The organism is Sinosporangium siamense (assembly GCF_016863435.1).
GTDB lineage: Bacteria > Actinomycetota > Actinomycetes > Streptosporangiales > Streptosporangiaceae > Sinosporangium > Sinosporangium siamense.
Map to the genome: position 1 here is coordinate 113,432 of NZ_BOOW01000038.1, position 46,162 is coordinate 159,593.

The 46,162-nt window shown below is 66.2% G+C and carries 46 protein-coding genes and 1 tRNA gene (1 of these 47 only partly in view); 20 read left to right on the plus strand and 27 right to left on the minus strand.

Features of this window, described 5'->3' with window-relative positions:
- Together Ssi02_RS29525 and Ssi02_RS29530 are read right to left on the minus strand one after the other, a co-directional pair.
- Positions 1-433 carry the 5' portion of an ATP-binding protein gene (locus Ssi02_RS29525; RefSeq protein ID WP_204030864.1) on the minus strand. Its footprint begins 44 nt before the window's first position, so only the first 433 of its 477 coding nucleotides appear in the window; the start codon lies at positions 431-433; its stop codon lies off the left edge, out of view.
- A 143-nt stretch (positions 434-576) separates the two neighbouring features.
- A complete protein-coding gene (locus Ssi02_RS29530; RefSeq protein ID WP_204030865.1) occupies positions 577-2,460 on the minus strand; it encodes a sensor histidine kinase in 1,884 nt (627 codons plus the stop codon).
- 121 nt (positions 2,461-2,581) lie between these two features.
- Between Ssi02_RS29530 and Ssi02_RS29535 the strand changes: the two genes are divergently transcribed.
- A complete protein-coding gene (locus Ssi02_RS29535; protein WP_204030866.1) occupies positions 2,582-3,142 on the plus strand; it encodes a methylated-DNA--[protein]-cysteine S-methyltransferase in 561 nt (186 codons plus the stop codon).
- Here Ssi02_RS29535 and Ssi02_RS29540 read toward each other — a convergent pair.
- From Ssi02_RS29540 to Ssi02_RS29555, 4 genes are all read right to left on the minus strand, one after another.
- Complete coding sequence (locus Ssi02_RS29540; protein WP_204030867.1) at positions 3,139-4,488, minus strand: purine-cytosine permease family protein; 1,350 nt, start codon at positions 4,486-4,488, stop codon at positions 3,139-3,141. The genes Ssi02_RS29535 and Ssi02_RS29540 overlap by 4 nt on opposite strands.
- Before the next feature lie 285 nt (positions 4,489-4,773).
- Complete coding sequence (locus tag Ssi02_RS29545; protein WP_204030868.1) at positions 4,774-5,106, minus strand: rhodanese-like domain-containing protein; 333 nt, start codon at positions 5,104-5,106, stop codon at positions 4,774-4,776.
- A gap of 73 nt (positions 5,107-5,179) precedes the next feature.
- The gene (locus Ssi02_RS29550) at positions 5,180-6,058 is read right to left on the minus strand and encodes an Fpg/Nei family DNA glycosylase (protein ID WP_204030869.1); all 879 of its coding nucleotides are present in this window, start codon (positions 6,056-6,058) and stop codon (positions 5,180-5,182) included.
- Positions 6,059-6,110: 52 nt separating this feature from the next.
- The gene (locus tag Ssi02_RS29555; RefSeq protein ID WP_204030870.1) at positions 6,111-6,716 is read right to left on the minus strand and encodes a TenA family protein; all 606 of its coding nucleotides are present in this window, start codon (positions 6,714-6,716) and stop codon (positions 6,111-6,113) included.
- A 78-nt stretch (positions 6,717-6,794) separates the two neighbouring features.
- Here Ssi02_RS29555 and Ssi02_RS29560 point away from each other — a divergent pair, with 78 nt between their 5' ends.
- Positions 6,795-7,445, plus strand: a complete 651-nt coding sequence (locus Ssi02_RS29560) for a GOLPH3/VPS74 family protein (RefSeq protein WP_204030871.1) — start codon at positions 6,795-6,797, stop codon at positions 7,443-7,445.
- 69 nt (positions 7,446-7,514) lie between these two features.
- Here the strand turns inward: Ssi02_RS29560 and Ssi02_RS29565 are convergent, their stop codons facing one another.
- Complete coding sequence (locus Ssi02_RS29565; protein WP_239129993.1) at positions 7,515-9,164, minus strand: LCP family protein; 1,650 nt, start codon at positions 9,162-9,164, stop codon at positions 7,515-7,517.
- A 328-nt stretch (positions 9,165-9,492) separates the two neighbouring features.
- On the opposite strand from Ssi02_RS29565, the gene Ssi02_RS29570 reads away from it, so the two are divergent.
- Both Ssi02_RS29570 and Ssi02_RS29575 read left to right on the plus strand, forming a co-directional pair.
- Complete coding sequence (locus tag Ssi02_RS29570) at positions 9,493-10,848, plus strand: hemolysin family protein (protein ID WP_204030872.1); 1,356 nt, start codon at positions 9,493-9,495, stop codon at positions 10,846-10,848.
- On the plus strand, positions 10,845-11,879 hold the full coding sequence (locus Ssi02_RS29575; RefSeq protein ID WP_204030873.1) for a hemolysin family protein: 1,035 nt from the start codon (positions 10,845-10,847) through the stop codon (positions 11,877-11,879). Before Ssi02_RS29570 ends, Ssi02_RS29575 begins: the two co-directional genes overlap by 4 nt.
- Positions 11,880-13,011: 1,132 nt before the next feature.
- On the opposite strand, the gene Ssi02_RS29580 is transcribed toward Ssi02_RS29575, so the two are convergent.
- Positions 13,012-13,094: transfer RNA gene (locus Ssi02_RS29580), tRNA-Leu, on the minus strand.
- A 90-nt stretch (positions 13,095-13,184) separates the two neighbouring features.
- Between Ssi02_RS29580 and Ssi02_RS29585 the strand changes: the two genes are divergently transcribed.
- The 7 genes from Ssi02_RS29585 (at position 13,185) to pknB (ending at position 21,956) form a co-directional block, all read left to right on the plus strand.
- A complete protein-coding gene (locus Ssi02_RS29585) occupies positions 13,185-13,925 on the plus strand; it encodes an FHA domain-containing protein (RefSeq protein WP_204030874.1) in 741 nt (246 codons plus the stop codon).
- A gap of 17 nt (positions 13,926-13,942) precedes the next feature.
- Positions 13,943-14,407: an FHA domain-containing protein FhaB/FipA gene (locus Ssi02_RS29590; RefSeq protein ID WP_204030875.1), complete on the plus strand. Its 465-nt coding sequence runs from the start codon at positions 13,943-13,945 to the stop codon at positions 14,405-14,407.
- Positions 14,404-15,738: a Stp1/IreP family PP2C-type Ser/Thr phosphatase gene (locus Ssi02_RS29595; protein WP_204030876.1), complete on the plus strand. Its 1,335-nt coding sequence runs from the start codon at positions 14,404-14,406 to the stop codon at positions 15,736-15,738. Before Ssi02_RS29590 ends, Ssi02_RS29595 begins: the two co-directional genes overlap by 4 nt.
- Before the next feature lie 30 nt (positions 15,739-15,768).
- Positions 15,769-17,118, plus strand: coding sequence for an FtsW/RodA/SpoVE family cell cycle protein (locus Ssi02_RS29600; RefSeq protein WP_204030914.1), 1,350 nt, complete (start codon positions 15,769-15,771; stop codon positions 17,116-17,118).
- On the plus strand, positions 17,115-18,587 hold the full coding sequence (locus Ssi02_RS29605) for a peptidoglycan D,D-transpeptidase FtsI family protein (RefSeq protein WP_204030877.1): 1,473 nt from the start codon (positions 17,115-17,117) through the stop codon (positions 18,585-18,587). Before Ssi02_RS29600 ends, Ssi02_RS29605 begins: the two co-directional genes overlap by 4 nt.
- On the plus strand, positions 18,584-20,014 hold the full coding sequence (locus Ssi02_RS29610; RefSeq protein WP_204030878.1) for a serine/threonine-protein kinase: 1,431 nt from the start codon (positions 18,584-18,586) through the stop codon (positions 20,012-20,014). Before Ssi02_RS29605 ends, Ssi02_RS29610 begins: the two co-directional genes overlap by 4 nt.
- An 82-nt stretch (positions 20,015-20,096) precedes the next feature.
- Entirely contained in the window at positions 20,097-21,956 is a 1,860-nt protein-coding gene (gene pknB, locus Ssi02_RS29615) for a Stk1 family PASTA domain-containing Ser/Thr kinase (RefSeq protein ID WP_204030879.1), read from the plus strand.
- 216 nt (positions 21,957-22,172) lie between these two features.
- Here pknB and Ssi02_RS29620 read toward each other — a convergent pair whose 3' ends face one another.
- Genes Ssi02_RS29620 through Ssi02_RS29630 form a run of 3 tightly spaced genes read right to left on the minus strand, consistent with a single transcriptional unit; the run spans position 22,173 to position 23,532 of the window.
- On the minus strand, positions 22,173-22,745 hold the full coding sequence (locus Ssi02_RS29620; RefSeq protein ID WP_204030880.1) for an anthranilate synthase component II: 573 nt from the start codon (positions 22,743-22,745) through the stop codon (positions 22,173-22,175).
- On the minus strand, positions 22,742-22,900 hold the full coding sequence (locus tag Ssi02_RS29625) for an LPXTG cell wall anchor domain-containing protein (protein ID WP_204030881.1): 159 nt from the start codon (positions 22,898-22,900) through the stop codon (positions 22,742-22,744). The genes Ssi02_RS29620 and Ssi02_RS29625 overlap by 4 nt, the downstream gene beginning before the upstream one ends.
- 20 nt (positions 22,901-22,920) lie before the next feature.
- On the minus strand, positions 22,921-23,532 hold the full coding sequence (locus Ssi02_RS29630; RefSeq protein ID WP_204030882.1) for a class E sortase: 612 nt from the start codon (positions 23,530-23,532) through the stop codon (positions 22,921-22,923).
- A gap of 234 nt (positions 23,533-23,766) precedes the next feature.
- Between Ssi02_RS29630 and Ssi02_RS29635 the strand changes: the two genes are divergently transcribed.
- Positions 23,767-24,012 carry a cell division protein CrgA gene (locus Ssi02_RS29635; RefSeq protein ID WP_204030883.1) on the plus strand — a complete coding sequence of 82 codons (246 nt, stop codon included), beginning with the start codon at positions 23,767-23,769 and terminating at the stop codon, positions 24,010-24,012.
- Positions 24,013-24,283: 271 nt separating this feature from the next.
- Here Ssi02_RS29635 and Ssi02_RS29640 read toward each other — a convergent pair whose 3' ends face one another.
- Positions 24,284-25,021 (minus strand): rhomboid family intramembrane serine protease, encoded by a 738-nt coding sequence (locus tag Ssi02_RS29640; RefSeq protein WP_307825824.1) that lies wholly within the window; start codon positions 25,019-25,021, stop codon positions 24,284-24,286.
- Between the two features lie 238 nt (positions 25,022-25,259).
- The gene (locus tag Ssi02_RS29645) at positions 25,260-25,793 is read right to left on the minus strand and encodes a peptidylprolyl isomerase (RefSeq protein WP_275410758.1); all 534 of its coding nucleotides are present in this window, start codon (positions 25,791-25,793) and stop codon (positions 25,260-25,262) included.
- 209 nt (positions 25,794-26,002) lie between these two features.
- Between Ssi02_RS29645 and Ssi02_RS29650 the strand changes: the two genes are divergently transcribed.
- Both Ssi02_RS29650 and Ssi02_RS29655 read left to right on the plus strand, forming a co-directional pair.
- Complete coding sequence (locus Ssi02_RS29650) at positions 26,003-26,425, plus strand: hypothetical protein (RefSeq protein ID WP_204030885.1); 423 nt, start codon at positions 26,003-26,005, stop codon at positions 26,423-26,425.
- A gap of 902 nt (positions 26,426-27,327) precedes the next feature.
- Entirely contained in the window at positions 27,328-27,636 is a 309-nt protein-coding gene (locus Ssi02_RS29655; protein ID WP_204030886.1) for a hypothetical protein, read from the plus strand.
- Positions 27,637-28,204: 568 nt separating this feature from the next.
- On the opposite strand, the gene Ssi02_RS29660 is transcribed toward Ssi02_RS29655, so the two are convergent.
- The 4 genes from Ssi02_RS29660 to Ssi02_RS29675 all read right to left on the minus strand — a co-directional run bounded on the left by Ssi02_RS29660 (position 28,205) and on the right by Ssi02_RS29675 (position 29,718).
- Entirely contained in the window at positions 28,205-28,510 is a 306-nt protein-coding gene (locus tag Ssi02_RS29660; protein WP_204030887.1) for a hypothetical protein, read from the minus strand.
- 17 nt (positions 28,511-28,527) lie between these two features.
- A complete protein-coding gene (locus tag Ssi02_RS29665; RefSeq protein WP_307825825.1) occupies positions 28,528-29,169 on the minus strand; it encodes a TIGR00645 family protein in 642 nt (213 codons plus the stop codon).
- Positions 29,170-29,171: 2 nt separating this feature from the next.
- Complete coding sequence (locus Ssi02_RS29670; RefSeq protein ID WP_204030888.1) at positions 29,172-29,348, minus strand: hypothetical protein; 177 nt, start codon at positions 29,346-29,348, stop codon at positions 29,172-29,174.
- 181 nt (positions 29,349-29,529) lie between these two features.
- A complete protein-coding gene (locus tag Ssi02_RS29675; protein ID WP_204030889.1) occupies positions 29,530-29,718 on the minus strand; it encodes a hypothetical protein in 189 nt (62 codons plus the stop codon).
- A gap of 1,037 nt (positions 29,719-30,755) precedes the next feature.
- Between Ssi02_RS29675 and Ssi02_RS39445 the strand changes: the two genes are divergently transcribed.
- Positions 30,756-30,887 carry a hypothetical protein gene (locus Ssi02_RS39445; RefSeq protein WP_275410759.1) on the plus strand — a complete coding sequence of 44 codons (132 nt, stop codon included), beginning with the start codon at positions 30,756-30,758 and terminating at the stop codon, positions 30,885-30,887.
- A 630-nt stretch (positions 30,888-31,517) separates the two neighbouring features.
- A complete protein-coding gene (locus Ssi02_RS29680; protein WP_204030890.1) occupies positions 31,518-32,003 on the plus strand; it encodes a MarR family winged helix-turn-helix transcriptional regulator in 486 nt (161 codons plus the stop codon).
- Positions 32,004-32,102: 99 nt separating this feature from the next.
- Here Ssi02_RS29680 and Ssi02_RS29685 read toward each other — a convergent pair whose 3' ends face one another.
- A complete protein-coding gene (locus Ssi02_RS29685; protein ID WP_204030891.1) occupies positions 32,103-32,645 on the minus strand; it encodes an amidohydrolase family protein in 543 nt (180 codons plus the stop codon).
- Between the two features lie 1,159 nt (positions 32,646-33,804).
- On the opposite strand from Ssi02_RS29685, the gene Ssi02_RS29690 reads away from it, so the two are divergent.
- The gene (locus tag Ssi02_RS29690; protein WP_204030892.1) at positions 33,805-34,311 is read left to right on the plus strand and encodes a hypothetical protein; all 507 of its coding nucleotides are present in this window, start codon (positions 33,805-33,807) and stop codon (positions 34,309-34,311) included.
- Between the two features lie 9 nt (positions 34,312-34,320).
- Entirely contained in the window at positions 34,321-34,563 is a 243-nt protein-coding gene (locus Ssi02_RS39980) for an effector-associated constant component EACC1 (RefSeq protein WP_373870220.1), read from the plus strand.
- Between the two features lie 416 nt (positions 34,564-34,979).
- Here the strand turns inward: Ssi02_RS39980 and Ssi02_RS29695 are convergent, their stop codons facing one another.
- The 7 genes from Ssi02_RS29695 to Ssi02_RS29725 all read right to left on the minus strand — a co-directional run bounded on the left by Ssi02_RS29695 (position 34,980) and on the right by Ssi02_RS29725 (position 42,407).
- Positions 34,980-35,888: an AraC family transcriptional regulator gene (locus Ssi02_RS29695; protein ID WP_239130005.1), complete on the minus strand. Its 909-nt coding sequence runs from the start codon at positions 35,886-35,888 to the stop codon at positions 34,980-34,982.
- Positions 35,889-35,973: 85 nt separating this feature from the next.
- Positions 35,974-38,055, minus strand: a complete 2,082-nt coding sequence (locus Ssi02_RS29700; RefSeq protein WP_204030893.1) for a xanthine dehydrogenase family protein molybdopterin-binding subunit — start codon at positions 38,053-38,055, stop codon at positions 35,974-35,976.
- A 126-nt stretch (positions 38,056-38,181) separates the two neighbouring features.
- The gene (locus Ssi02_RS29705) at positions 38,182-39,063 is read right to left on the minus strand and encodes an FAD binding domain-containing protein (protein WP_307825826.1); all 882 of its coding nucleotides are present in this window, start codon (positions 39,061-39,063) and stop codon (positions 38,182-38,184) included.
- Positions 39,060-39,590, minus strand: a complete 531-nt coding sequence (locus tag Ssi02_RS29710) for a 2Fe-2S iron-sulfur cluster-binding protein (protein WP_239130006.1) — start codon at positions 39,588-39,590, stop codon at positions 39,060-39,062. The genes Ssi02_RS29705 and Ssi02_RS29710 overlap by 4 nt, the downstream gene beginning before the upstream one ends.
- Before the next feature lie 274 nt (positions 39,591-39,864).
- Positions 39,865-40,572 carry an RDD family protein gene (locus Ssi02_RS29715; RefSeq protein ID WP_204030895.1) on the minus strand — a complete coding sequence of 236 codons (708 nt, stop codon included), beginning with the start codon at positions 40,570-40,572 and terminating at the stop codon, positions 39,865-39,867.
- A gap of 29 nt (positions 40,573-40,601) precedes the next feature.
- The gene (locus tag Ssi02_RS29720; RefSeq protein WP_204030896.1) at positions 40,602-40,913 is read right to left on the minus strand and encodes a hypothetical protein; all 312 of its coding nucleotides are present in this window, start codon (positions 40,911-40,913) and stop codon (positions 40,602-40,604) included.
- 327 nt (positions 40,914-41,240) lie between these two features.
- Positions 41,241-42,407 carry an alpha/beta hydrolase gene (locus tag Ssi02_RS29725; protein WP_204030897.1) on the minus strand — a complete coding sequence of 389 codons (1,167 nt, stop codon included), beginning with the start codon at positions 42,405-42,407 and terminating at the stop codon, positions 41,241-41,243.
- A 179-nt stretch (positions 42,408-42,586) separates the two neighbouring features.
- On the opposite strand from Ssi02_RS29725, the gene Ssi02_RS29730 reads away from it, so the two are divergent.
- Entirely contained in the window at positions 42,587-43,276 is a 690-nt protein-coding gene (locus Ssi02_RS29730) for a TetR/AcrR family transcriptional regulator (RefSeq protein ID WP_204030898.1), read from the plus strand.
- 224 nt (positions 43,277-43,500) lie between these two features.
- On the opposite strand, the gene Ssi02_RS29735 is transcribed toward Ssi02_RS29730, so the two are convergent.
- Together Ssi02_RS29735 and Ssi02_RS29740 are read right to left on the minus strand one after the other, a co-directional pair.
- Positions 43,501-43,977 carry an anthrone oxygenase family protein gene (locus tag Ssi02_RS29735; RefSeq protein WP_239130007.1) on the minus strand — a complete coding sequence of 159 codons (477 nt, stop codon included), beginning with the start codon at positions 43,975-43,977 and terminating at the stop codon, positions 43,501-43,503.
- A gap of 15 nt (positions 43,978-43,992) precedes the next feature.
- Positions 43,993-44,853, minus strand: a complete 861-nt coding sequence (locus Ssi02_RS29740; protein ID WP_204030899.1) for an NmrA family NAD(P)-binding protein — start codon at positions 44,851-44,853, stop codon at positions 43,993-43,995.
- 145 nt (positions 44,854-44,998) lie between these two features.
- On the opposite strand from Ssi02_RS29740, the gene Ssi02_RS29745 reads away from it, so the two are divergent.
- Complete coding sequence (locus Ssi02_RS29745; protein WP_204030900.1) at positions 44,999-45,982, plus strand: AraC family transcriptional regulator; 984 nt, start codon at positions 44,999-45,001, stop codon at positions 45,980-45,982.
- The last annotated feature ends 180 nt before the right edge of the window (positions 45,983-46,162 follow it).

The window sequence follows — 46,162 nt, forward strand, 5'->3', positions numbered from 1 at the left end:
TATGGCCATTGTGGCCATGGTGGTGATTGTGGTCCACGGGCTGTGGTGCGGGCAAAACCGCCCACACCGTGGTCACATCACCGTCACGTCTCACCCCCCAGCGTTCGGCCAGAAACTCCACTATGCCCAGCCCGCGGCCGCCCAGTGACGACAGAGTGGGCCTCCCCGCCCTCGGCTCGGTGGCCGCTCCTCCGTCACTCACAGCGACCTCCACCTGTCCGTCGGTCCAGCGCCAAGACACCTTGATCTCACCTGATGGCAGGGGGTGCGCATGCCTCAGGGCATTGCTCAGAAGCTCGCTGACCACGAGCACCGCATCGTCTACGGCGGTCGCGAAGACTCCCCATTGTTGCAGCTCAGTGCACAGGCGTTGGCGCGCGACGGCGACGCTGGACGGCGCGTACGGAAGCAGGACGACGCTCGACGTACTCACCTCCCCGATCCCCGCGATGAACACTCCAGTACGACCGAAATGCCCCGTTCAATGGCCATGGAAACCGGGCACCAACTACAGCTTGTGCACATTGGACAATAGACGAGCCTTCTCGTGACCACTTCGTTACTCGTTCGCAGTGTCTAGTCGAGTATGGGATGTGGCCCTAGCGAGGTTGAAGGCGGGGTAGGCGCAATTGCGAGCACGAGTCGCATACGTGTGCCGCCACCGTCGCGAGGGTGGGCCGAAATCTCTCCTCCCTGGGCCCGCGCCAGGCTTCTCACGATGTAGAGCCCGAGGCCAACGCCCCCGAACCTCCTGCGGTCGCCGCTGTCGGCCTGGACAAAGCGCTCGAAGATCCGGTCATGGTCGGCGGGCGAAATCCCTACGCCCTCGTCGTCCACCACCAGCACCACGTGACGCTTCTCAGCCCACGCCTCCACCCGAATCAGGCCGCCGTCGGGGGAGTACTTAAAAGCATTTTCCAAAAGTTGGCCAAGAACGATCTCCGTAGCGACCTGGTCACCGATCACCGGAGGCAAACCCTCCGCCGGCAGCACCACCTCGACCGTGTGCCGGTCGGACAACGACGGCAACCCCAGTGTGGCCGCCTTCACCCGCGCCGCCAGATCAAAGCTCTCCATCCGGATCGGCAACTCGTCGGCCCCGGCCCGCGCCCCGAGCAGCAGGTGGTCCATCAGGTTGCCCAGCGACCCCGCCCGCTCGGCGATCGTGTGCACGGCGGCACGCCGCTCGTCGTCGCTGAGCTTGTCCCAGCGGGCATCGAGCATGCTCGCGAACCCCCGAACCACCGTGATCGGCGTGCGCAACTCGTGGCTCGTCGTGGCGAGGAACAGGTCCTTGGCCTCCTCCAGCTCCTTGGCCTGCGTCACATCGCGGAAGTCCACGACGACCTCGCCGGTCTCCTCGATCTCCGCGCTCACCACGTCGAGCCAGCGCCCGGAGACGAGCTGGAATGTCAGCTTCCGCCCCGGATCCGGTAGCTCAAACGGCGGGAACTCCCCGATCACCTTGTCGGCCGGGTAACCGGTCAACTCACCCGCCGCCGGATTCCACCGCAGCACCCGGCCCTCCTGGTCGAGTACGGCGATGCCGTCCGCGCTGGCGTCGAAGATCGCCCGCTCGTGCGCACGCTGGCGCACGGCGTCCTGGTAGGCCATGGCGTTCCCCACCGCGATGCCCGCGTGCCCGGCGAGCAGTTCGAGCACCTCCAGCTCCAGATGCCCCGCCTTGCCCTTGGCGAACAGCGCGTAGAGCGCGCCGTACGGCCTGCCGCCCACGGCGGCCAGCCCGAGGGCGATGGTGTGCAGGCCGGGGAGTTTGGACCAGACGAGGTCATCGAGGCACCGCTTCTCCCCGGTCTCCAACATCACCGTCCGGCCGGTGCGCAGCAGCCGGTCCACCAGGCTCTTGCGCAGGTCGGAGGTCGCGCCACGCAGGTCGGGCGGCAACTTGTAGCCGCTCACCAGCCGCAGCATCTCCCCCTCGATCTGGACGAACCCACCGGCGTCCGCCCCCGTCAACTCGGTCAGGCTCGCCGCGATGCGGTCAAGCACGGCGGGCAGCTCACGCTCGGCGTTGATGTCGGCGACCACGTCGGTGAGCCGGCGGACCAGGTGGGCGCGGCGCGCTTCACGCCGGTGCGCGGCCTCCTCGTCCTGGCTGAGGTGGTGGACGCTCACGAAGCCCACCACGGCTGTGCCGTACCTCAGCGCGCTGGTGTCGACGCGCACGTCGAGCAGCGTGCCGTCGCGGCGGAAACGCCTTGTGCGCAGCGAGACCTGGCCTCCTGTGCGCACGCGCTCCAGGACGGCGTTGTGCTCGGCGGTCAGCTCCTCCGGGATGATCGGCGGCCGGCGGCCGACCACCTCTCCGGCCGACCACCCGAAGAGGCGCTCGGCCGCGTCGTTCCACACGAGCACGGTCTGATCACGATCGAACGCGACGACGGCATTGGGCGAATTGGCGAGGACTGCCCCCGCGATGCCGTCGTCAATGTCGGCCATTGAGAACACCCACATACACATAGTGCCGGGTTAAGTCGCCTGATCATGGCACTTTCGTGGTGTGACGATCCGTCCGCTACGCTGCGCGGAGAACTCCGACACGGGGTGAGAGGGTGGGGGAATGTCAACCGGCGACCTCGATGCCCTGGTGCGAGTGACCGCACCCAACTACGTGGGAAAGTCCCGGCCAGAGATCGCCTTCGGCACGACCGACAGTCCGGTGGGCACGCTGGTGCTCGCCGTGACCGGGCGTGGCGTGGTCTCGTGCAGCTATGAGGACGAGCACACGGTGTTCGAGCGCATCACGCGCGGCGTCGGCACGTTCATCGGCCCCGACCCGCGCCGGCTCGACCCGGTGCGCCGCGAGCTCGACGCCTACTTCGCCGGGCGGCTGCGCACCTTCCCGAGCCCGGTCGACCTGCAGCTGGCGACGCCGTTCGCGCGCACGGTGCTGCAGATGATGACCGCCGTGCAATATGGCACGGCCACGACCTATGGCGAGATCGCCACCCGCATCGGGCGCCCGCAGGCGCTGCGCGCCGTCGGCAACGCCCTCGTGGCCAACCCGGTGTGCCTCATCGTGCCCTGCCATCGGGTCGTGGAGGGCCCTGGGGCCCTCGGCGGCTATGCGGGGGGCACCGCCGCCAAGGACCACCTGCTGCGCCTGGAAGGCGCCCTCTAGGCCTTGCGGCGGGCGAGGCGACCCACGGCCAGGGTCACCGCTGCGGAGACCGCAAAACCGCCTAGAGCGCCATTCATCCAGCTTTCTCGTGTGAAGCCAATCGCCGTGCGGACATCGGCCCACATCGCATCCCACCATGGGAGTGTCGGGGTAGAGGTGGTCAACCAGTACGCCGCGAACCCCAGCAGCCAGGGCAGCACCATCAGCCACCGCGACGGCGCGTTCTCGCCGGCGTTCCACCGCTTCGCCCCGCCGAGCACGAAGTAGTCGACCGCGAGCACCGCGAACATCGGCACGAACACCGCGCCGATCACCCCCAGGAACGCGCCGTAGGAGTTGACGTCCACCATGAGCGCCACGCCCGTGACGAGCACGCCGATGGCCACCGAGAAGATCCTTCGGTCGACCTTCGGCATGAGGTTCTGCAGCGACATGGCGGTCGAGTAGACGTTGGCGAAGGACTGGTCGGTCTCGCGCAACACCAGGATGCCGAAGAACACCGCGCCGAGCGGCGCCGCCACGAACGCCTCGGACACCCGGCCGCCGTCCATGCCGACGAGGGAGAGCGCCGCGATGCCGAGCGCCAGGCAGGCCACCTGCGCGATCGTGTAGCCCCCGACCACGCCGGCGAAGGCCGCGCCGCCCGACCGCGAGTGCCGCGCGAAGTCCGCCGCCACCGGCACCCACGAGACCGACAGCGCGATCACGTAGTCCACCGCGGGCGCGAACGCCTCCCACGACCCGCCGCCAAGCGACGGCACCTCCCGGAACAGCGCCACCGACAACCACACCATCGAGACGACGACCCCGACGGTGACGAACCTCCGCAGGATCCTGATCGACCCAAGCGGCCAGATCGTGAGCGCCACGGTGACCAGGCCCGCGAGGACCACCCAGACGGGGTACGGCACCGCCGTACCGAAGATCGCTTCGGCGCCCTTGGCGATCACCCAGAGCTCGTAGGCGCCCCAGCCGAGCATCTGGACGATGTTCAGCACGGTCGGGACGTAGGACAACTTCGCCCCGAAGAGGCCGCGCAGCAGCACCATCGCCGGCCAGCCCGTCTGCGCGCCGGGGATGGCGGCCAGGCCCACCATCGCCGTGCCGATCAGGCTGCCGACGATCGCGGCGACCACGGCGGCCGAGAAGGTGAGCGGTTTGCCCTGGAGGGGGTCGAGAAGGAACAGCGCGCCGGAGAAACCCAGCAGGCTGACGCCGAGATTGGCCCAGAACGCGCCCTGGTCGAGCACGCCGAGGGTTTTGGGAGGGGAGTCGGTGAGGGTGAGGGGGGCTTCTTTGCCTTGGGAGGCTGGGTCTTGCTGGGGGTCAATGACGGCAGACGTCATCCCACGCTCCCTACGCCGGAATTACCCGGATACAGGTTCAGCGGTCGGCAACGGATCAGTTGCCCTCTCAGCCCGGTTCTCCGAGCTCCCGCGGTTCGTGCAGTTTGCGGGCCCATCATGCACCATGGCGGGCGGCTGCTCCCAGGTCGGGGGTAAGGCGGCGGCCTCGCAGGGTCTTGCTCTCCCCACGAGGCCGCACAGCCGGAAATCGACCTCAGGCCCGACCCGCACGATTGCGTCGCCCCGGGCAGGCGCCGCCGACCGGCGGCCGACGGGGGCGCGGGCTCAGATGACCGCGGGCTGCCGCCCGGTCTCGCTCACCATCTCCAGCCCCGCCGCCGCCCACGAGTGCATGCCGCCGCCGACGTTGACGGCGTCCCACCCCACGTGGTTGAGCCAGGCGACGGCGTTGGCCGAACGCCCGCCGACCCTGCAGACCACATAGACCGTGGACTCCTTGGGCACCTCGCCGACACGGCGCTGCAACTCGCCGAGGGGGATGTGGACGGCGGACTCCACGTGCCCGGCCTGCCATTCGTCGTGCTCGCGCACATCGAGCAGATAGGCGCCGCCCGGCACGGCTCGAACGTCGACCTCTGGGACCATCATGCCGCTCATTCTTCCAGTTGAGGGTGGTGAATCATGCCTTTCCCGCTGAACGCCCCCGGCGCCCCCGCGGGTTCCCCGGCGCTCACTTCAGCAGCCGGGAGAGCCGCCGATCCGCGAGCGGCTTGCCGCCCGTCTGGCAGGTGGGGCAATACTGCAGCGACGAGTCGGCGAAGGAGACCTCCCGGATGGTGTCCCCGCAGACCGCGCACCGCTCCCCGGTGCGCCCGTGCACACGCAGCCCCGACTTCTTCTCCCCTTTGAGATCTTTGGCCGCCAGTCCCCTGGAACGTTCCACGGCATCGCGCAGCGTGGTCACGATCGCCTCGTGCAACTCGGCGATCTGCCCGTCGGTCAACGTGGATCCCATCTTGAAGGGCGACATCCTCGCCGCGTGCAGCACCTCGTCCGAGTAGGCGTTGCCGATCCCGGCCACCACGCTCTGGTCCCGCAGCAAACCCTTGATCTGGGTACGGCTGCCGCCCACGATCTCCTTGAGCAGCGCGGGCGTGAAGTCCTCGGCCAGCGGATCGGGCCCGAGCCGGGCGACACCCGGCACCGTGGCCGGATCGTCCACAACGTAGACGGCCAGGCGCTTCTGGGTGCCGGCCTCGGTCAGCTCGAAGCCCGGTTCACGCCCGTCGTCGTCGGGCGCGAGCCGTACCCTCGCCGCCATAGGCCCCTTGCCCGGACGCACCGGCTTCGCCCCCGACAGGTCCTCTCTCCAGCGGAGCCATCCCGCCCTGGCCAGGTGGATGACGACATGGATCCCGTCGACATCGATGTCGAGAAACTTGCCGTGCCGCGACACACCGGTGACGGTGAGCCCGCCGAGCGCGGTGACGGGCGGGTCGACGGTCTTGAGCGCCTGGAAGGCGACGACCTCGACCCTCGCCACGACACGACCGACCGCCTGTTCACGGAGGAACTCAACGAGCGACTCCACCTCTGGAAGTTCCGGCATGCCAACACGATATCCGCAGGTCAGCGAGCTTCCACCAGCCCTGGGGCCGGAGTCAGGGCACGTCCCAGAAGGCGAGCTCGTGCGCGACGCCCTGGACGAACAGCTCCTTGGCCCGGCCGGGGTCGGGCGCGGCCTCGTCGATCATCTGTCCGATACGGGCGGCGAGAGCGGCGAACCCGGGGTCGGCGTAGGTGTTCACCCAGGCGCGGTAACGGGGTTCAGCCGGCGGGTTCTCCGCCAGAATCTGCCCAAGCGTGGAGTAGCCCCACATGCACGGGTAAAGCGCGGCGAGTCCTTCGGCGTAGTTCTCCGCCGACTCCAGCAGGAAGCTCGTGTACGCCGCACAGGCGGGCCCCTTCTTCGCCCCCTCCAGGTCGGCGCCGAAGTCCGCCGACAGGGACCTGTGCAGATCGAGCTCCTCGTGGAAGGTCGAATGCGCGAGATCCACCAGATCGCCCAGGTGCTCGGCCGGAGCCTGCCAGGCCAGCCGGGAGAACACCCGCACATAGTCGAGCAAGAACAGATAGTCCTGCTCCAACCAGGACCGGAACACCGGCTCAGGGAGGTCCCCCTGGGCGATCCCCCGCACCGTGGGGTGCGCGAGCTGGGCGTCCAGCAGGGGACGACCGATGGCGTGGAGTTCCGCAGCGATGCTCATGAGCACAGGATTCTCCCAAAACCCCTCCCCATGGCGACATCCGGGCATGTCAATCCCCCGGTCGCCTAGGCTCGAAGGGTGAACATCACGATTGCGGAGGAAGTGCTCCTCCTCGCCTACAGCGAAGACGAGGGCAAGCTACTGATCGGCGGCACCCAGGTAGATGCAGCCCTCGGCGGGGCCATCCTTGCCGAACTCGCACTTCTCGGACGCATCGCCTTCGTCGACAAGAAGGTCGTCGTCCAGGACGCCACCCCCGTCGACGACGAGGAGCTCAACGACGCCCTGACCCGCATCGCCGAGGACAAGAAGACCCGCAAACCCGACTGGTGGGTCTACAAACTGCACTCGTGGAAGCTGCGCAAGCGCTTGCTGACCCGCCTCGCCGACCGGGGTGTGCTCGGGGAGGAACAGGTCAAGATCATGGGCCTCTTCCCCAGCACCCGCTACCCCGAGCGCAACCCCAGCGTCGAGCTGGCCGTACGCGAACGCGTGCAGAACGTGCTTTCCGGCGCGGACCCCGACGAACGCGTCGCCGTCCTCGTGGCGGTGCTCGTCGGCTGCCAGCTCGTCCGCAAGGTGTTCCCCGACGCCTCCAAGGCCCGGCTCAAGGAGATCACCGAGGGTGACTGGGCCGGTGAGGCCGTGAAGAACACCATCGCCTCCATCAACGCCGTCGTCATCACCGCCGTCACCGCGGGCGCGATCGCCGGAGCCGCGTCGGGCTAGAGAGCCCGCCGAAGGACATGCGGGCCGGTACGGCATAAGCCGCCCGGCCCTACGTCGCTTCGCAGCAGGTCACTTCTCGGTGGTGAGGGCGTCCTTGGGCACCGGCGTGCCGTTCTTCAGCGCGTTGAACAGCGAAAGCGCCTTGTCCCGCTGCCACTGGAGCACGCTCCCGACCCCCGGCACGTCCGCGGGCGTCACCGGCACGCTGGTCGTGATCGGCTTGTTCCCCATCGCGAGGCCGAGCGACAGCAGGTTGAACGCGCTCGTCGTGGGCCCCACGCTGACCGAGTCGGTCGCGCTGGTGGCCAGTGGGACCATCTTGAACGGGTTGATCAACGTGCCGGGGCTCGACGCCTTGTCGACCACCGCGGCGAAGAACTGCCGCTGCCGCTGAGCCCGGTCGAGGTCGGGCAGCCCGCCGGTGACACGTGTGCGCACGTAGCCGAGCGCGGTGCCGCCGTCCATGTCCTGGCAGCCCTTCTTGAGGTTGATGCCCGCCTTTGGGTCCTTCAGCGGCTGCTTGACGCAGATGTTCACGCCGCCCACCGCGTCGACGATGTCCACGAACCCGGCGAAGCCCACCTCCATGTAGTGGTCGAGCCGGAGCCCGGTGACCTCCTCCACGGTCCTGGCCAGCAGCGGAGCCCCGCCGAACGCGTAGGCCGCGTTGAGCTTGTTGCGCCCCTTGTTGTGGATCGGCACGTAGGAGTCGCGGGGGAGGCTGATGAGCAGCGGGCGCCCGTCGTCGGGAATGTGCAGCAGCATCATCGTGTCGGTGCGCTGCCCCACAGCCCGGCCGGTGGCGAGCCGCCGCCGGTCGGCCTTGCTCAGCCCCTTGCGGCTGTCGGAGCCGACGAGCAGCCAGTTCTGACCGGCGGAGTCCGCCGGGCGGCCCTCGTAGTCGACGAGCACCTTGTCATTTGCCGTCAGCCGCCCATTGATCCAGAAATATCCGGCGATTGAGGCGACAAGCAGAACCACGAGCAGCCCGGCCAGCACTCGGAGCACGATCCGCACTGTACGGCGAGGATCGCCCAACCCGCCCCCTTTCCCCGAACCGGTCGAGCCGCCGTTGCCGCCGCCCCCACCCCTGAACCTGTCGAACGCCGACCTCAGCGCCGAGCCGCCGTCCTCCGAGGAGGGCCGCATGGGCCGAACCGGCGTTTTGCCCGATCTTTCCTTGCCGTAAACACGGCCGGGCCGCCCCGGAGACCCGGAAGCCGACGAGGTGGACTGCACCGCCGAGCCCTTTCCTTTCGAGGCACCCGGCTTGGCCGGGGGTTCTTTGTGAGACTTCGCCTGGCCGGCCTTGTTGCTCTTCGCGGCGTCCGCCGGGCCCGCGTTGTGCGCTTTGGCGGCTCCGGCTTTGGCGGCTCCGGCTTTGGCGGCCCCGGCCTTGCCTGGCTTCGCCGTACCGGATCTGCCCGCGGGCTTGGGCGGCGCCCCCATCATGGGCTCGCCGTGCGCGGGCAGGGCCATGGTCGGATCGACCGGTGTGGCCTTCTTGGGCTTCGCCGCCCCCCTCTGCGAGGGGGCCGGCATCATGGGCTCGCCCTGCGTCGGCAGGGCCATGGTCGGGTCAGCCGCTCCCGCACCGTCTCGCCGAGTGTCCCCGCGGCCGCTACCTTGGGCCGGGTAGGCGGGCTGTCCCGCCGATTTGGCACGCTTCGGTGTGGGCTGGAGCAGCTCGCGCGTACGGTCGTCTGGCCTGTCACCCAAGTGAAACTCCGCCCAAATCCATACAAACGAACGCCAAAGCGCCCTGACACCTTCGACGCTACGCGCTGTCACGGCCGCGTGCCGTCCCTCATGCCAAGGTTTCCCAAGGAAAAGTACTCACCCGCTTGCCAAGTCGCCAACAAAACGGCTCGTTGGCCGGGTAGGGAAACAAGAAGCCCCACGTGGTTCGTTACCGTTTGAGGACGACCTCTATCGAAAGGACGATCGTGTCCACTCCGGACCCGTGGAGTACCGGCCCGTGCAGACGCACGGGTCCCCTTGACATCTTCGCGCCCAGGCAGACCGATTCCGCGGCGGAGCCGCTGAGGTGAGCCTCGCTCTTGGCCTGCTGGCCGTCTTCGCACTCACCCTCGGCACGGGATACTTCGTCGCCCAGGAATTCGCTTTCGTCGCCGCAGATCGCGGCCTGCTTCGTGAGCAGGCCGACGCAGGCGACCCCGCCGCGCAGCGTGCCCTCGCCGTCACAGGACGGCTGTCGTTCATGCTGTCCGGCGCCCAGCTCGGCATCACCGTCACGGCGCTGCTGGTCGGCTTCATCGCCGAACCCGCCATCGGCGTGGCCGTGCGACCCGGCCTCGCCAACCTCGGCATCCCCGACGCCGCCATCACCGGCGTGTCGGTGGCCATCGGCGTGATCGTCGCCACCGCCATCCAGATGATCCTCGGCGAACTGGCACCGAAGAACCTCGGCATCGCCAGGCCCGAGATCGTGGCCAAGGCCCTGTCCCGTTCCACCCTGATCTACCTCAAGGTGGCCGGCCCCATCATTCGCTTCTTCGACTCCGCCGCCACCGGCCTCCTGCGCAAGGTGGGCGTGGAACCCGTCGAGGAAGTGGAACACGGCGCCACACCTGAGGAGCTTTCCCGCATCATCGCCGAATCCACGGCGTCCGGCGAACTACCCCCCAAGCTCTCCGAGCTCCTCGACCGCGCGCTCGAATTCGGCGACCGCACCGTCGAAGAGATCATGGTGCCCCGCCCCCGCGTCGTCCACCTTCGCGCGAGCCGCCCGATCACCGACCTGATCGACGCGCTGAAGGAGGCCGGCCACTCCCGCTATCCCGTCCTCGGCTCCGACGGCGACGACGTCGTGGGCATGACCGGCGTGCGCGAACTGCTCAAACACGGCGTCAGCGACGCCCCCATCTCCACCATCACGAGGCCCGCCCTGCTCATCCCCGACTCGTTGCCACTGCCCTCCGTGCTTGAGCGCATGCGGGCGGCGGGCGACGAGATCGCCTGCGTCATCGACGAATACGGCGGCCTGGCCGGCGTCGTCACCGTCGAGGACCTCGGGGAAGAGCTGGTCGGCGAACTCATCGACGAAAACGACGCCGAACCTCTCGGCATAGTGCCCCAGGAGGAAGGCACCTGGGACATTCCCGGCACCCTCCGCCTGGACGAAGTGGAACGCGCTATCGGCATCGCCCTGCCGGAAAGCGATGACTATGACACCCTCGCCGGACTTGTCCTTGCCCACCTGGGCCGCATGGCCGAACCCGGCGACAGCATCACCGTCCCGCTCACGCAGGACACCGACCTGCTGGACGAGGAGACCACCCACAACGGGCACGAGGCCGGGCTGACCGTCCTGTCCGTCCACCGCCGCGTGCCCGAGTGGGTACGGCTGGCGCCCGCCGTGCCGTCGAGGAGCGCCACATGAGCACCACCGCCTCCCTTCTCCTCGGCGTCGTGCTGCTCATCGGCAACGCCTTCTTCGTCGCCGCGGAGTTCGCCGTCATCTCCGCCCGCAGGCACCGCTTGGAGGAGCTGGCGGGCGGCGCCTCCCGGCTCACCAAGGCCGCCGCCCGCGCCGCCGTACGCGGCGGCCGGGAGCTCTCCCTGATGCTCGCCGGCGCCCAGCTCGGCATCACCCTGTGCTCCCTCGGCCTCGGCATGGTCACAGAACCCGCCATCGAACACCTGCTGGAACCGGTTTTCGCCGCCATGGGCGCGCCGGAGACCCTCCGGGTGGCGATCTCGTTCACCATCGCCCTAGCCCTGGTCACCTTCCTGCACATGGTCATCGGCGAGATGGCCCCGAAGTCGTGGGCGCTCACCCATCCGGAACAGGCCGCGCTAGGCCTGGCTCTGCCGTTCCGCGGCTTCGTGTGGCTGGCCCGCCCGCTTCTGGCGGCGATGAACGGCTTCAGCAACCTGCTGCTGAAGCTCTTCGGCGTCAACCCGCGCGACGAACTCGCCACGACCCGCACTCCCCACCAGCTCGCCATGCTGGTGGGCGAATCCGGCCGGATGGGCCTGCTTGACCGCGCCGAGCACGACCTGCTCACCCGCGCCCTCCGCGTCCACGGCGAAGGCGTGGACCGCCTGGCCATCCCGATCGGCGAGGTGGCCGCCGTCCCCGCCAACGCCCCCCAGGACCACGTCCACCGCGAAGCGATCCGCAGCGGCCACGTCCGCCTCCTGGTCCACACGGGAACCCCGGAAGACGTCGTAGGCGTGCTCCACGCCCGAGACGCCCTGGTCCACCCGAACAGAACCCCAGGCGAACTGGCCCGGCCCATCCCCCACCTGACGACCACAACCACAGTCCCGGAAGCCGTGGCCACCCTCCAGGAAGCAAGAGCCCACCTGGGCCTGGTGACCAACGCCGCCAACCGAGTAGTCGGCATGGTCAGCCTGAGCGACCTCCTGGGCGAACTCCTGGACATCAAAACCCCGGCGACCAACTAAACACCCACCAAACGAGGGCCGCCCCGGCAAGGGGCGGCCCTCACCCATGTCGACCACAACATCTGCAAGGCACCAGAAAGCCACCAGCAACCCCAAGGAGCTAGAAAGGAAGAGGCCCCCCGGCCATGAAGATTGCCCTTAAAGAGGTCTTCACCCCCACCAGCCCCCCACGTAAGTTGACCCACACCACCCCCACAGCCACACACCGAGAGCACACCCCAGCCAAGGAGCCCGAAAGTGAACCCGCCCCGAGTCCAAGAAGCGACCCGGCCAAGGCGTTCACCAACCGACACCCCCGAGGCGACGCCGACCGGCGCCCACCCCAACCCCACCAGGAAAGCAACCAACCTGAAGCCCCAACCCAGGCCCAGCACCCACCAGAGCCCCAACCCCGCCCAAACCCAAAGCCCCCACGAAACCCAAGCGATACCCCCTGGCCACAACCCCCAACAAAGCCGACCAACAGCGCATGGCCCCAGCACCCAACAGAGCCACCTGACAGATCACGGCCGGAAGATCCCCCAAAACCACCTGAACGATCGTGGCCACAGCACCCAAGACAACCATCCGAATGATGCCGGCCCCAACACCCACCAGAGCCACGCGACAGATCTTGACCGAACCACCCAAGAGAGCCACGCGACAGACCGCAGCCCCAGCACCCACCAAACCCGAGCGACAGATCGCGGCCGCAGCAGCACCCAGCAGAGCCACACAACAGGCCGTGACCGAACCACCCAAGAGAGCCACGCGACAGACCGTGGCCGCAGCACCCTAGACAACCATCTGAATGATCGTGGCCACAGGACCTTAGACAACCATCCGAATGATCGTGGCCACAGGACCCTAGACAACCATCTGAATGATCGTGGCCACAGCACCCAAGATAACCATGTGAATGATGATGGCCACAGCCCCCAAAAGAGCCATCTAAAAGATCTTGGCCAAAAGACCCAACATAACCAACTGATAGATCTTGACCCGGCCACAAATACAACAATCGGCCAACACTCGGGGGGCGTGGGGGGCGGAGCCCCTCACACCGGGGGCCCGGGGGTCGCCCCCCGGTGTAAACGACGAGAAGGCCACGCGGAGCGAGCAAAGCTCGCGACCAGGCGTAGCCAACTTCGAGTGGGCGAGGAGGGATTTGAACCCTCACGTCCTTTCGGACACACGGACCTGAACCGTGCGCGTCTGCCGTTCCGCCACCCGCCCTTGTGGGTGCTGAGAAACAGTAGCACGCGAAAGCCGGTGCGGCAGAACCCGGATACGATCCCTCTAGACATGGAGGAAGGGAGGTACCCGGTGGGAGTCCTTCAGCGCTTCGAGCGAAGGCTCGAAGGTTTGGTTGAGGGGGCCTTTGCGCGGGCGTTCAAGTCTGACCTTCAGCCGGTCGAGGTCGCTAGTGCGGTGCAACGGGAGATGGACGAGCGAGCGGCGATCGTCGCTCAAGGCCGCACCCTTGTCCCGAACGACTTCGTGGTTGAGCTGTCTACCACTGACAGTGAGCGTCTTGAGGTCTACGCCGACAGCATCGGTCACGAGTTGGCCAACCTCGCCCGGGAATACGCGAAGGAGCAGGGTTACTCGTTTGTCGGGCCTGTCCGGGTGCGTTTCGAGACCGCCGATGATCTGGCTGTGGGCTTGTTCCGCATCCGTTCCGGTGTGATCAGGGGTGCGACGGTCGAGCAGGACGAGATTCGCCAGCCGGTGAGCGATATGCCGCAGGCGCGGCAGAGCGCGTTCACGGGCCGGCCGCGTTTGCTGGTGTCGACGCAGGACGATCCTCAGGGGCAGCGGTCGTTCGAGTTGACAACTCCGGTGACCTTGCTCGGACGTGGCACCGACTGCGATCTTCGCCTCGTCGACCCAGGTGTTTCCCGGCATCATGCCGAGCTGCGCGTGGAAGGCCCTACAGTCGCTCTTGTCGATCTTGGGTCGACAAACGGCACATTCGTCAACGGCCAGCCGATCCGCCGAGTTGAGCTCCAGAACGGCACTCGTGTGACGTTGGGGAGGACAACTCTGGTGTTCCGGCGCGATTAGAGGTAGACAAACGGTCCATGTCCGAGCTCACCCTGCTGCTGATCCGGCTCGCGTTCCTAGCGGTGCTGTGGTTCTTTGTGATTGCCGCGGTCGGTGTGATCCGGACAGACTTGTTCGGACCACGCACGGCCCCGGCTTCTCCGCGTAAAACACCCAAACCCGCGAAGCAGGCGGCCAAGCCCAAGAAGGGGGAACCACGTCAACTGATCGTTATCGCGGGTCCCCTTGAGGGGACCATCATCAACCTCACGGAGCAGCCAATCACCATCGGCCGGGCGACTGACGCCACGCTGGTCCTCAGTGACGACTACGCATCCAGCCGGCATGCCCGGCTCTTCCCCCAGGACGGTCAGTGGATCGTGGAAGATCTCGGCTCGACCAATGGCACATATCTCGACCGCTCGAAAGTGTCCCGCCCGACTCCGGTGCCGCTCGGTGTTCCGATCCGCATCGGCAAGACCGTCATTGAATTGCGCAAATGACCATCGCACTCCGCTATGCCGCCCGCTCGGACGTCGGCCTCCTCCGCGAGGGGAATGAGGACTCGGCGTATGCGAGCCCCCGCCTGCTTGCCGTCGCCGACGGCATGGGCGGGCATGCTCATGGTGAGGTGGCCAGCTCGGTCGCCATCGCCGCAATGGCCGCCTTGGAAGAAGACCCCCACCAAACCGACCTGGTCGGCGCGGTGGAGGGGGCGGTCCGTGACGCCAACCGCAGGCTCCACGAGATGGTTGGGCGAGATCCGAGCCTCAAAGGGATGGGCACGACCCTGACCGCGATGCTCTGGAAGGGCACGCAGCTCGCCCTCGTGCATGTCGGCGACTCGCGGGCCTACCTGTTGCGCCGGGGTGAGCTCTACCAGATCACTCACGATCACACGCTCGTGCAGTCGCTGGTGGACGACGGCCGCATCACTCCGGACGAGGCGGCGACCCATCCGCAGCGGTCGATCCTGCTGCGCGCCCTGGACGGCAGTGGTGAGGTGGACCCCGACCTCTCGCTGCGCGAGGCGCAGGTGGACGACCGCTATCTGCTGTGTTCGGACGGCCTGACCACCGTGGTGGGTCCTGAGACGCTGCACCAGACGCTGACCTCGATCGACGATCCCGAGGAAGTCGTCCGCGCGCTCATCGACCTCGCCAACCGAGGCGGCGGGCCCGACAACATCACCTGCGTGCTGGCCGACGTCGTCGACGTCGAAGAGGGCCACACGCCGCTAGGCCAGGCGACCTTCGTGGGAGCCGCGGGATCCAACCGGCTGGCTTCCCTGTCCACCGGGGGCGCAGGCACCGCCCCCGGTGGGGTGGCGGTGACCATGCCGCAGCCGGCGATCCTCGACGACGACGAACCCGGCCGGGGCGCTCAGGCGTCCCGGCGCGCCGGTCGAAGACGACGTCTGTGGCCGATGCTGACGGTGGTGCTGGGTGTCGGCGTCGCCGTAGCCGGAATCGGCGGTTTTTTCGTCTATCAGTGGACACAGGATCAATACTTCGTCGGCAGCCAGTCCGATGAAGTCGTCGTGTTTCGCGGGGTCAACACGGAGATCGGCCCGTTTCAGCTCTTCGACATCGCGCACTACACGGGCATCAAGGTGGGTTCGCTCGCGGCTTTTGAGCGGGGCCAGGTGCTCGACGGGATCTCGGTCCCGGACGTCGACGCGGGCAAGAAGAAGATAGACGAGCTCAGGGCCTCGGCCGGGCAGGCGTCCAGCGCCACCTCCGAGGGCCAGGAGCCCGAGCAGACCCCCGCACCACCGACGCCCAAGAGCAAGAGCTCGGCAAGCCCGACACCGTCCGTCAAGAGGTCTCAGTAGGTGAGTTCGGAAAGCGACGCCCCAGTCCTGATGCCCGCGAAGCGGCGCGTGGCCCATCTGGCCATGCTTGCCGGAGCCGTGGGTATCGTCATCCTCGCCTACGCGAACGTGGGCCTGGCCCTTGAGGGCAGTGTCCCCGCGGGCATGCTGACTTATGGCGCTGGACTTGGTGGTCTCGTCCTCATCGCCTACCTGGTGCTCGCCAAATGGGCGCCGTGGGCCGATCCGCTCATCCTGCCTCTGGTCACCCTGGTCAACGGCCTCGGCCTCGTGATGATCTACCGCATCGAGGAGGCCGGCGGCAACGACGCCTCGGCGGCGACCCAGCTCTTCTGGACCGCTGCGGGCATCGTCATGTTCTCGGGGACGCTGATCGCGCTGCGAGATCATCGCATGCTCCAGCGTCTCACCTATACCGCCGGCGCCCTGGGTCTCCTCCTGCTGATCGCACCGCTTCTGCCGTTCATCGGCCATGAGAACTTCGGTGCGCGCATCTGGATCAACATCGCCGGCTTTACCCTCCAGCCCGCCGAGTTCGCCAAGCTCGCCCTCGCGATCTTCTTCGCCGGCTATCTCGTGGCCAAGCGCGATGTGCTGGCCCTGGCCGGTAGACGCCTGCTCTTCATCGACCTACCGCGTGTGCGCGACCTCGGCCCGGTGCTCATCACGTGGGGGATCAGCGTCGGCATCCTGGTGCTGCAGCGCGACCTCGGCACCTCGCTGCTGATGTTCGGCCTCTTCGTGATGATGATCTACGTGGCGACGCAGCGCACCTCGTGGGTGCTGATCGGCCTGCTGCTGTTCGTCGGCGGGGCCGCCATCGCCGGCATGATCTTCAGTCACGTGGGCGACCGGTTCGACGTGTGGCTCGACGCGAGCAACCCCATCTACTACGACCGCACGTTCGGCGGCAGCGCGCAGCTCATGGGCGGTCTGTTCGGCATGGGCACCGGCGGCATCCTCGGCACCGGCCTCGGCCAGGGCCACCCCAACTCGATCCCGCTGTCGTTCTCCGACTTCATCTTCGCCGCCACCGGCGAGGAACTCGGTCTCACCGGCCTGATGGCCCTGCTGCTCGTCTACGGCCTTATCGTGCAGCGGGGGATGCGCACCGCGCTCGCGGCCCGCGATCCCTTCTCCAAGTTGCTCGCGGGTGGCCTGTCCTTCGTGCTGGCGTGGCAGGTGTTCATCATCGTCGGCGGTGTGACCCGGTTGATCCCGCTGACCGGTCTGGTGACCCCGTTCATGTCCCAGGGTGGTTCGGCCCTGCTCGCCAACTGGATCCTGATCGCGTTGCTCGTCAGGATGTCCGACTCGGCCCGCCGTCCACCGCCGCAAGCGATCCAGGACGAAGGACTCACACAGGTGTTCAGCCGATGAATGGCACTCTCAAACGCGCCGCGGTCGCCTGCATGCTGATGTTCGCCCTGCTCATGCTGAACGTGAACTACATCCAGGTCATCCAGGCCGAGGACCTCCGCACCGACTCGCGCAACAACCGCAACTTCTACGCGCGCTACGACGTCGAGCGGGGCCGGATCACCGCGGGCGACAAGGTGCTGGCCGAATCGGTCAGGAACAAGGGCTCACAGAGCCACCTCTTCGCCTTCACGCGCAGATATCCGGAGGCCGAGACCTACGCCCACGTGACCGGTTTCTTCGCCCCGGAGAACGAGACCGAGATCGAGCGGGCGCACAACACCCTGCTCAACGGCACCCACCCCGACCTTCTGATCCGCCGCGGCATCGACCTGCTGAACAGCCAGCAGTCCAAGGGCGCCAACGTCGACCTCACGATCATGCCCAAGGCGCAGGAGGCCGCCTACAAGGCGCTGGCCCAGAGCGGCAAGCGCGGCGCGGTGGTGGCGATGAACCCGAAGACCGGCGCGATTCTCGCCCTGGTGTCCCTGCCGTCCTACGATCCCAACAAGCTCTCCGAGCCGAACAAGGAGAACGTCAACAAGGCGTCCAAGGTCTACGAGAAGGACAAGGGCTCGCCGCTTCTCAACCGCGCGATCAACCAGTCCTACCCGCCGGGTTCGACCTTCAAGGTCGTCACCGCCGCCGCCTTCCTCGAAAAGGACGACAGCAGGGGTGCCCAGACCCAGGTCGAGGCGCCCACCCGCCTCGCCCTGCCGGGCACCAACATCAGCCTGCCCAACTCCGGCAACAGCGCCTGCGGCAGCGGCCAGGTGTCCCTCGTCTACGCACTTGAGGTCTCCTGCAACACCCCGTTCGGCAAGATCGGCCTGGATCTCGGGTACGACGCCATGAACGAGCAAATGCAGAAGTTCGGCGCGGGCGAGGAGTTGGAGATCCCCATGAAGGTGTCTGGAAGCAGCATCGGCAAGAAGGAGGACGACCCCGCGGCGATCGCCATGACCTCCATCGGCCAGCGCAGCACCACGATGACCCCGCTGCAGATGGCCATGGTGGCCGCGGGCATCGCCAACAACGGCGTCGTCATGAAGCCCTACCTTGTCAACGAGATCGCCGACAGCGAGGGCACCGAGATCGAGAAGGCCGACCCCGACGAGCTCTCCACGGCGGTCACCGAGGACACCGCGCGCAAGCTGCGCGAGATGATGGTCAGCGTGGTGAACAACGGCACCGCGCGGCTGGCCCAGATCCCAGGTGTGCAGGTCGGTGGTAAGACCGGCACCGCCGAGACCTCGGGCGGCCGGGCCCCGCACGCGTGGTTCATCTCCTTCGCGGGCGCCTCCGTCGACGAGCCCGAGGTGGCGGTCTCGGTCATCGTGGAGTCCGGCAGCGCCGGCACCGAGGCGTCCGGCGGTCAGACCGCGGCGCCGATCGCCAAGGCCGTCATGTCGGCGGTGCTTGGGCGATGACCCCCGAAGGCCAGTTGCTGGGCAACCGCTACCTGCTGCTGGACAGCATCGCGGCGGGCGGCATGGGCGAGGTGTGGCGGGCGAGGGATCAGCTGCTCGGCCGCGAGGTCGCGGTCAAACTGCTGCGCAGGCACATGGCGGCCGACCCGATGTTCAGGCACCGGTTCCGCACCGAGGCGCAGATCGCCGCCGGGCTCGCCGACCCCGGCATCGCCCAGGTCTTCGACTACGGCGAGGAGAACGGCGGAGCCTACCTGGTCATGGAGCTCGTCCACGGCGAGCCGCTGTCGGCGATCCTGGCCCGCAACGGCTCACTCAGCGTGCCTGTCGCGCTCGACGTGCTCGCCCAGACGGCCCACGCGCTTCAGGCCGCGCACAGCGCGGGGTTCATCCACCGCGACATCAAGCCGGGCAACCTCCTCGTCACGGAGGCCGGCCTGATCAAGATCACCGACTTCGGCATCGCCCGCGCCCTTGAGGCGGCGCCGGTGACGCAGACCGGCACGGTCGTCGGCACGGTGCAATATGTCAGCCCCGAGCAGGCGTCGGGGCTGACGCTGACCCCGTCGACCGACCTCTATTCGCTCGGCGTCGTGGCCTATGAGTGCCTGGCCGGGCGCGCGCCGTTCACCTCCGACAACCAGGTCGCTCTCGCGCTCCAGCACATCAACAACGCGCCGCCGCCGCTGCCGGCGGACGTGCCGCGTGAGGTGGCCGAGCTCGTGATGGCCTGCCTGGCCAAGGATCCGGAGCGGCGCCCCCGCTCGGCCCGCGAGTTGTCCGACCGGGCGCTGGCGCTGCGCGACTCGCCCGCCACCGGTGGCACGCACCTGCGCACCCTCACCGACCCCGCCGGGTGGCGCACGCAAACCGGTCCGGCGGCCGGGGTTCCGGGGCCTTTGCCGTACTCCCCGGAGCTGGTGGCGGGGCGCACCGGCGGTCTGCCGCCGGTGCCGGACGAGCCGGGCCTCTATCACCCGACGCAGTTCAGCGGTGTGCCCGAGCCGGGAACGCATTTAGGGCGCGCCCGGCAGAGACGTAAGCGAGCCCGCACCATGCTTGTGGCCGCCGGATGCGCGGCCGCGATGGGGCTCGGGGCGGTGGCGATCAGCACCATGGGGTCGCCGCCCATCGGCGAGGCCGAGCCGGCTCCGCCAAGTTCCTCGCCGACGGTCAAGAAGCCGCCGGCGAAGTCACGGACACCGGAGCCCAGAACCACCACGGTGCGCCCTAAGCCGACTCGGTCCACTCCCTCCCCGTCGGCTACGGTAAGCACGTCGGTTTCTCCGAGCCCGGAGCCGACACCGACACCGACCATGACCCCCACGCCGACCCCGACGATAAACACTCCTAGCCCGACGCCGAGCACGACACCAAGCATCACTCCGGATCCCGGAGACACCGACCCGCCAAAGGCGGAGACGTGATGTGGCAACGGGTCGATGATGGAAACCGACCGGCCGCCAACCTGTCGGCACCCAAGATGAACGGTAAGGGACTGTGCAGGAAATGACTCATCCTCGGCTCCTCGGCGGGCGCTACGAACTCGACGGTGTCGTCGGGCGCGGTGGCATGGCCGAGGTCTTTCGCGCGCGGGACATCCGTCTGGACAGGATCGTGGCCATCAAGACCCTCCGGTCCGACCTGGCGAGGGATCCCACCTTCCAGGCCCGGTTCAGGCGGGAGGCGCAGTCGGCCGCCTCACTCAACCATCCGTCGATCATCGCTGTCTACGACACCGGTGAAGGCGACATGGAAACCAACACCCCTGTGCCTTACATCGTCATGGAATTCGTCGATGGGCGCACCCTCCGCGACCTGCTCAGGGCCGACCGCAGACTGCTGCCCGAGCGGGCCTCCGAGCTGGTCGACGGCATCCTGCGCGCCCTCGACTACAGCCACAGGGGCGGCATCGTCCACCGCGACATCAAGCCCGCCAACGTGATGATCACGCGCGCCGGCGACGTCAAGGTGATGGACTTCGGCATCGCGCGGGCCATGGCCGGTCACGACGCCACGATGACGCAGACGGCGCAGGTCATCGGCACCGCGCAATATCTTTCGCCCGAGCAGGCGCGGGGCGAGCGGGTCGACGCGCGCAGCGACATCTACTCGACCGGCTGTGTGCTTTACGAGCTGCTGACCGGGCAACCGCCGTTCACGGGTGACTCGCCGGTGGCCATCGCCTACCAGCACGTGCGTGAGGAGCCCATCCCGCCGTCCCAGATCGACCCGGAGATCCCCGAGTGGGCCGACGCGGTCGTGCTCAAGGCCATGGCCAAGGATCCCGCGCATCGCTACCAGAGCGCCGGGGAGATGCGGCAGGACCTCCAGCGGGCGATGTCGGGCATGCCGGTCGACGCGCAGACCACCGCGATGGCCGTCAACCACAACGCGCACACCCGCACCATGCAGCAGCCCCCGCAGGGCTCCGGTCCGGCCACGCAGCTCGCCGGAGACATGCGCCCCTATGAATACGGGGAGGAGGGCGGCCGCGTCGGCCGCAGGCGCCGGGCCGACAGCGGCGGCAACAACACCGTCAAGACCGCAGCGTGGATCATCGTGCCGCTGCTGGTCATCGGGGCCTTCATCGGTGTCGGATTCATGCTCTTCAACAGCGGCGGCACCACCGAGTCCGCCACGGTCAAGATCCCGGCGCTGGCGACCGTCGAGCGCGCCGCCGCCGAGAAACGGCTGGCCAATCTCGGGCTCAAGGTCGAGGTCAAGCAGGAGTTCAGCGACGACGTCGAGAAGAACACCGTGATCAAGACCGAGCCCCCGGCCGACACCGAGGTGGACAAGGAGAGCACGGTCACGCTTTTCGTCTCCAAAGGCGTCGAGCAGGCCACCGTGCCCGACGTCGTCAACCGCACCCGCGAGGAGGCGATCGACCTGCTCGAGGCCGAGGGCCTTGAGGCGGTGGTGGTCCAGGAGCCGTCCTCCAAGCCGGAGAACACGGTCTTCAAGACCGACCCGGAGGCGGGCGAGAAGGTCGACAAGAAGAGCTCGGTCCGCATCTACATCCCGCAGGCCGCGATCGACCTGCCCGACGTGACGAGCCAGGAGGTCGGCGACGCCCAGCGCACGCTGCGAGGCGCCGGGTTCAAGGTCAAGGTCGTCAGGGAATACAGCGACAGCGTCACCGAGGGCCACGTCATCAGCCAGACCCCGCAGGGCGGCTCCAAGCAGCGCGGCGGCATCACGGTCACGCTGGTGGTCTCCAACGGCCCGCCCACCCCGCAGCCGCCCCCGGTCGAGGAGGAGCCTCCGCCGAGCGACACCCCGCCGACCCAGGACGTCCCTGAGGAGCCGACCGACCCCTTCCCGGACGAGGGTGACCCGGGCGCCGGCGACGGTGACCTCGGCTGACCTTTCGAGACTCGGGCCCCCTTCCTGCCGCGGGAAGGGGGCCCGCCTCGTTCCAGAGACTTAAGGCGTGTGATCCCGTGCGCCACGGGTGAGTGCCGGCGGCGCGCACACACGGGTGACCTGCCGTGATCGGCGGAAAACGAAAAGAGGGCCTCCGCCGCTCGGGGGCAACGGCGGAGGCCCTCACTCGGATATTCGTTTGGAACGTCCCCGGTGTTACACGGTTTTTCGAAGCCAATTACCAAGAATTTTGTGACCGTGCTCCGACAGCACCGACTCGGGGTGGAACTGCACTCCCTCCAGCCTCACCGACCTATGACGGAGCCCCATGATCACGCCGTCGGGCGTGGTGGCGCTGACCTCCAGCTCGGCCGGCACGGTGCCGGAGACGACCGCCAGCGAGTGGTAGCGCGTCATGGTCACCGGTGTGGGCACGCCGGTGAACACCCCCTTGCCGTCGTGCACCACCGGGCTGGTGCGGCCGTGCATCAGCTCCGGCGCGCGGGCGACGGTGGCACCGTAGGCAACCGCGATCGCCTGGTGCCCCAGGCAGACGCCCAGCAGGGGCAAATCGCGCTCGGCGCAGTGGCGCACGAGCGTCAGGCTGACGCCGGACGCCTCGGGAGTGCCCGGCCCGGGGCTGATGAGCACCCCGTCGAACGCGTCCGCGTCGTCCACCGAGACGTCGTCGCGGGACCGCACCACGCAGTCGGCGCCGAGTTCGCGGAGATATTGCACGATGTTGTGGACAAAGCTGTCGTGGTTGTCCACCACCAGGACACGGCTCAAGGGCCTACCGTCACTCGATCAAGGGGCACTCTCGGCTCCAGCCAGGGAAACACGACAAACCAGAGTACGGCTCCCGCCACGATGACCAGCCCGGCGGCCCCGAGCACCTTCATCCTGGTATCGCCCGGCAGGCGCCGCCAGATCCATGCATACATGCAGTCCTCCCCCGGCCCGGTCAGGTGGTGCGCCGGTTCTCGCGACCGGCGAGGGTGCCGAAGACGATCAGCCGTTCCCTGGCGGAAAACTTCGGATGGCAGGTCAACAGTGTGATCAACGCCTCGCTGGGCCGCACTCCCGGCCTGCCGGGCACGGGGGCCATGACCTCGACCTGGCGGGGGGTCACGACCTTGCTGCCGGTGACGAGATAGACATAACGGGCCTCCCGGGCCTCGATGACGACCTCGTCCCCGGGCTCCAGTTCGTCGAGGCGGTTGAACGGCGCCGCATAGGTCGTACGGTGCCCGGAGAGAACGAAGTTTCCCACCTCACCGGGCAGAGCCGACCCGGGGTAGTGCCCCGGCCCCTTCTTCAAGTGCTCAAACTCGACGCCCTCCACGATGGCGTATTCGTAGTCGCGGCCGAGCCGTGGAATCCGCACCAGCGCCAGCGCACGGCCTAAGGCGATTTTGTCGATCTTGCCGCGCTCGCGGTCCTCCATCAGCTGCACTTGGAGGAGCCGCTGCTGCCGCATCGTGTAGGAACCGGTGCCCCAGAGCAGATAGGCGCAGAACAGCATCATGATCAGGCCGACGGTGATGCTCAGCTCGCCGAACCCACGCAGCAGCACCCTCACATCGCCAGGGTATTGAAGTGATCACCGTACGCTCATAGGGCGCGACGGGATGGCCCAGCCTTTGCTGATTCTTGACTTCAATGAGGTACGGCTTGCGCCCGCAAACACGGGATCGCCATGTTCCCCGTCGCCGACTATCCTTACTGGGTCTTCGCCTATCAGCGAATACGCTAACTGAAAGTGCCTGTGCGCGATCCGGATGGCACAGGCCCGCCTCAGGAGTGTCCAGTGCCCGAGTCCAAGACCCGCAAGAAGGCGGTTTACACCCCGCCGCAAAAGACCCAGGAGACCAAGGTCAGCCCCCGCTGGCTCGCACCGACGATGGTCACGGCCTGGATCATCGGCATCCTGTGGATCGCCGTTTACTACATCGCACCGGATCTTCCCGGCATCAGCGACCTGGCCAACTGGAACCTCTTGGTGGGCTTCGTCTTCATCATCTTCGGCGTCGTGCTCTCCACCAGGTGGCGCTGACCGCTCGTTCGTTTGAAGCACGCGTTTGCAGCACGGTGGGCGGATCGGCACGCCTTCCGGCGGGCCGGTGTGATCGGCCACGCCGGGCGGTCACTCGGGCCGGTTCGGCGCACACCTGTAGCGGACAAGCCTGTAGCGGACGAGTCGCACAAGGTCGGCCAGCACGAGGTCAGCTAGCACAGGGCGGCTAACGACTCACCGTTTTCCACAGTTTTTTCCACAACCTGTGGATCACGGTTTGCACACAGCCTCGCCCGGTGCCCAGCAGGCCTTAGAGCACCGGTCCGGTGAGCATCGCCGTACGCACAACCACCAAGCCGACGAGCACGACCAGCGCGCCCCCGAGAGCGACGGCGTGCACCGCCGCGCGGGTGTTCTTGGGGGCGTAGGCCAGGGCCACCGCCACCAGGCCGCCGGTGATCAGCCCGCCGATGTGCGCGGTCCAGCTGATGTTGGCGCCCGGCCAGAAAGTGATCACCAGGTTGAGCACCAAAAGCACAAGGATGGGCCGCACATCCAGGTTGAGCCGCCGGCTGACGATGAAGAACGCCCCGAACAATCCGAAGATCGCTCCCGAGGCGCCCGCGCTCAGCACGTTGGCCGCGTCGAACCAGAGACTCATCACCGAGCCGCCGAAGGCGCTCAGCAGATAGAGCCCGGCGAACCTGAGATGACCGAACGCCTGTTCGAGGTAGGGGCCGAGGGTGAACAACGCCCACATGTTCAGGGCGATGTGCAGGAAGCCCCAGTGCAGGAACGCCGACGTGATCATGCGGTAGAACTGATCGGCCCCGGCGACCATGGCGACGTTCATCCCGAAGTCGTAGACGACCCGGTCGCCGATGAGCGTCTGCGCCGCGAAGGCCACCAGGTTGAGGCCGAGGATCCCCCAGGTCACCAGGGGCTTGGCGACCACACCTCCGCCGAACACCGTGCGCGCCTGCCGTACGGTGCGGTTGCCCTCCTGCACGCACTCCACACACTGGTGGCCGACTGAGGCGTCACGCATACAATCAGGACATATAGGCCGGTCACACCGCTGGCAGCGAACATATGTCTCCCGGCCGGGGTGCCGGTAACACGTCGGGACCGTCTCGGCACCGGGCTGGACCGGTGGCGTTGGTGGCTGTGTGCTCATCGCATCCTCGTCCGGTTGTCCACAGGCCCCCAGCCTATTCGGGAAAACCAGTGTTGGCCCCGCCGTACCCCGAGGCGGATTCCCCGGGGATACGGCAGAAGCCGGGCGCTCAACCGCGGTTGATCGTCACGCTCTCCAGCACGACGTCCTTGGCGGGACGGTCGTTGCGGCCGGTCTCGGTCTTGGCGATCGCGTCGACCACCTCGGTGCCCTCGATCACCTCGCCGAAGATCGTGTGACGGCCGTTGAGGTGCGGGGTCGGGACGACCGTGATGAAGAACTGCGAGCCGTTCGTGCCACGCCCGAACTGGATGCCGGCGTTGGCCATCGCGAGCAGGTAGGGGCGGTTGAAGTAGAGGTCCGGGTGGATCTCGTCGTCGAACTTGTACCCAGGGCCGCCGACGCCCTGCCCCAGGGGGTCGCCGCCCTGGATCATGAAACCGCTGATGACGCGGTGGAAGATCGTGCCGTCGTAGAGCTTGGTGTCGACCTGCTCTTGCCCGGTTTCGGGATGCACCCACTTGCGGGTGCCCTCGGCGAGTTCCACGAAGTTGCGCACAGTCTTGGGCGCGTGATCGGGGAAGAGCCGGACCTTGATCGTTCCATGGTTGGTCTGCAGTGTTGCGGTCAGGTTCTCAGCCACGGGTGGCCGCCCCCTTCTATGTATGTCAGGGCATGTCATTGCTGGTGGTCTCATGACCAGGGAGCATCCTCCCACGGCGCGTCATGGTTGAGCCGCTTTCGAGCGGGAAGGTGTCGCTTGGGGCCCCAACGACAGGGGAGGTTGTCGTGTCCCTGACAAGTAGGAATCGCCGCGTAGAGATCATCATTCCAAATACGTGGCCAAATCGAATGAGGGCGCAGGTCAGACGCGCCGCGCGGCAGGTCGGTCCGAGGACGTCCGATGGCATTGTGGTGGCGAGGGGATGGGCCGCACCACGGCTCGACTACGTCGCCCACGCGCTTGAGGAGCAACTCGCACCGAGGATCAGCGCCATGCTGTCGCAAGCGGCTGAGCGTATAGATCCCATGCCCAGAAGGCCGGCCCGCCGATGGCCCATGGTGGCCATAGTCGCCGGCGCGGCGATGGGAGCGATCGGCTTCGCCCTCTATCGCAAGAGTGCGCAGGAGTGGGCGGAATCCATGAAGGACACCGCTCACGACGCCACGACCTGGGTCAACGAGAAAGCCGACAGGGCGAAAGAGCGAGCCCAGCACTTGGGCCACCACGAGACAGGACACAAGGCGGACGAGCCCGCTCGGAAGACGCCCTAGGCCCACCTCGGCTCGCTACGGCTCGCGCCTGCGCATGTCAGGCGCGAGCCGTAGCGCGCGGGCCGCCCCCCTTTAAGCGCCACCGGCGTCTTGCGCGTTCGTGCCATTCGTGCCCGCGGTCATCGCCGGGTGACCCTACTCGAGAATCTGGTGGCCGGCCGCAGCAAGGAAGAGAAGCAGCGGGTCCCGTCCGATGTGTTCTTCCCGATGGGCATGATCGCCGCCGGGACTCCACCGGGACTCCGCTGGCACGGTTCGCGGCCTCGCCGGGCCATCTCCGGGTGACCGTACGGTGCCCACCGCAGGACACGGCTTTCGGAAGCCTGGCCGTCCCTAGGTGATGGCAAGGCTTTAGAGGCCCGGTTGTTCTCAGGCGACCGTACGGTGACCGCTGCCGAAGCCGTCGCGCAACCGCTCCCCGTCCCGCCCGGCGTGCCATTGGCATCGGTCCTGTTGGCGGCGACAAGAAGTATCGCCCGCAGCGGAGCGCCACCATGCCGTCCCGGAAGGCCGGAGGGGGCCCGCCCGTCGTCGGCGACGTGACGCTCGACACAGGGCGACGGCGGCGTGCGGGTGTGGGGGCAGGAATCTTCCCCGTTCCAGGACGACGTGCCGGTTTATCCGCCTATACCCGACAATCTCGGCCAAGCCGGGCCGAAGGCGCCCCTCACCTCTCGGATTAGAGAGCGATCGACGAAGAATCTTTGCACCCGACCGCAGGTCAGTTTGTGAAAGAACCTCGATCCGCGAACCCCTGTGTCATCATGCAGTCGACGCCGAGATGAATATCGGGCCAACATAAACCTTCATTGGCGTGTTGCGCGCCACTGAGGGCGCGGGATAGCGTTTGACAGGAACGCTGACACGACCTGTCAAACTGCCTTCCACCCCAGGCGGAAACCGTGAACGAGATCATTACAGACCGTGTGGCCGCGAAGGTCAGGAAACAATTCGGCCCACACGCAGAAAGAGCATGCTTTCTCATCGAAGAGACGGCGGCGAGAGTCTTCAGTCAGGACCGCATCAAAATCGGTGGAGCTGAAGCCGAGCGTCTCCTGGCCGCGGTGCTCATCGCCTCCGCCGCGGACATCAAACGCCTTCCGACCGTCCTGCGGTTGACGGAGCTGGACTGGCGTGACCTGCTCGTCGAGACCAGGTTGGCCTGCGATAACTCCAAGATGTTAGCCAAAAGCTACTTCGACGAGCTCTAAGGCCGGCCCAACCTCGCCCCCCTGACGCCCGCTTCCACCTCGAAACGCGCCGTCGCCCCTGGCCAAGAGCCTGCGCACGAGGCTGCCGAGAGCCGCGCGCACTCGCCCTTGCCTCCGCCCCTGGTGCCCATCGGACTATCCCTGGCAGCCGTCGGGAAAGTGACGCGCCGGCTGCCTGCACCAGTTGGTTTGCCGACAATTATCCAAATCTCGGTGATTGTCTTCTGAGAAAACACTCACGCCCTGACTGAGGGTTCAACAGATCTGTCGACCGGTCCAACTATTGTGGCCCTTACTGTCGTCATACTTTGGACCGCGCATCATCGGGAGTTGGAATTGTTCCAGAGGATCGCTCCACTGTGACAGGCGAAGTGATTCCCGTCAACGTTCCATCTCATCGGGGCCACAGAAACCGCGAGCCTGATAATCAACGGCAACGTTTCACGTATGTGACCCGAGGCAAAGAGAAACCCGGCCCCCTGATCCGAGGAGCCGGGCGAGGTGGCCGGCGGAACTCCTGGACCCCATGCCCGCCCGGGACCACGGGGACGGGCAACGGAATCCAGGTTCAGGCGTCGTCGTCGGACACGCGTGAGGCGCCCTTGCAGTTGGTGCTGGACTTGGAGAGCACCGGTATGAGCGACTGACAGTTCGTCACGGGGAGCGACACCGGCTCAACGATCTCGTCGTTGAACACCGTCACATTCTGGATGAGTGCGGTGTTCGGCGCGGGCGCGGGCTCGGCGGGTTCAGCCGGCTCGGCGGCGGGCGCGGCCCTTTCCTTGGGCACGGGATTGGTGGCGTGAGCCGGAGCCGCGAGAAAGAGAAGGCCCGCCATCGCACCGGCCGCCACACCTGTGACGCCGTTCGCCACCCATCGCCACTGCAAGGCTAGGCGGCGACTCGTTCCTTCGCCGACTTCGAATCGCCGTTGGCGCTCGAGGTCGCCTCCACGCCGGCCCTTTGCTGACCGGCCCTCCTCGGGCCGCCCTCCATAATGCGATCGATCCAGGCCAGAGCCACCGCCGAGGCGATGAAGGTCAGGTGGATCAGCGTTTTCCACAGCAGCTCCCTGTCTGTCACGGCGGGCCGTGACGCGTTGATGAAGATCTGGAGAAGGTGAATGGAGGAAATGCCGATGATAGCCATGGCCAACTTGACCTTGAGCACATTGGCATTGACGTGGGACAGCCACTGCGGCTGATCCGGGTGCCCCTCGATGCGCAGCCGCGAGACGAACGTCTCGTAGCCGCCGACGATCACCATGATCAGCAGGTTGGAGATCATGACCACGTCGACCAGGCCGAGCACGATCAGCATGATCGTCGTCTCGGGAGGCGAACCCCCGAACCCGAGCGTGACCAGATGCTTCAGCTCGACCATGAACCGCCACACATAGACGACCTGAGCGGCGATGAGCCCGAAGTAAAGCGGTGCCTGAATCCAGCGGCTGAGGAACATGACGTAGCCGAGACGCTTCAGCGAACCTTGCAGCCCCGGGGACGCAGCCGCGAGGGAAAGTCGACTCGCCATGGCTATGAGGTGAAGAGGAGCAGCGTGACCGGTTCGAACATGGCGTTCACATTGACGAGCGGAGGATCGGCACCGGGCGCGGCCGGCAGCGCTCCGACAGCCGGCAGCGCTACTACAGCCGGAAGGGCGGCCACGGCCAGTGCGAGGATCACCCCGCCGAGAAGACTGCGAACGTTCAACGGACCTCCTTGGTCACGGTGACGGTCTGAAAGACGACGCCGACGGAGAACCGCGGTCGACGTGAGGGGACCTCCGACGGGAAGGGCTCGAACGTTCAACGGACCCCTTTTTGATCGGTGACTATCCGAAAGACGGCGCGGCGTCACCGACCGCGCCGTCTCTCGGACGTCCGAGGAGCCGTCAAGGCGCCGTGCAGCTGGTCACTTCGGCGAGCGCAAGAGCGGTAATGGACCCCGACACGCAGCTCACCACGGCGATGGGGTCGGGGACGACGGCAGGCCGGGCTGCGGCATGGGCAGCGGAGGTAGCGGACAACAGGCCACCGGCGGTGAGCGCGGTAGCGAGGAGTAGTCGAACGGATTGACTCACGGGACCTCCTTGATCGATAGCGAACCCCCGTTGATTACGTTAGGTAGTGTGACAGTAACTATGCGTTCAAAGAAAGATGTGTACGGCGTCAGTTGGGATGCATCCCGATGCCGTTACTCAATCGTGACCCCGACGGGACGGCCGACCATGACAATTGTCATGCCGTCGTTCATGCGTCTTCCCCCTCAAGGCCACATAACCCGCTAGTCAGCACGTCGGGTAGACATATGGCTACGGAATCCGCATAAGCGTGTCAGCTCCGGTCGGGGGTCTCGCTGGCTCTTCGGTTAGCTCAATTGCCGACAATCAGCGCAAAGCCCCACACCGATGGGTGCTGCCATCGGTGCTCACCTCCTCTTCCTCAACAACATGCAAAACCTTCACTCAGGCCACGCAGCGAGATAATTGAGTCAGAGAGAGTCCAGGAAAACCCCTAAGCCACCCCCAGCGGGCCCCTGGGAGGGCGGGTAGGGCGAGGTTCTCCCAGGTAGATGGTGATTTGCACGCCGACTCTGCTGCGCCTCGCTAGGTCTCAAACGAGGTGGCGATAAATACCGAAATAACGACCTTCGACACGTCACTTCACGAACCCTGCGTGGGCCCAGCGTGAGTTCTCGCAATCCGCCCACGCCATCTCAACCCCAGCACCGACTTGAGGCCACCTGCCCGCTCACTGCGGATAACGCCATCAGAAATGTACGGCCAAGCCCGGTCAAACCGTACCCACACTTGGCGGGTATCCGTCGCGACCACGAAACCACCATGCTCCTGCGGGTGCAGAGGACGAGTCAGCATTTGTCAGCTTCCGCGAGCTGATGTCGCCAATGGAGCAGGACAATTCATTGAACCGGTGGCCTCACCTGCCGTAGAGCATCAAACGACGACGCTCCACCGGCCGACTACTCTTGCCATGGGCTGGGACCGGCCTACCGGTGGCCGGACACGCTTGGTGATCGGCCACGCCCACTGGCTCGTCGCACGCTCCCTCGGCCCTCGGCCCTCGGCCCTCGGCCACGACCGTGCCCGCAGGATGGACCATGGCCATGGCGCGTGGACCGCCGTACAGCCACCGTCGCCGCCTCCGAGGCGGCAGGCACTCACACCGCAGATTGCCTCCGAACGCCATCGCCGTCCTGGAGGTCGCCGGCCTGGAGGTCGCCGGCCGGTGAGCGCCACACTGCGGACCGCCGCCCGCAGACCACCGTCGGCCGAGTCATGCCGCGGACCACCACCTGCACGCCACCGTCGCCCTGGAGGCCGCTCCTCGGACGCCACCAGCGCCCCGGAGACCGCCCCGGAGACCGCCAGACGGTGACCCCACACCGCAGACCACTGCCGACCGATCACCATCCCAGCGCGGACCACCGCCCGCACACCCCCGTCGCCCTGGAGGCCGCTGGCCGGTCCCCATCACACTGCGGACCGGCGCCCAACCACCACCGCCGGCCAATCACCAGCACCACAGATCGACTTCCGGACACCACCACCGCCCTGGAGACCGCCAGACGGTGACCCCACACCGCAGACCGATCACGATCCCAGAGCGGACCGCCGCCCGCACGCCACCATCGCCCTGGAGGCCGCTGGCCGGTCCCCATCACACTGCGGACCGGCGCCCAACCACCACCGCCGGCCAATCACCAGCACCACAGATCGCCCGCCGGACGCCACCGCCACCCTGGAGACGGCCAGCCGGTCACCACACCGCATACCGCGCAGACTCTTGTGGCAGTCGAAGACCTCACTTCGCACCGAGATAGTTGAGGATCTAATTATCTCGCAGCAAATATGATGGCGGGATGGGTGACGCGGTCGATGCGATTCTCGACCAGTGGCGGCGTGAGCGCCCCGATCTAGATCTCTCCCCCATGGGCGCTTTCGCGCGCATGGCACGGGCGACACGCTTGATCGAAGCAGCGGTCGAGGAGGTCTTCCGCCGACACGGTCTGCGGCCCGGGGAGTTCGACGTGCTGTCGGCGCTACGCCGGTCGGGCCCGCCGTACACGATGATCCCCTCCGAGCTGTCGACGGCCCTGATGATGTCGCGAGCCGGCATGACCAACCGGCTCGACCGCCTGGAGCAGGCCGAACTGGTCGAACGGAAACTGGACCCGGCCGATCGGCGCAGCTTCCAGATCGTCCTCACCCGCAAAGGCCGCAAAGTGATCGACGAGACGCTCACTGAACACGCGGCAAACCTCGCCAGACTCGAAGCGGCCCTGTCAGCGCAGGACACCACCACACTCGACCGGATCTTGCGCGACCTCCTGGGCGCATGGAGCTAAGCACAGGTCAACGGACGCCCTGGATCGGCCGATCACTTGAGCCGACCCTCGCCGTCCCCTTGGCCGGCGAATCCGCAGCTATTTTGAGTTAAGCACGGATCAACAGACGCCCCGGATCGGCGACACGGACGGATCCCCCGGCTCACTGTGATGGAACACATGTGCCAGACCGTCGATCCCCGCGTCCAGCGCGACGACGATATCGCGCGCCGTCGCCACATGCGCGATGGTCGTCAGCCCGGCCGCGTGCCCCGCCTCAACCAAGGCCGCTACGACGTCGGGCGCCATGACCGGTAGATCCAGCCCTGCGGTGCACCCGTTGTCGACCACAATGTTGAGATATTCACTCCCCTCGGCCAGCCGCGCCTCCACGAACGCTTTCGCCTGCCCGACGTCCGCGACCGTCTCAAACGGACCAACCGCGTCCCCCAACCAGGCCAGTGCCTCGCTCTCAGCGCCCACGATCTGACTGGGATGCCCGCCTGGTGCGGTGGCCAGCACCCCCGCACTCCGCAGGTCAGCCACATCGTCCCGCGCCGCGGCCAGTGCACGCTGCCGGGCTAGATTGCCGGGAAGGCAGAACATGTCGAGCTCGGTAGTCACCCCGAAGGTCAGGGCTTGCGCGAGCATGCCGTCCGACACGTGGGTGTGAGACGTCGATCAGTCCAGGTATCAGGGTCTTACCGGCACCGTTGACCTCTGTGTCCACAGGGCGGCCATCGGGCTCAACGATCAGGTCATCGACGATCAGCACATCCGCCCTCGGCAGGGTGCGCTCACCATCGAAGACCCGAACACCAGTGATCAACGTACGCACGTCTACTCCCCTCAGGACTGCTTCCACGTCAGATAGTACGTAGCCGAACTATACGAAGCGGAAGCACCTACAGGCCGGTCCCTCCTCTTCCGGCGGCAACCTTGGGGGAGCTGCAAGCGATCGGATGCACCGGCATGGCCCGCTGAAGATCGAACGGGCCCCACGCTCCCTGCGGGCGGCCAGCTCAGACGTGACGAGCCCGATCCGATTTCGCTCCAGAGCTCCCTGCTGCGCACCATCAAGCAGAGTCGAGACCGGAGTAGACGATCCGCCCATCGCCCATCGCTCGTCGTCGAGGCGGCGCCCGCAAAACCGCAGATTCTGCGCGCACTTGGCAAGCAGCAACGCCGCAATGACCGCTAGACGTGATTCACCCACCCGGGATCAGGTTTCTCCCGTAACGCAATGACACCCGCAGTTCCCCGGCAATCGATAAGTTAGTCCACGTAGGCACGAGGATCGCCCAGGAAGCAGGCCCGGCGCCGCGGGTGAAGACACCACACCAGGTTCTCTGAATCCGCTCGCCGTGGATGATCTGATAGGTCAAGCTTCTGAGCACCTCGACCACCTTCCAGGCGAAGTCAATGACCGTATTCCGTTTCATTGCCACCCCTCACACAAGATCACATCTGACAGCGTCAACACCCTCCATCCTGCTCCCGGATAGGAGGGAGGGAAGATTTCCCACCTTAAAGACCCTGGTCAGCGGGTGACCCCGTAGCCGCAGCAGAGATCATCATTTTTCCGGGCTTGTCGGCCCGTTGCCCCTTCGAGCTGCCCAGCCCGGCGGCACTCGTACTCGCTCAATATAGTGCAGGCCAAAACATTGTTTTAAGCCCGGGCCATTCGCCAGTATTACGATGGCGCAGACAGCGGAAGATTCCACAGCTCCAGCCGCCGAACTACCGAACTATGACGTATCTTGACAGGTAGCCACGACCATAGAGGATGATAGAGAAGCCGGGCTGCCGTGGAGATGACCTCATGACCGACGTGACTTCTGCCTCACCGCCTGCGCAGCAGTCATCCCTCTCGGCCGGCTCTCAGAGCGAGTCCTACTCGCACTCTCTGACGCATCGCGTCGTAGCCAAATTGATAAAATGGCTTATCGTAAGCCTGCTGGTCGGCCTGAGCCCGATAATTATCAATGCTTTCATTCTCTATTCCAGCGGCAAGCAAATATCCCAGGTAGCACTGTTCGGCACAGGCGAGTTGTATCTGGTGTCAACGGGAATCATCGCGGCGGGCATCGGCGAGCTCTACTTCGAGCTCAAGAACGCCGGCCCTCGCACCGGCAACCCTTACATGCAGCTGTCGACATCCACCGCCGTCTCGCTCTCGGTGTTGCTGGCCATATGCTGCGCCGGCGCATACGGCGGCAAACCCGCCTATCCGAATCCCCTGGATCACTACGTCAGCCTGTCCATTTACATGTTCCTGGGAGCTGTCATCACAAGCGCGTCCTGCACCATTCTTTCAGAGTTCAGATAGGGGTCTGCCATGGAAGCAGGCGAAGCGATCGTCCTCTTACTTGCCGGTGGCAGCGTGGCGAACGTTGCCTTCGCGGCCTACAGCGCTTGGCGACACGCGCGTCGGCACAATAGGGATGTCGCTGCCACTGTACGGGCGAACGACGGGAGAGAGATCAAGTTGACCCGCGATCACCTCAAGGATCCCGATATGTTACGTGAGCTCATCTCTCGTCACGTTAAAAACGGAGATGTGCGCGCAAGCGCGTCGTGATCCATGACGTTTCCCGTCCAGTCCGGTGGGATCGTCTGAAGTGCGCGGCGAACAGAGCCGACTGAGGCGTTCGTGTGCGAACGTACGCCAAAAGGACAACAGTGCCGCGACGCTGCCACCGGGGGGTGAACTGCTTGTAGTGACGGAGCAGGTACCTTGGCCAGGTCGACCGTCTCGCCGCCGGCGAGGGTGAGCTGCTTGTAGTGACGGAGCGGAGGACCCGAGGTCTACTCCACGACGCAGCACAGTCCGCCCAGAAGGCAGGGTCCGCAGGGGTGACAAGCGGCTGCTCAGCCCGATGCGCGGGCCGGTGCCCATGGCGTCGACGCACGACGTCCAGGGTGCTTCGCCGTACACAGACATCCTGACCTCCTGAGACCCGACATCTCCCAGCAAGATCGCGATATTGAGCTGATTCAGTACAATTCGGGATTCGCGCGAATACGTGCGGCGTCCTGGCCGGGTGGAGCGCCGAACAGGCGGCGATATTCGCGGTTGAACTGCGACGGGCTGTCGTAGCCGACGAGATGTGCGACGCCGACGACGTCTCCCGCACGGGCGACCAGCAACGAGCGGGCTTCCTGCAAACGGATACGTTTCTGATACTGCAGTGGGCTCAAGGTTGTGATGGCACGGAAACGCCGGTGGAAGGCGGAGGAGCTCATACCGGCCAACCGCGCGAGATCGGAGATCCGGAAGGGTTCTGCGTAGTTAGTGCGGATCCACTGGATTGCCCGGTTGACGTGGGACAGACCGCTGTCGGCCAGGCCGATCTGGCGGATCATGTCGCCATGGGGTCCGGTGAGCAGCCGCCAGAGGATCTCGCGTTCGATCATTGGGGCGAGGACCGGCGCGTCCGCGGGGTGATCGAGCAGCCGTAACATCCGGGCCACCGCGTCCAGCAGTTCCGCTTCGGCCTCACTGGTCGCGATCACGGACTGAGCGTCCGGCGAGCGGGACCATCTCCTGGGCGGGATCTCCGGCAGAAGCGCGGCGATGGCGGTCGGCCGCAGCACGATCGCCATCGCCAGAGATGGGAGCTGGGGGCTGGCGTCGAGAAAATTGCCGGTAATGGGCAGGTTGGCGGTGACTACGAGACAGTGCCCCGCCCGATACTCAAAGACCTGATCGCTGAGAAGGATTCGTTTGCCGCCTTGGGCCATGACGACCAGGAGCGGCTCGGTCAGTGAGTGATGCTCTTCCTCCGTTTCGACCTTGGAGGCCCGCAGCCCCGCGATCGGCGTCGTCATGTCAGGCCGGGCATGGGTGGCGATAATGCCGCGGATCTCCTCGAGCAGATGGGGAATGTGGTGTGGGCACCTCACACCGGCACCCCGATATCGCCAGGGCAAGGCCGAGAGTGCGGGCAGGTCGCGCTACGGATCGATCCACCGTGCCGTTGTTCGCAGCTCACTGCAGAGGGTGCTCCTCTATGACGCGATCGGGACGAATCGGGAGTGCACGTTGGCGAGATCCGGTGGCGTGCCATACGGCGTTGGCGATCGCGGCTGGGGTGCCGACGTTGCCGATCTCACCAGCACCCTTAATACCCATTGGAATGCCTGGTTCATAGTCCGGCACGAAATCAGCTTCGATATCGGGCACATCGGCGTGTGCGGAGATGTGGTAGCCGGCGAAGTCCGCGTTGATGTGTCGGCCTGAGACAGGATCGCGTACGCCCTCTTCGTGCAACGCCATGGACAGTCCCCCGATCATTCCCCCAATGACCTGACTGCGAGCCATGAGCGGATTGACCACCCGGCCCACGGCGAACATCCCGAGCAACCGCCGCACCCGCACTTCACCGGTCGCCGGATCGACGGTCACCTCGGCGAACACGGCACTGTAGGAGTGGCGTTCCCTGGACGGCAGATCGTTGAGAAGTTGCGCGGTGTCAACCGTGACCGTCCCCTGGTCCCCTGAGCTACGCAACTTCGCCGCAGCCTCAGTGATCGCCCAAGCCCAGGACGTGGTCCCCCGAGATCCGCCCGCACTCCACGCCGGACCGAAATCACTGTCCGAAATCCGAAGCCGGACCTTTTCGGCGCCGACCGCCAGCGCATCGGCCGCGATCGCGGTCAGCGCGGTGCGTGCGCCAGTACCAAGATCGGTGGCGTTGACGACTACGGTGAAAGTGCCATCCGGCTCTGCCGTAATCGAGGCAGTTGATGGGAACGCCCCGACGCTGAAGGACGTGGCGGCCAGCCCCGTGCCGACAAGCAGAGGTCCTTCCCGTCGCATCCTCGGGCGATGATCACGGCTGGCCCAGCCAAACCTGCGCGCCCCTTCCCGCAGGCACGCGACAAGATTGCGGGTGCTGAACGGCAGGCCGGACGCGGGACCGACGGTCGGCTCGTTACGCAGGCGAAGTTCGAGTGGGTCGATGCCCAGCCGCTCCGCCACCTCGTCCATGGCACACTCCAGCGCGAACGAGCCCGGTGCCGCGCCGGGCCCCCGCATCGAGTAGGGCGGCAGGATGTCGAGCGGGACCGCGGTGAGGCGAGTACGGAGTGCCGGTGTCGCGTAGAGCGTCTTTGTGAGCTCGGTGCACCCTTCGATGTACTCCGCCAGGGGTGAGAGCTCAAACGCCGCCTCATGGTGGATCGCCCGCAATCGGCCGTCGTCATCGGCACCGATGCGCACCATTTGCTCGATCGCCGGCCTCATCGCGGTCGTCAGGAACACCTGGTTGCGGCTCAGCGTGACGCGCACAGGCCGTGCGAAGTGCATCGCGCCCATCACAGCCAACACCAACTGCGGACCACACAACCCCTTGGACCCGAAACCACCGCCGACATGCTCGGTGCGGATTCGCACCTGCTCTAGGGGCAAGGAGAACAACGTAGCCACGACCGTGGCGATAAAGAACGGCCCCTGATTGGAGTCGACGGCCTGCAGCCGCTCCCCCTCCCACCAGGCGGTCGCCGAGTGCGGCTCCATAGCACTGCAGTGCTCCTCGGGCGTGAAATACCGCTCGCGGACCACAACCGCGGACGCGGCCAATTCCCTGTCCACGTCACCGACGTCCACCGGCCCGTCGAAAAGCGCCATCGCCGCTCTGCCGGCCGGATGGTCAGCGGAAAAGTCGGTGTCGTGCGGAAGCACCTCATAGGTCACCGGCAACGCCTCAGCCGCCGCCCGAGCCTGCTCCAGCGTCTCCGCCACCACGAGCGCGACAGGCCGGCCGGCGTGGGGAATCACATCGTCCTGCAGCAGCTGCAAGCCGCCGTCCGGGCCAAAGAAATGCCCCGCGTCCGGGTTGAGGCGAGGCGCATTCCTATGGTCGATCACGCCCAGCACACCTGGCATATCCTGAACAGCCGCAACGTCGATGTCGCGGATGCGTCCCCGGGTCACGGTGGACACGACCACAATCCCGAAAGCCAGGTCCGCCATCGGCACGTCAGCTGCATAACGCGCACGACCGGTGACCTTGGCCGGCCCTTCGACCCGAGGCCGCGCGACCCCGACAGCAGGAGCGGCGCCACTCATGCGGTGCCCTCGTTCCGGACAGAGTGCAGCTCGGCGAGTTCGCCAAGAACCGCCACAATGAGATTGCGCACCAACGTCACCTTGTATCCATTGCCCGGCAACGGCTCCGCCCCGGACAGTTCGGAGTCAGCCGCCGCCCGGAACCGTTCCAAAGGAGGCAGGCCCTCCCCGCAGGAACGCCTCAGCACTTCGAGCACGCCAAGGCTGGGAAGCGACCCCACCTAGAGCGATCCGCACATCCCGCACCACCCCGTCGTGAACACCCAGGTCGGCCGCGATGGACACGTTGGCAAAGGCGTAAGAAGCCCGGTCGCGCACCTTCCGATAACGCGACCACGGCGAAAGAGCGGCTTTCGGCAGACTGACCGCTGTGATCAAAGCCCCCGAAGGCAGCACCGTCTCCTGCTGAGGCGTGTCCCCCACAGGCGGATAGAACTCCGACAGCGGAATCTCGCCGCCCCCGTCAAGCGTCTCGTAATGCACTACGGCATCGAACGCAGCCAACGCCACCGCCATGTCCGACGGATGAGTGGCCACACAGTGACGGGACCAGCCGAAGACGGCGTGATTGTGATGCGCCCCGTCGACGGCGGAACAACCAGTGCCCGGAACCCGCTTATTGCAAGCCTGCGAGGGATCGGCGAAATAAGCACACCGCGTCCGCTGCAGCAGGTTGCCCCCCACCGTGGCCATGTTCCGCAACTGACCCGACGCTCCTGCCAGCACCGCCTGACTCAACGCCGGAAACCGACGCCGCACCTCAGGATGGGCCGCGACATCACTGTTGGTCGTCGTAGCACCGATGACCAACCCACCATCCGCCCCCTCACGCACACCACCAAGCGGAAGAGACCGCACATCCACCAGCCGCGTGGGCGCCTCAACCCCGCACTTCATCAAATCGACAAGGTTCGTCCCACCGGCGAGATACCGTGACCCGTCGTTCTCGGCAACCAGGGTGAGCGCCTCACGAACCTGCGTCACACGCTGATAGGCAAACTCCCTCACCCCGTCACCTCCCCACGAGCCGCCGTCTCCAGCACCGCCCGCACAATCGACGGGTACGCACCGCAGCGGCACAGATTCCCGCTCATCCGCTCCCGCACCTCCACCGCGTCCAACACCGGCTCAGAACCAGGGGCGGTGACTGCACTCGGCCACCCCTCCGCATACTCCGCCAGCATCCCGACGGCCGAGCAGATCTGCCCCGACGTGCAATATCCACATTGAAAACCATCGAGCCGCACGAACTCCTGCTGTATCGGCAGCAGCTCCCCGTCCCCGCCAAGCCCCTCGACTGTCGTAACCTCGGCCCCCTCGGCGGCAACCGCCAACATCAGACACGACACAACACGCCTGCCATCACACAGCACCGTGCACGCGCCACACTGCCCGTGGTCACAGCCCTTCTTCGTCCCGGTGTGGCCAACCCGCTCCCGCAACGCATCGAGCAGAGTCGTACGGTTGTCCACACTCAAACAATGCTTCACGCCGTTGACGTGGAGCAAAATCTCACTATGGGTGTCCTCGTTCAACGCCACACCTTTCTCCCCCAGGGCCACAGCGCAGGTGGATAGCCGGTGAAAGGCCATGTAAGCAGGCCGGGGAAGGCGAAGGTGAGCCCAAAACTCGCGAACCCTTGCACAATCCTGCTCACCTCGGCACCCGACAGCCGAGACAGCTCCCGAAGAAGCTCCATAACCGGCCGGACAAACGAGTGCTACGAAATCCCCCCGATCCAGGCTGTCCACAGCGGACCAGAGGGGTGGCCGACACCCACACAACCAAGATCACGCAGATGATGTCAGGTCAGACCTGAGGCTGGGCATCCCGTACACGATCGCGAACCACCGCGGCCCCCAGAAAGCGGTCATGAAGAACACGGCCTTCCGCATCGAGGAGCATCCACAACCCGCTCACCAGGAGACACCACAACCCGACGTCGGGGACTAAGACGAGAAGGGGGAAGGTCAGCGTACGAAGCACGGCCCTGCCCACGCCCAGCCGTCCACCCGTGTGCGCAGCGATGACACGAATGCCCAGCAGTCGCTTGCCGAGAGTCCGCCCCCACAGAGCGTGCTGCACCCAGAAATAGAGAAACAGCCCCGCCAAGGTGGCCAACTCCGCAGGCCGCACGCTACCCCGGAACATGTCCCACTCGGCCCGCTCCAGAAGTCCGGCTCCCATGCGAACCGAAAGGCTGACGTCGATCAAAGGCCAGGCCACCCACACGACAGCACCGAAGACCGTAGCAAAGATCAAATAGTCAACCAGTGCCGCCGCCGGCCGCCGCCACACCGTACCGGCCTGCGACTCGCCCGCCTCCCCCGCAGCGACGGACGACATCGCCCTCGAAGCGGCGAACACCAGCCCCGCCGCCACCAGGTAAAGCACCTGGCTGATCCCCCAACCACCGACCGCCCCTCTGAACCAGTCGGCACTGAACAGCGAGATCGTGTTGCTGCAACCCGACCGCTCGTTATGCAACGAGACGAGCGGGTTGATGACCGCGCTCAAGACGAGAAGCCCCGCCACCCGCCGACCTGTCAAGCCGGGATCTCTGCGCCCCAAACACACAAGAAGACCGAGAAGAACCACGAAGGCCGGAACCGCCCACCCCCCGTGATCTCCATGACCACTTCAAGATCACGACGTAGCGGAGCAAGCGGCGACAGTGTCGTTCCAGCGTTGTACTGACACACCATCCCGTAGATGTCGCCAGACGCTTCAAAGGTCCGGGCGATCTCCTCAGCCTCAAGCCGCTCGCGCCAGAACTCCCAGGTCGGCAACGCCGCGACAGCCGCGGCCACCCCCCACACCAACAGCGCCGACCAGGATAACCGGGAGGCCTGCGACACAATGATCCTTTCACCCTGAGAGCGCCACCCTACGACGCCCCGGCGAAAGCCGTACGACAGTCCCGAGTCACCGACTCGGGGACCGCGACTCCAGACTCGTCGCAAGCCAACATCCTTGATCAGCCACTTCATGCCGGCGGCGGCCTAGCGTGAAGCGCGGGCCGGAGGCGCGAGCACCGAGCAAGCGGGGCGACAGTGATCCGTCCCAACCCCGTATACCGAGAAACGAAATCAGCGGATCATGTGGGCGTAACCGGGGATGGCCCCATGAAGGCTCACGGTCTTGACCTCCTGTATACATGCCTCCTGCTCGAATTCAATGTCCGATCAGCTCTTCAGTTGCTTGTCGAGGAATGTGGTCAGGGCGTCCATGACTTGCTGGCTGGTCCAGGGCTTGCCCACTGCGGGATTGCCCATGAACGCCAGGTCGCCGTGGTCGGCGTTTTCGAGCACTAGGCGGGTGCTGTCGACGCCCTTGGCCCGAAGTGCCTCGTGCAGGCGCAGGGTTTGGGACGGGGAGATCAGGTGGTCGGCGCTGCCGTGAAGAAGGAGGAAGGCGGGCTCGGTGCCGTCGATGTACGTGATTGGGTTAGCGGCTGCGGCCGTTTTGGGGTTGTCGAGGATCGACTTGGTGGTGCCGGTGCCGAAGACGTACTGGGCCAGGTTGTTGCCGGGGGCCACCGATGCCTCTTTGGCGGCCTGGTCGAAGTCTTCGCCGAGTTTGGTCAGGTCGGAGGCACCGAACTTGTCGACGACGGCCTGTACGTCGCTGCTCTGGTCCAGGTTGTCGCCGCGTTCGAAGGTTTTGACTCCGTTGGTTGTTCCGGTCATGGCGGCCAGGTATCCGCCGGCTGATTCGCCCCAGACAGCTACCTTGGCCGGGTCGATGCCGTACATGTCGGCATGGGCGCGCAGGTAGCGGATGGCTGATTTCACGTCGGAGACGCCGTCGGTGTATCTGCCCCCGGTGGTCGATGTCCGGTATTGGATGCTGGCCACGGTGTAACCCCGCTGGGCGATGTAAGTGCGCTGATCTAGGGCGGCTTCCTTGGTGGACATCATGAATCCGCCGCCGGACAGGTACACCACGAGCGGCCGCATGCCCTGGGTGCTGGGGGTGAGTATGTCCATCTTCAGCGCCAACCGACCGTTGTCGTCGGGCTTGGCGTAGACAACGTCCTTCGTCGTGGTGATCTCGGTGCTGTCGCATTGCATCTGCGGTCCGTCGGCTTTGATCACGGTGCTGGTGCTGGTGTCAGAGGGCTTGATGGTTGTGGCGATCGAGATAGCGGGACGCTCAGAACCGCCGCCCGGAGCGGTGGTCGGCGCGCCGCTGGGGCCCCGTCCGGGCGGCGCGGCCAATGGGGCGGGACAGGAGGCGGTGTTCCCCGTCGCGGGGGCGACGACGGCGCCGGCGTCGCCAGAGCCAGGCGAACAAGCGCTGAGGGCGATGGATAGGAGGGCGACCCCGGAAATGATCTTCTTGCGCGGCATGGCTCAACGTCCTTCCCATATAGCGGAGATATCTTCTCCACTTATGACTGTAGCCATGCGGAGATAAAGCCTCCGTTTATGGTCGCCTCGGGATCCCGCCTTAGGGGCACTTAGCATGGAGCAGCGGTTCTTGGCAGCCGGCAACGAGGCTGGTGCGGGCTGGAGAAAGTGAGGTGCGCATGTCGGCGCCAGGCGGGGAGCGGCGGGGGAAGCTGCGGCGAGATGCCGAGCTCAACCGACGCAAGATCATTGCGGCGGCGCGCGAGGTGTTCCGCGAACAGGGGGTACGGGCCACTCTGGACGACGTCGCCGAGCACGCGGGCGTCGGCGTGGGCACGGTCTATCGGCGCTTCGCCAACAAGGAGGAGCTTGTTGACGCCCTCTTCGAAGACATGATCGACAACGTCGAGGCGATACTGCGCGAGACCATCCCCGGCAAGGACGCCTGGAGCGCGCTGTCAAGCACCCTGGAAAGGGTGTGTGAGCTACAGGCCTTCGACCGCGGTCTACGTGAGGTGATGCTCGGCACGGGCCGGGGCCCGCAACGCCGCGACCAGGTCATGAGCCGTGTCGCCCCTGCGGCGGACAGACTGCTGCAGCGAGCCAAGGATGAGGGCGCTCTGCGACCGGACACGCAGCCTTGGGATCTGCCGATGATCCAGTTGATGGTGGCCGCGATCAGCGAGCACACCGGGCACCCGAACCTGTGGCGGCGCTACCTGCATCTCATCCTCGACGGCCTGCGGGCACGGCCGGACATGGGAACCGATCTTCCGAATCCGATCACGGACGAGATGCAACTGCTGGCCACCCTTGAGGACTCCAGTGCTCAGTCGATCCGTTCACAAGATCATCCAAGCAACGGATAACGGATGGCACACCTCTTCGAACGACATCGGGCGGAATCGCTGAGTCGTCCCTGACGACGATGACTCTCAAGCAGCCATAGGCAACCGGACCGACCGGACGATGTACCGCGCGCCCGGTCCAGGATCAGTGAGCAAGAGCTTGTGTCGCGATGTCGCCGTTGACCCGACCATGCAACTCCCCGGCCCCTCACCAATCGCCGGCCCGCGTCACCTGGAACAGGTGGCTACAAGGTCACCGCAATGGCGAGAAGCGTGAGCGCACCGCTGCTGGTTATGGTGCGGGCGAGATTCCAAAGATTCCAGCGGTTCTCGAAGCGTTGACGTGCCACCCGAGACTGAGCCTCTGTGCCGACAGGGGCTTGATCAAGTCCACGATTCAAGGGCACGTTCGCGGCTGCCGTAATCCCGAATGTCAACGCTGAGCACACCGCACCGGCAATCAGCCAGGGCAGCGATGTCTCGTGTCCGAGACCGAGCACGGCACCCACAACGGCGGCCAAGGGCGCCGCGAAGAAGACGAACAGGAACCACCCATTCAGGATCGCGGCGTTGATCGCCCGGAACGCCTGAACGTAGACACGGTCATCGACACGCCGGAAAGCGGGAGCGATCGCACAAGTGAACGAGAAGAACAACCCAGCCAGCAACCCATTGGCAGCGACCGCAACTACGAGCAGGGTATCGAGGATCGAGAAAGCCACGGTGTTCACCCACAATCAAGAAGCGAGAATCCGGCGGATGGTGGTCTCGATACCGGTGTCCACTCTCACGCTCCGGTCACCACGCGGGGCCAGCAGCCCTCCCTCGTCGGCTCGATAGAGCTCGGCCAGACTCTCGGCGACGTACGGCCGGAATCCCGCGCCCACGAGCGCGCCCGACCAGGCATCCTCGGGGAGGGTGGTGACCTGAAGTTCCCGTCCGAGCGCGTCACCAAGCACCGCCGCGACCGCCCTCTCAGAGTAGGCAGGACCGATGATGTCCACCGATTCACTGGATGCGGGTGGCGACTGGAGAGCCTGGGCGGCGACGGCTCCGATGTCGACCGTGGCGACCATTGAATGCGGGATATCCGCCGAGGCGGCGAACACCGGGTAGACGCCACTGGAGCGAGCGATATCGATGACATCGGCGACCTTCTCCTGGAAGTGCCCCGAGCGCAGAGCCGTGAGCGTGGTTCCAGCGCCCAGAAGTGCTTGCTCAAGCCGATGCAGTCCCGCGATCGGGCCGGTACCCTCGGCGAGATCGGCCCCGCCCGAGGAAAGCATCACAACGTGCGGAACACGCTGGTCGGCGACCGCACCCGCGATCGAGCCGATGAGCCTGTCGGCGTGCGCGTCGAGGTCATCGACGTTCAAGTCGAACGGCAGCAGCGTGAAAAAACCCGCACACCCCTCAAGCGCCCCGCCCAGCATCACCCGGTCATCGAGGGAAACCACGCGCGCCTCAACTCCCAAAGCCGCCCAACGCTCCGCGTCCGTGTGGCGGCGGGTGAGCACGCGGACCTTGGCTCCCGCAGCGAGAAGACTCTTGGCGGTGGCCGACCCGACACGACCCGTTGCCCCGGCGATGACGTACATGATGCTTCCTTCGATCTAGTCGATTGCCTGTAGAACCGACGCTAGATGGCATCACCAGGTAATTCCATGACTGAAAGACCATTGTTCTTGCTCATTCGTCCAGCCGTAGCGGATGATTATGCCGATGGTGTGGCACGATTGCAGGATGCAAAAGGCGCCAGGCACTGGAAGCCAGGACAGGCTCACTCGCATCCTGCACACGCTTCGGATGCGCAGCACGTTCTACTGCCACGCCGAACTCCGGGAGCCATGGGCCCTGGAGATGCCCGCCATCGCCGACTCGGTCAGCTTCCATGTCCTCACCGCAGGATCGTGCTGGCTACGTCTGCCCGACTCCGAACCAGTTGAATTACGCGCCGGCGACCTCGCACTGGTTCCTCACGGGAGGGGCCACGAACTGCTCAGCGCACCGGAAGCCGGACCCGCCTCACGGGTCGACCTGCTCCCGCAGCGATATTTGAGCGAGCACTACTCCATGCTCCAGTACGGCGGAGCCGGTCGCACGGCGCAGCTAATCTGCGGCGTAGTGTCCTTCGACGACCCAGCGGCCGCCGAGCTAATGCGCGCGCTTCCCGCAATCCTGTTCGTCGGCGGCGACACCGTTTCAGCAGCCTCGGCGATCCGCGACACCTTGCGCCTCATGGCGAGCGAACTCTCGCACCCCCAGCCCGGCGGAGAAGCCGTCGCAACCCGCCTCGCCGACATCCTCGTCGTCCAGGCCATCCGCGTCTGGCTCGCCGCCGTCCCCAAAACCAGCACCGGATGGCTCCGAGCACTCCAGGACGAAAGAATCGGCCGCACACTCGAGCTGATCCACGCCGACCCCGGCCACGAATGGGACCTCGAACGGCTCGCACGCACCGCGACAATGTCAAGATCCGCGTTCAGCGCACGCTTCACCACACTAGTCGGGGAAGCCCCCATCACCTATCTCACCCGCTGGCGCATGAACCTCGCCCGATCCAGACTAATCGAGGAGAGCGTCACAGCGGCCCAACTGGCCACCGAACTCGGCTACCAGTCCGAGGCGGCCTTCAACCGAGCCTTCACCCGCATCATCGGCCGAACCCCCGGCTCGATCCGCCGAGAAAAACGACAGGCCCCAGAAGCCGCACAGTCCCCCCACTAAACCAAGCCCCGTCGCCGACAAGCGAACCCCGCCCTCTTTCCCGCCGTCACAAGCCGCCCACCGGGAGGGGAAGCCGCCACCGGCAGAGGCGTCAAGTTGAGCGAACCGAGGCACCTTCCACCCCAGTCCCCAACGAAGAGTAACCACAGCGATGGGGGTGCGGGTGGCGGAGCCCCCGCC

What these genes read in the sequence shown, in the direction of transcription:
- Ssi02_RS29530 (WP_204030865.1), bottom strand. Translation starts at nt 2,460, where the DNA reads ATGGCCGACATTGACGACGGCATCGCGGGGGCAGTCCTCGCCAATTCG.
- Ssi02_RS29535 (WP_204030866.1), top strand. Translation starts at nt 2,582, where the DNA reads ATGTCAACCGGCGACCTCGATGCCCTGGTGCGAGTGACCGCACCCAAC.
- Ssi02_RS29540 (WP_204030867.1), bottom strand. Translation starts at nt 4,488, where the DNA reads ATGACGTCTGCCGTCATTGACCCCCAGCAAGACCCAGCCTCCCAAGGC.
- Ssi02_RS29545 (WP_204030868.1), bottom strand. Translation starts at nt 5,106, where the DNA reads ATGAGCGGCATGATGGTCCCAGAGGTCGACGTTCGAGCCGTGCCGGGC.
- Ssi02_RS29550 (WP_204030869.1), bottom strand. Translation starts at nt 6,058, where the DNA reads ATGCCGGAACTTCCAGAGGTGGAGTCGCTCGTTGAGTTCCTCCGTGAA.
- Ssi02_RS29555 (WP_204030870.1), bottom strand. Translation starts at nt 6,716, where the DNA reads ATGAGCATCGCTGCGGAACTCCACGCCATCGGTCGTCCCCTGCTGGAC.
- Ssi02_RS29575 (WP_204030873.1), top strand. Translation starts at nt 10,845, where the DNA reads ATGAGCACCACCGCCTCCCTTCTCCTCGGCGTCGTGCTGCTCATCGGC.
- Ssi02_RS29590 (WP_204030875.1), top strand. Translation starts at nt 13,943, where the DNA reads ATGTCCGAGCTCACCCTGCTGCTGATCCGGCTCGCGTTCCTAGCGGTG.
- Ssi02_RS29595 (WP_204030876.1), top strand. Translation starts at nt 14,404, where the DNA reads ATGACCATCGCACTCCGCTATGCCGCCCGCTCGGACGTCGGCCTCCTC.
- Ssi02_RS29600 (WP_204030914.1), top strand. Translation starts at nt 15,769, where the DNA reads ATGCCCGCGAAGCGGCGCGTGGCCCATCTGGCCATGCTTGCCGGAGCC.
- Ssi02_RS29605 (WP_204030877.1), top strand. Translation starts at nt 17,115, where the DNA reads ATGAATGGCACTCTCAAACGCGCCGCGGTCGCCTGCATGCTGATGTTC.
- Ssi02_RS29610 (WP_204030878.1), top strand. Translation starts at nt 18,584, where the DNA reads ATGACCCCCGAAGGCCAGTTGCTGGGCAACCGCTACCTGCTGCTGGAC.
- pknB (WP_204030879.1), top strand. Translation starts at nt 20,097, where the DNA reads ATGACTCATCCTCGGCTCCTCGGCGGGCGCTACGAACTCGACGGTGTC.
- Ssi02_RS29625 (WP_204030881.1), bottom strand. Translation starts at nt 22,900, where the DNA reads ATGTATGCATGGATCTGGCGGCGCCTGCCGGGCGATACCAGGATGAAG.
- Ssi02_RS29640 (WP_307825824.1), bottom strand. Translation starts at nt 25,021, where the DNA reads ATGCGTGACGCCTCAGTCGGCCACCAGTGTGTGGAGTGCGTGCAGGAG.
- Ssi02_RS29650 (WP_204030885.1), top strand. Translation starts at nt 26,003, where the DNA reads ATGAGGGCGCAGGTCAGACGCGCCGCGCGGCAGGTCGGTCCGAGGACG.
- Ssi02_RS29665 (WP_307825825.1), bottom strand. Translation starts at nt 29,169, where the DNA reads ATGGCGAGTCGACTTTCCCTCGCGGCTGCGTCCCCGGGGCTGCAAGGT.
- Ssi02_RS39445 (WP_275410759.1), top strand. Translation starts at nt 30,756, where the DNA reads ATGGCCATGGCGCGTGGACCGCCGTACAGCCACCGTCGCCGCCTCCGA.
- Ssi02_RS29680 (WP_204030890.1), top strand. Translation starts at nt 31,518, where the DNA reads ATGGGTGACGCGGTCGATGCGATTCTCGACCAGTGGCGGCGTGAGCGC.
- Ssi02_RS29690 (WP_204030892.1), top strand. Translation starts at nt 33,805, where the DNA reads ATGACCGACGTGACTTCTGCCTCACCGCCTGCGCAGCAGTCATCCCTC.
- Ssi02_RS39980 (WP_373870220.1), top strand. Translation starts at nt 34,321, where the DNA reads ATGGAAGCAGGCGAAGCGATCGTCCTCTTACTTGCCGGTGGCAGCGTG.
- Ssi02_RS29700 (WP_204030893.1), bottom strand. Translation starts at nt 38,055, where the DNA reads ATGAGTGGCGCCGCTCCTGCTGTCGGGGTCGCGCGGCCTCGGGTCGAA.
- Ssi02_RS29725 (WP_204030897.1), bottom strand. Translation starts at nt 42,407, where the DNA reads ATGCCGCGCAAGAAGATCATTTCCGGGGTCGCCCTCCTATCCATCGCC.
- Ssi02_RS29730 (WP_204030898.1), top strand. Translation starts at nt 42,587, where the DNA reads ATGTCGGCGCCAGGCGGGGAGCGGCGGGGGAAGCTGCGGCGAGATGCC.
- Ssi02_RS29740 (WP_204030899.1), bottom strand. Translation starts at nt 44,853, where the DNA reads ATGTACGTCATCGCCGGGGCAACGGGTCGTGTCGGGTCGGCCACCGCC.
- Ssi02_RS29745 (WP_204030900.1), top strand. Translation starts at nt 44,999, where the DNA reads ATGCAAAAGGCGCCAGGCACTGGAAGCCAGGACAGGCTCACTCGCATC.